This is a genomic window from Nonomuraea fuscirosea (genome assembly GCF_035917475.1).
Taxonomy (GTDB): domain Bacteria; phylum Actinomycetota; class Actinomycetes; order Streptosporangiales; family Streptosporangiaceae; genus Nonomuraea; species Nonomuraea fuscirosea.
Genome location: NZ_CP109074.1, coordinates 508,256 through 564,343, shown reverse-complemented (window position 1 = coordinate 564,343; position 56,088 = coordinate 508,256). Strand labels below are relative to the sequence as shown.

The following is a 56,088-nucleotide window of genomic DNA, read 5'->3' as shown; positions in this document are numbered from 1 at the left end:
TCGACGTCTCCGGGCAGCTCGTCCTGCCCGGCCTGGTCGAGGCGCACTGCCACCTCGACAAGACCCTCTACGGCGGCCCGTGGGTGCCCCACTCCGCCGACGACACGCTCGCCGGCCGCATCGGCAACGACCTGCGCCGCCGCGCCGAGCTGGGCGTGCCCAGCGTGGCCAGGATCGCCGCGCTGCTGGCCGCCATGAGCGCGGCGGGCACCACCCACGTCCGCACCCACACCGACATCGACCCCGAGGTGGGCTTACGCGGCGTGCAGGCCGTGCGCGAGGCCGCGGCGGGCTCCCCCGTGGACGTGCGCCAGGTGGCCTTCCCCCAGCACGGCGTGCTCATCAACCCGGGCACCGCCGAGCTGCTCGAAGAGGCGCTGAAGAGCGGGGTGGAGGCGGTGGGCGGGCTCGACCCGGCGGGCATCGACCGCGACCCGGTCCGTCACCTCGACCTGATCTTCGGCCTGGCCGGGCGCTACGGCACCCACCTCGACCTCCACCTGCACGACGGCGGCACGCTCGGCGCGTGGGAGCTGGAGCTGATCATCGAACGCACCACGGCGCTCGGGCTGGGCGGCCGGGTGGCGGTCAGCCACGCCTACGCGCTGGGCCAGCTCGACGAGGCCCACCAAGGTCGCCTGGCCGAGGGGCTGGCGGAGGCGGGGGTGGCGATCGTGACCGCCGCCGTCTACAGCTTCCCCGTGCCCCCGGTGAAGAGGCTGCGGGCCGCCGGGGTCACCGTGGCCTGCGGTCACGACGGCATCCGCGACCTGTGGGGGCCGTACGGCAGCGGCGACATGCTCGAACGGGCGATGCACGTCGCCTACCGCAGCACGTTCCGGGCGGATGAGGACATCGAGCTGGCGCTGGAGGCGGCCACCCACGGCGGGGCGCGGGCGCTCGGGCTGGAGGGCTACGGCCTGTCCCCGGGCGACCGGGCCGACCTGGTCGTGGTTCCCTGCGGGGGCCCGGCGGAGGCGGTGGTCGTTCACCCTGCGCGCACTCTGGTCATGAAGGATGGCGTTGTCCTGCACAATTGACCGGCGGGACCATCGAAAGGCAGGCAAGTGCTCTCTATTTCCCAGCGGATCGCGGCCGAGCTCGGCGTGCGCGACGGGCAGGTTCAGGCCACGGTCGACCTGCTCGACGGCGGCGCGACCGTGCCCTTCATCGCGCGATACCGCAAAGAGGCCACCGGCGCCCTCGACGACGCGCAGCTGCGCACGCTGGAAGAGCGGCTGCGCTACCTGCGCGAGCTGGAGGAGCGCAGGACGGCGATCCTGGAGTCCGTCGAGTCCCAGGGCAAGCTCGACGACGAGCTGCGCGAGCAGATCATGGCGGCCGAGACCAAGGCCAGGCTTGAGGACATCTACCTGCCCTACAAGCCCAAGCGCCGCACCAAGGCGCAGATCGCCCGCGAGCTGGGCCTCGAACCGCTGGCCGACCAGCTCCTCGCCGATCCCACGCTCGACCCGGTGACGACGGCCAAGGGCTTCCTCGCCGAAGGCGTCGCCGACGAGAGCGCGGCGCTCGAAGGGGCCAGGGCGATCCTGATCGAGCGCTTCGCCGAGGACGCCGACCTCATCGGCGGCCTGCGCGAGCAGCTGTGGACCCGAGGCCGGCTGGTGTCGAAGGTGCGCGAGGGCAAGGAGGAGGCGGGGGCCAAGTTCTCCGACTACTTCGAGTTCGGCGAGCCGTTCACGAAGCTGCCCTCGCACCGGATCCTGGCCATGTTCAGGGGGGAGAAGGAGGAGATCCTCTCCGTCACCCTGGAGCCCGACGACAGCCCCGACTACGAGCTGCGCATCGCCTCCCGGTTCGGCGTCTCCGACCAGGGCCGGCCCGCCGACAAGTGGCTCAACGAGACCGTGCGCTGGGCCTGGCGCACCCGCATCCTCGTGCACCTCGGCATCGACCTGCGGATGCGGCTCTGGCAGGCGGCCGAGGACGAGGCGGTGCGGGTGTTCGCGGCCAACCTGCGCGACCTGCTGCTCGCCGCGCCGGCCGGCACCCGGCCCACGATGGGGCTCGACCCGGGCCTGCGCACAGGCGTGAAGGTCGCCGTCGTCGACGCCACCGGCAAGGTCGTGGAGACCGCGACCATCTACCCCCACGAGCCCAAGCGGCAGTGGGACCAGTCGCTGGCGGTGCTGGGCGCGCTCGCGCAGCGCCATGGCGTCGAGTTGATCGCCATCGGCAACGGCACCGCCTCCCGCGAGACCGACAAGCTGGCCGGCGAGCTGGTCAAGCACATGCCGGGGCTCACCAAGATCGTGGTCTCCGAGGCGGGCGCCTCGGTCTACTCCGCCTCACCGTACGCCTCGCAGGAGCTGCCCGAGCTCGACGTGTCGCTGCGCGGCGCGGTCTCCATCGCGCGCCGGCTCCAGGACCCGCTGGCCGAGCTGGTCAAGATCGACCCCAAGTCGATCGGCGTCGGCCAATACCAGCACGACCTGGCCGAGTCCAAGCTCTCCCGCTCGCTCGACGCGGTCGTGGAAGACTGCGTCAACGCGGTGGGCGTCGACGTCAACACGGCCTCGCCGCCGCTGCTCACCCGCGTGTCGGGCATCGGCGCCACGCTCGCCGAGAGCATCGTGCGCCACCGCGACTCCAACGGCCCCTTCCGCACCCGTTCGGCGCTGAAGAACGTGCCCCGGCTCGGCCCCAAGGCGTTCGAGCAGTGCGCGGGCTTCCTGCGCATCCCCGGCGGCGACGACCCGCTCGACGTCTCCAGCGTGCACCCCGAGTCCTACCCGGTGGTGCGGCGCATCCTGACCTCGGCCAAGGCCGACCTCAAGTCGCTGATCGGCAACACGGCGGCGCTGCGCTCGCTCAGGCCGGAGGAGTTCACCGACGACAAGTTCGGCCTGCCGACGGTCACCGACATCCTGCGCGAGCTGGAGAAGCCCGGCCGCGACCCGCGTCCCGCCTTCAAGACGGCCACCTTCAAGGAGGGTGTCGAGAAGCTCTCCGACCTGACCTCCGGCATGATCCTGGAGGGCGTCGTCACCAACGTCGCCGCCTTCGGCGCCTTCGTCGACATCGGCGTGCACCAGGACGGCCTCGTCCACGTGTCGGCCATGTCGCGCACCTACGTCAAGGACCCGCGCGACGTGGTCAAGCCCGGCGACATCGTCCGCGTCAAGGTCCTCGACGTGGACATCCCCCGCAAGCGCATCTCCCTGACCCTCCGCCTGGAAGACGAAACCACCGCCCAGGCCGGCGGCGACGGCCCCCGCAAGAACGCGGGAGGCCGCCGAGACGGCCGGCCTGGCGACGCCCCTCAGGGCCGCGCCGACGGGGGCCGCGGCCAGGGCAACCGCGGGCGAGGCGACGGCGGCCGAGGCGACGGCGGCGCCCGCGACGGTGGCGGGCGAGGCGACGGCGGTCGTGACGGCGGCGGTCGTGACGGCGGCCGCAGCCGTGGCGACCAGCGAGGCGACGGCGGCGGACGCAACCGCGGCGATCAGCGAGGCGACGGCGGACGCGGCCGCGGCGACGGCCCCCGCCGCCCGGCCCCGACCGGCGCCATGGCCGAAGCCCTGAGAAAGGCCGGCCTGGGCGGCGACAACCGCTAAAGGCCACAGAACAACGCGGCACGCGCGTGCCCGACAGCCAAGCTGAGCCGCCGGGCACGCGCCACCCACCCCTGCCGGCCGAGACAGCGCACGACCAGCCACCGCCCCACCGCCTAGGCCCGGCGGAGGAGTGGAGGTCGACGGATCGACTGCGACCCGACCCCCGCCGGGTGAAGGGCTGTGGGTCCGCTGGGGCGGTGGGGGTGGGCGGTACGGTGCAAGGGTGAGCATGACTGCGTTCGACACGGCGATCACTCAGGCACGCGACCTGCTCAGGTGGCGTTCTCCTCTGCGGACCGAGTTGTGGGCGGCCCGGCTCATGGCCGAACTGGAGGAGGCCGGGGAGGCGGAGGCGTTCTCGCGACAGGCGGCGGAGGACGGTCGGCTGGAGGCGCGCCTTGCGGTCGCGGCCATGGCGGCGCTTGATCGTCCGGCCGAGGATCCCGTCGAGGGCGGGGGTGAGTTGCCCGGGTGGGTACGGCGGATGGGGCGCGTGACGTGCGACGGCGCCTGGTACGGCAAGGCCGATCCCTACGGTGAGCAGGTTCTCGCGGTCCTGGCCTTCCGGTACGAGAACGGCAAGGAGCCGCACATCGTGGTCACCGGGATCGACCAGCCTCATGGTGGTCTGGCTGTGGACGCTCTGGTGGAGGAATTGAAGTTTCTCGACGATCTGGGGCTGCGGGAAGCTGAGCCGGGAGTGGTGGCGGGGCGGACCCTGGACGCGTTCGAGCTGGGTGATCGGCTCATGGGCGCGGCAGTGGCGGAGACGTTGCCGGCGATCCGGCCGCTGGCGATGTCCCGCGCCCGGTCCGTGCCCGGTCTCGTACGCGGCGGTGCTCCCGACGGTGCCATGGCCGCGTTCCAGGATCTGCCGGACCTGCCGGGGGCGGAGGAGGCGTTCGGGAAGCTGACCGAGTTCGTCGGGGATCGGCCGCTCTGGTGGAGCCCGGGAAGGGTGCGGCAGTTCCTGACGTCCTGGCTGCCCAGGGAGGCGATCCTGTCGCAGGAGGCGATCGAGGCCATGCCGGAGGTCGTCCGAGCATGGACCCGGCACTGCGGCGACCAGCCGGCCGTGCTGCGCCAGATCGACGAGGACGCACCCCGCCTGCCCGCCCTCATGGCCGACGACTCCTTGGCCGGCCTCGGCAAACGCCTCGCCCAGCAGAATCTCCCCGATTGAGCCGATCGAGCCGATTGGGCGGGGCCGGCAGGCTTTCCGGCATCTGAACGCCAGGTCAGGATGTCGGCGTGAGACCCACCCCGGCCCATCGCGACGTCGTTGGCGACAGGTGAACGTCACCGACGCGACGTCGCCGGCCGGGCAATGTCGGCGGCCGGGCAATGTCGGCCAGGGCATCTGAGCGGCGCAATTCGAGCCGCCCGACCTGAGCAACCAGACCCCGACAGCGCAGCCTCGGCCGTGCGACGCCATAGCGCGACGTCATCGCCGTCGTCAGAAGGCGTACCGGATGCGGCAGTAAGGGAGGCGGGCTGTCAGGAGGTCGGTGAGGGCATCGACGTAGCGGCCCTTGTGGCCGGTGCGGTAGCGGACGTTCCAGCCGCCCGTCTGGGACCGCTTGGCCTGCTGCAGCTCCGGCCGCCACAGCACCTCCTCCGCCTTCGGGTGCCAGCCCAGGTTGACCTCGTGCAGCCGGTCGTTGTGGGTCAGAAAGATGATCTCGGCGGCCAGCTGCTGCCGGGCCTGCGGGCTCAGCGCGTCGTCCAGTTGGGTGAACAGTTCGGCCCACGACTCCAGCCAGCCGTCCCTCACCACCACCGGGCTGAAGTTGACGTGCACCTCGTAGCCGGCGGCGACGAAGTCGGAGATCGCGGCGATCCGGTCGGCGATCGGGGAGGTGCGGATGTCGAGCAGTTTGGCGTCGGCGGCGGGCATGAGGCTGAACCGGATCCGGGTGCGGCCGCGCGGGTCCCAGTCCAGGAGCTCACGGTTGACGTATTTGGTGGCGAAGCTGGCCTTGGCCTCGGGCAGGTCGCGGAAGAGTTCGACGAGGTCGCGGACGTTCCGTGAGACGGTGGCGTCGAGGGAGCAGTCGGAGTTCTCGCCGATGTCGTAGACCCAGGCGTGCGGGTCGACCTGGTCGGGCCCCGTCTTGGCCCCCTGGCGGCCGGCGTGGCGGCGCAGGTAGCCGAGGATCTGGTCGATGTTGGCGAACACCGTGATCGGGTTGCTGTAGCCCTTGCGCCGGGGCACGTAGCAGTAGGCGCAGGCCATGGCGCAGCCGTTGGCCGTCGAGGGGGCGATGAAGTCGGCCGAGCGGCCGTTGGGCCGGGCCGTCAGCGACTTCTTGACCCCGAGCACGAGCGCCTCGGTCTTGATCCGCACCCAGCGGGCCACGTTGGTCTCGTCGCCGTACAGCTCGGGGATGCGGTGGTGGCTCTCGACCTCCACCCGTTCGGCGTCGGGAAACCGGGCCAGGATCTCCTGCCCGCGCGGCAGCTCGGCGGCGGCGGGCTCGACGTAGATGCGGCGGATGTCCAGCAGATTGTTACGAGAAGTGAGGTTCATGTTACTCCTCGTTCCAGGCTACCCGCCCTGTTCGACCGGACACGCATAGGCGGTCCTGGAGGCCAGCGGCCAGGTCTCGACGGGGGCGCCGCAGCGGCGGCAGTGTTCGCGCTTGTAGACCCAGCGCTCGTCGGGCGCGTCCGGGTCGCTGATCACCTGGCCGGCGTCGCGGCCCATGGCGAGGTGGGTCACCGCCGTCTCCCACAGGCGCAGGGCCGCCGGCTCGTCCACGTCGCGCCGGCTCGGATGCAGGCCCGTCAGGTAGAGCAGTTCGGCCCGCCAGGCGTTGCCGATGCCCGCCCACACGCCCTGGTCGAGCACGGCCGCCCCGACCGGCCCCTTGAACGCGGTCAGCCGCCGCACCGCCTCGCGCGAGGAGGCGTCCGCGCGCAGCGGGTCGGGGCCGAGCGAGGCCCGCAGTGCCGTCACGGCGTCCGCGTCGAGGGGTTCGCAGCGGGAGGGCGCGATGAGGTCGTACGCCACCTCGTCCGTGGCCAGCCGCAGCCGGGTGCCGGCCCGGGGTTCGGCGGCCGGGTCGTCGTACCGGAGGAAGATGCCGCGCATCCCCAGGTGGACGTGGATCGCCTCGTCGCCGAAGTGGTAGAGGAGGTGTTTGCCCACGGCCTCCACCTCCGTCATCGTGCGCCCGTCGTAGGGCCGCGCGTCGAAGCGGCCCTGGGGACCTGACGCGCGCACGACGCGCCCGGCGAGGTCGGTGTGCTGGGCGTCGGCGTGGCGGTGGATCAGGTGTCCTTCGGGCATACCCGCGACCTACCCCGTGAGCTGGGCGGACGCGCTGGACAGCAGCATGTCGAGCGCCGTCGGGTACGCGCTGTCGTTCATCCGCGCGACCAGCAGCGGCGCGGTGGCGGCGATGTTGGGGTGGGTGCTGGCGGGCAGCCGCGCGTACGTGTCGCGCCACACCTCCTCGTCGGCCTCCCGCGCCGCCTTCGGCAGGGCCAGGGTGGCGGCGTCGAGGATGGCGAAGGCCAGGCTCTGGTCGATGAAAGCGTGATAAATCCTGACCGCGTCCGCGTCGGCGAAGCCGGCCCCGCGCACGATGCCGAGGATCGTCTCGTCGCCGGCCACCTCGTTCGGCCGGCCGGTGACCCGGCTGGCGGTCAGCACGGCGGCCTGCGGATGGGCCAGGTAGGCGTGGTGGATGCGCAGGCCGAGGTCACGCAGGTCGGCCCGCCAGTCACCGGTGGCCCGCCAGTCCTCCATGGCGTGGCGGAACAGCTCGTCCGCGATGGCCAGGATCAGATCGTCCATGCCGCGGAAGTAGCGGTAGACGGTGCTGGCGTCGGCGCCGAGCGCGAGGCCGAGCCTGCGGGCACTCAGCCCGTCGGCGCCGTGCTCGCGCAACATCCGCAGCGCGGTCTCCACGATCAGCGCGTGCGTCAGCACCTGTCCCCGCTTGGTGGGACGCCGCCGCCGGCGCGCCGCCTCCGGCACCACTCGCTTGGCCACGCGCTCCTCCTTATGCCAACACCATTGACGTTGACCAGCCTACGGACGTTGGATGGTCAGCACACCCCCAAATCAGCCAAAAGGGGATTTATCGTCATGCGTATCCTTATCGTGGGAGCCGGCGGCGTGGGAACCGCCATCACCCGGATCGCCGCCCGCCGCCCGTTCTTCGACCACATGGTGGTCGCCGACTACGACCTGCCCCGCGCCAAGGCCGCCGTCGCCGCGCTCGGCGACCGGGCCGCCAGGTTCACCCCGGCCAGGGTCGACGCCGCCGACGCGCGGGCCGTCACCGCGCTGCTGACCGAGCACCGCTGCGACGTGCTGCTCAACGCCACCGACCCGCGTTTCGTGCTGCCGCTGTTCGAGGCGGCACTGGCCGCCGGGGCCGACTACCTCGACATGGCCATGTCGATGTCCAGGCCGCACCCCGACCGGCCGTACGAGGAGGTGGGTGTCAAGCTCGGCGACGAGCAGTTCGCCCGCGCGGGCGAGTGGGCCGAGCGGGGCAGGCTGGCGCTGGTCGGCATGGGCGTGGAGCCCGGCCTGGCCGACGTCTTCGCCCGCTACGCCGCCGACGAGCTGTTCGACGAGATCGAGGAGATCGGCATCAGGGACGGCGGCAACCTCACCGTCGACGGCTACGACTTCGCCCCCTCCTTCTCCATCTGGACCACGATCGAGGAGTGCCTCAACCCACCGCTCGTCTACGAGAAGGAGCGCGGCTGGTACACCACGGAGCCGTTCAGCGAGCCCGAGATCTTCGACTTCCCCGACGGGATCGGCCCGGTGGAGTGTGTGAACGTCGAGCACGAGGAGGTCGTGCTGGTGCCGCGGTGGATCCCGGCGCAGCGGGTGACGTTCAAGTACGGCCTCGGCGAGGAGTTCATCGGCACGCTCAAGACCCTGCACGCGCTCGGCGTGGACCGCACCGAGCCGGTCGCCGTCATGACCGACCGCGGCGAGGCCAGGGTGTCACCGCGTGACGTGGTCGCCGCCGTGCTGCCCGACCCGGCCGCGCTCGGCGACCGCATGCACGGCAAGACCTGCGCCGGCACCTGGGTGAAGGGCGTCCAGGACGGGCGGGCGCGCGAGGTGTACCTCTATCACGTGGTCGACAACGAGTGGTCGATGCGCGAGTACGGCTCCCAGGCGGTGGTCTGGCAGACCGCGGTCAACCCGGTGATCGCGCTGGAGCTGATGGCGACGGGCGTCTGGAAGGGCGCGGGCGTGCTGGGTCCCGAGGCTTTCGAGCCCCGGCCGTTCCTCGATCTGCTGGTCGAGTACGGCTCACCGTGGGGCCTGCGCGAGCAGTGAGGGGGGCCGGGGTCCACCGGCATCGGCGGGCGCAGCATCATGGGGAGGCAGCGAACCGAACATCGGAGGTTTTCCCTTGAGCATCGCCGACGATCCCGACCGCGCACCGGCCCGATCCCACCTGTACGCCATGGGCCTGTCGGAGGAGGAGATGCGCCGGCCCGTGGTCGGCATCGCCTCCACCTGGACCGGCACGATGCCGTGCAACCTCAACCACCGCGACCTGGCCGCCCAGGTGGCCGAGGGCGTGCGCGCGGCAGGCGGGCTGCCCATGGAGTTCAACACGATCGCCGTCTCCGACAACCTCACCATGCACACCCCCGGTATGCGCACCTCGCTGATCAGCCGCGAGGTCATCGCCGACTCCATCGAGCTGATGGGCCGCGCGCACGGCTTCGACGCGCTGGTGGCCATCGTCGGCTGCGACAAGACCGTACCGGCCGCGATCATGGCGCTGGCCAGGCTGGACGTGCCCTCGGTCGTCCTCTACAGCGGCAGCATGCTGCCGGGCCGCTGGCGCGGAAAGGACGTGACCATCCAGGACATGTGGGAGGCGCTCGGCGAGCGCGAGGTCGGCCGGATGGACCAGGCCGACCTCGACGACCTGGCCAAGCACGCCTGCCCGGGGGCGGGCACCTGTGCCGCCCAGTACACCGCCAACACCATGGGCACCGTCGCCGACTTCCTCGGCCTGGCCCCGTTCGGCGTCGGCGACATCCCGGCCACCGTCCCCGACAAGGAGGCCGCCGCCCGCCGCGTGGGCGAGATCGCCATGCGCGCGCTGGCCGCCGATGCCCGCCCCTCCAAGGTGCTGACCGCCGACGCGCTGCACAACGCGATCGTGTCGGTGGCCGCCATGGGCGGCTCCACGAACGCCGTGCTGCACCTGCTGGCCATCGCCCGCGAGGCCGGGCTGCCGCTGGAGATCGACCGGATCGGCGAGATCTGCCGCCAGGTCCCGATCATCACCGGGCTCAAGCCCAGCGGCGGCGACGGCACCGCCCTGGACCTGTGGCGGGCCGGCGGCACCGCCCTGGTGGTCCGCCGCCTGCTGGAGGCCGGGCTGCTGCGCGAGAACGTCACCCTCGTCGACGGCCGCAGCCTGGCCGACGTGGCCGCCGACGCCCGGGAGACCCCCGGCCAGACCGTGGTGGCCGGTGCCGACCGGCCGTTCAAGCCGCGCGGCGCGCTGGCCATCCTGCGCGGCTCGCTGGCCCCGGGCGGCTGCGTGCTCAAGCTCGGCGGCAAGGACGACTTCCGCCACGAGGGCCCGGCCCGCGTGTTCGACTCCGAGGCCGACTGCTACACCGCGATCCAGCAGGGACAGATCGTGGCCGGCGACGTCATCGTGGTCCGCTACGAGGGCCCGGCGGGCGGGCCCGGCATGCGCGAGATGCTCTCGATCACCGGCCCGCTCGTGGGACGGGGTCTCGGCAGTTCGGTCGCCCTGGTCACCGACGGCCGCTTCAGCGGGGTCTCGCACGGGCTGGTCATCGGGCACGTGGCGCCCGAGGCGTACCACGGCGGGCCGATCGCCCTGGTCCGTGACGGCGACGCCATCGTGATCGACAGCGCCGCCGGCACCCTGGACCTGCTCGTCCCCGAGGAGGAACTGGCCGCACGCCGGGCCGCCTGGCAGCGTCCCGACCGGCCGGTCGAGCGCGGCGTGCTGACCAAGTACGTGGCCACCGTCGCCTCCGCCTCCGACGGCGCCGTCACGGCCTGAGGTCGCGGACCGAACACGGGGTGAGGGCGGCTATGCTGCGCAATGACGTTTGCCGCCCTCGCCCTTGAAGGAGACTTCCGCGATGTACAAGGAGTTCGCTGTCGAGGCCGTGATGTGGGTCGTCCCGGTCGTGGTGCTGATCGGGGTAGCGCTCCTCGTCACCGCGTGAGCCCTGGGGGGCCGGGCCGCTGCCGGCCGGCCCCCTCGCTCGCTCAGCGGTAGTAGCGGTAGGCCACGCTGGTCTTGGCGTAGCGGTTGAAGCCGGCCCAGCCGTCGAGGTAGTTGTTCCACCTCTGCGACAGCGCCCTCGTCCGCACGGTGCAGGCGGCGTAGCGGACCTTGCGCGGCTTGATGGTGCCGACGTAGTCGTAGCAGCTGCCGACCGACCTGCCGTTGACGCTCAGCCGCGCGTTCAGCTTGACGCGGTAGAGGTACTTGCGGGAGATGTTCGTGATCCGGACGTTGATCCGGCAGGTGTCCTTGCACCGGCCCAGGGAGACCTTGGTGCGGATCAGCTGACGAGCGGCCGTCGTCGTGACGGTCTCCGCCGCGAACGAGGTCCGCGCGGATGTGGACGCGCCGGCGGGTGTGGCCATGAGCGAAGTCGCGGCAGCAGCCACTAAGGCCGCGCCGGCGAGGCGCTTGTACATTCTGCCCCCAGAATCGAAACGGTCGCGTCCCCCTCTGGCCGCAACCCGTGTCTCTTCGACTACTATCAGGCACCCGGATAAAATCATGCACGACGCGCAAGATTCGATATAGAACGGTTATCCGCTTATATCGGCTTTATCCGCCCAAGTGGTCACCCGTCTCAGGAGGCCCATGCCAGCAGCGGCCCGCCCTCCCTGAGCCGCCGCAACGCCTGTTTCTCCAGCTGGCGGATGCGCTCCCTGGTCAGGCCGAGCTGCTCGGCGATCTCGGTGTAGCTCTGGGCCTCCTGCCCGGCCAGACCGTACCGGCGCCTGATCACGAACGCCTCGCGCGGCGGCAGCGTCGTGACCACCGCGCGCAGCTCCGCGCCGAGCGCGCGGCGCTCGGTGAGCTCCTGCACCTGCGGGCCCTCCTCGTCGGCGATCATGTCGCCGATCCGGCTCTCGCCGTGTGCCCCCACCGGCAGGTCCAGGCTGACCATCTCCTGGCTGAGCCGGCGCAACGCCGCCACCTGGGCCGGCGACCGCTCGGCCACCTCGCCCAGCTCCGCCTCGGTCGGCTCGCGGCCCAGCTCGGCGGCCAGCCGGCGCTCGACCCTGATCAGCCGCGACAGCTCCTCCGCCACGTGGATGGGCAGCCGCACCGTACGGCTCTTGTCGTGGATGCCGCGCTCGATCGCCTGGCGGATCCACCACATCCCGTACGTGGAGAACTTGTAGCCGCGCGTGTAGTCGAACTTCTCCACGGCTCTGATGAGCCCGAGGTTCCCCTCCTGGATGACGTCCGGCATCGGCAGCCCCCGGTAGGAGTAGCGCCTGGCGGCGGCCACGACCAGCCGGAGGTTGGACCTGATCAGCAGGTCCTTGGCGCGCCGCCCGTCACGTGCGACGCGGTGGAGTTCTGGCGTGCCCTCACCACGCTCGATCAGATGGCCCGCGTACAGGCCTGCCTCGATCCGCCGGGCGATGTCCACTTCGTCCGCGGCGGAGAGCAAGGGGATTTTTCCGATCTGCTCCAGGTACGTGCCGAGCAGATCGGGCTCGTCGGCCGACATGCCCGGGCACTACCCGGTAAACGGCGGCGGATTCCCCTCTTCGTTGAGTTCCGCGATGGCCAGCTCGGCCGTGGAGCGGATGTCGAAGAACTTGTCCAGCGCGGTGATCGCGAACAGGTGCTTGCACCTGCCGTTGAGCCCCGACAGCAGCAGCCTGCCGCCCGAGGCGGTGACGGCCTTGTGCAGATAGACCAGGACGGAAAGACCCGAGGAGTCGCAGACGGCCACCGCCTGCATGTCGATGACGAGCATCGGGGGCTGGGTGAGATCGAGCGCCTTGGTGACGCGATCGCGAACCTCGGCCGCCGACCCGAAATCGAAGTCCCCCGTCAGCCGCGCGATGACGCAAGGTCCCTGGAGTCCGAGGCTTATCGACAAGGCCTGCTCCGAAGTCACCCAGCTCCACCTACCCGCGTTGCTTTCCCGATCCGACCACTTTACGAGAAGTAGCGCTTCGGGTTGAACACCAGCATCTGCTCAATCTGGTCATCGGTCACACCCGAGCCCAGCAGTGCGGCCAAAACGTCGTCGTGAATGTGATCGTAGCGCCAGTTCGGCGCGAGCGTGCTGCGGGTCTCCTCCCAGTCGCCGCCGAAGTAGTCCATGAAGCAGGCCGTGTCGTGGCTGAGGACCATGCGGTCGGCGTAGCCGCGCTCGCACAGCGCCGCGATCGTGGCCACGCGCTGCGCCGTCGGGTTGTAGACGTCCAGGCCGAACCGGTCCATCCCGAGGGTCGCGCCGGTGTCGGCCAGGCGCATGAGGTAGTCGAGGTCGTTGCTGTCGCCGGCGTGCCCGACGACCACTTTGCGCAGGTCGACGCCTTCCTTGGCGAACAGGTCGAGCGCGAGGAGACCGCTGTGCTCGGCGGAGTTCGTGTGCACGGTGATGGGCGCGCCCGTACGCACGTGGGCCTGCGCGACGGATCGGCAGATGCGCTCGACGCCGGGCGTCAGGCCCTTCGCGTCCACGGCGCACTTGAGGAAGGCCGCCTTGACCCCGGTGCCGGCGATGCCCTCGGTCAGGTCACGGACGAAGTCGTCGATCATCGGGTCGGGGCGGTCGATGATCAGGCCGGGGCCGCGGAAGGTGTAGGTGTGGGGCAGTTCCTCGAAGACGTAGATGCCGGTGGCCACGATGATGTTGAGGCCGGGCACCTGCTCGGAGACGCGCAGGATGCGCGGGATGTGCCGGCCGAGGCCCCACACCGTCGGGTCGACGATCGTGCGCACGCCCTTGGCGGCCACCGCGCGCAGCTTGGTGACGGCGTCGGCGATCCGTTCCTCCTCGTCCCACCAGGCGCCCCTGCCGTAGTTCTCCAGGTGCTCGGTGGCGACCACGAAGACGTGTTCGTGCATCAGCGTCTGCCCGAGCTCGCCGACGTCGACGGGGCCGCGAAGGGTCTCGACTGTGGGCATGCGCGCCTCCATACCGGCTGGTCGGTGTGCGCCAAACTAAGCTCCTGCCGACCCGCCGTCAACAGCCACGCCGCACGACGCCGCGATCGTTCAGTGAGCCGCCGTCAGATCTGCCGCGCGGCGGCGCGGTCAGGCCGTGCCGCGTGCCGCCGGGCGCGCGTGGCGGGGGAAGAGCGGCTCGGGCCGGGTCAGGCGGCGGGCGCCGACCGCCGCCGACGCGCGTGCCGCCGCGCCCGGCAGGAACGGCTCCAGCTGGACGGCCAGCTCCCGGCAGGTCCGCACCAGCGTGCCCAGCGACGCCTCCCGCTCGCGCGGCGGCTGCTGCCAGGGCCGGGCGAGCTCGACGTACCGGTTGGCCTCCTCGACGAGTGTCCACACCGCCAGCGCCGCCCGCCGGAAGTCGAACTCCGCCAGCGCCGTGTCCACCGCGCCGTCCACCTCCGCGAGCGGCTCCCCCTCCTCGGGTACGTGGCCGTCCAGGAAGCGGACGACCATCGTGGCGACCCGGCTGACCAGGTTTCCCAAACCGTTGGCCAGGTCCTCGTCGGCCCTGGCGACCAGCCGCGCCTCGGTGAAGTCGGCGTCGCCCACGCGCGGCACCTCGCGCAACAGCCACCACCGCACCGCGTCGGCCCCGTACGCCCGCACGAGCGCCGCCGGATCGGCGGCGTTCCCCGACGACTTGCTGATCTTGCGCCCGTCGGCCGTGAGGTAGTCGTGCACGAAGATCGCCGTGGGCAGCGGACGCCCGGCGGACAGCAGCATGGCCGGCCAGTACACCGCGTGGAAGCGGATCACCCCCTTGCCCACGAGATGGACCTTGCTCGGCTCACGCACCCACCACCGCTCGTAATCGCCACCGCCACCGTCATTCAGCGCGGTGATGTAGTTGGCCAGCGCGTCCCACCACACGTACACCACCTGGGCGGGATCGCCGGGCACCGGGATCCCCCACCCCCTGGCCCGGGCGGCGGAGCGGGAGACGCTGAGGTCGTCGAGTCCGGCCGCGACGAAGGCCAGCACCTCGTTGCGGCGCGCGGCGGGCTCGATCCGTAGCCGGCCGCTGCTGATCAGGGCGTACAGGTCGTCCTGGTAGCGGGAGAGGCGGAAGAACCAGTTCTGCTCGGAGACGCGCTGCAGCGGCGCCTCGTGCCCGTCGGGGCAGGGCCCTTCGGGGTAGAACTGCTCGCAGCCGACGCAGTAGAGCCCCTCGTAGTGGCGCTGGTAGAGGTCGTGCCCGGTCTCCCGCCAGATGCGCTCGACGCCGTCACGGTGCGCGGGGTGGGTGCTGGTCCTGATGAAGGAGTCGAACGACAGCGCGAGCGGCCCGCGCAGGCCCTCGAACGCGGCGGCGTTCCGGTCGACCAGCTCGCGCACCGGGACGCCCGCCGCCTCGGCGGCCAGCACGTTCTTCAGCGAGTTGTCGTCGGTGCCGGTCTGGAACCGCACGGGCTCGCCCCGCCGCCGGTGGTGCCTGGCCAGCACGTCGGCCTGGACGAGTTCCAGGGCGTGGCCGAGGTGAGGCCGGGCGTTGACGTAGGGGATGGTCGTCGTGATGTACATCGGATGCCTCCCGTGGGGCCCCGGACACGACGAGAGGCCCCGGCTAGCAGGGCCTCAACGTGAACGTGGCGGTGGACCCCCTAGGGGGTCATCATCACCGCGCGAGTCGTCATGAGGACATCGTACGCCCTCGACGCACCGCGTAGATCACCCAGCCGACGGCGAACACCGCGACCCCGGCCAGCACCGACGCCAGGGGCAGCGTCGCCGCCAGCACCAGGCAGAGCACCAGCCCCAGCACGGGGACGACGCGCGGCGGCGCCCCCTCCTCGCGGCCGAGCGTGAGCGCGCAGGCGTTGGCGACGGCGTAGTAGACCAGCACGCCGAACGAGGAGAAGCCGATCGCCCCGCGCAGGTCGGCCACCAGCAGCAGCACGATCACCGCCACGCCCACGGCCAGCTCGGCCCGCCTCGGCACCTGCCGCACCGGGTCCACGGCGGCCAGCGCCCCCGGCAGGTCGCGCTCGCGCGCCATGGCCAGCACCGTGCGGGAGACGCCGAGCAGCAGCGCCAGCAGCGCACCGAGCGCCGCCACCGCGGCCCCGACCGTCACGACGGGCGCCATCCAGCCGAACCCGGCCTCCTTGACCAGGTCGGTGAGCGGCGCGGTGGATCTGGCCAGCAGCTCCGGCTTCAGCGTGCGCAGCGCGGCCAGGGCGACCAGCAGGTAGACGACGAGGGTGACGGCCAGCGCGATGCCGACGGCGCGGGGGATGGTGCGGGCCGGGTCGCGCACCTCCTCGCCGAGGGTGGCGATCCTGGCGTATCCGGCGAAGGCGAAGAACAGCAGCCCCGCCGCCTGCAGCACGCCCCAGGGGCGAGTGCTGATCAGCGCCGGGTCCGGCGTGTACGAGAACCACCGCACCACGTCGTCACCCACCAGCCCGGCCACGACGACCCCGGCGAGCACGGCCAGCACGAAGACCACGATCACCCGCGCCGCGCCGGCCGAGCGGCGCACCCCGAAGAGGTTGAGCGCCGTCAGCACGGCCACCGCCGCGACGGCCGCCGGCCGTTCGCGCCCCGGCAGCACGTACGCGCCGAACGTGAGCGCCATGGCCGCGCACGAGGCGGTCTTGCCGACCGTGAAACCCCAGCCGGCCAGGTAACCCCACAGCGGCCCGAGGCGGCGCCTGCCGTAGACGTAGGTGCCGCCCGACTCGGGGTAGAGGGCGGCCAGGCGGGCCGAGGAGGTGGCGTTGCAGTAGGCCACGACGGCGGCCAGCGCGAGCGAGACCAGCAGCCATTCGCCGGCGGCCGCGGCGGCGGGGGCGAAGGCGGCGAACACGCCCGCGCCGATCATCGCGCTCAGCCCCACGACCACCGCGTCGGTGGTGCCGAGCCGGCGCGCCAGCTCCTCCTGCATCGTCCTCGCCTCCCCTGCCCGCCAGGAGGAACCCACTCTGCCCTATCCCACCGACAGATCCCCACCAACGCCGGGTGAACGTCCCGCGCCGGTCCCGGTCCCGGCTGGATGTCCCGCTCCCCATCGGACGTCCCGCTCCGGTCCCGGTCCCGACCGGACGCGGCCCCGACCGGACGCGGTCCCGAGGCGGGTCGGGATCACCGGCCGGACGTCCCGCTCAGTCGTCCTTTTCCGCGCCCGGCACCACCAGCACCGGTCGCCGCGCGTGGTGCAGCACCCGGTCCGAGGTGCTGCCCAGCAGCAGCGAACGCACCCCGCCCAGCCCTCTGGTCCCCGTCACGATGAGGTCGGCGTCCAGTTCGTCGGCCACGTCCACGATCGTCGACCAGACGGCCACGGAGTCCGGCTCGCACCGGGGCGTCGCCTCCAGCCCCGCCTGCCGGGCCAGCTCCGCCCCCTGCCGGGCGAGGGCGGTCATCGCCTCGGCCACCGCCTCGTCCTCCACGCCCGTCTGGTCGAACGTCATCATGAGCCCGGCCGAGGCGCGGGCCGTGGTCATCGCCAGGCGCTCCCACACCGTCAGCACGACCGCCTGCTGCCCGGGGAACTGCCGTCCGGCGAAGGCGATGGCGGCCTTGGCGTCGTCGGAACCGTCGTACGCGATCAGAATCGTCATTTTCAGCCACTCCACAAGAGGTTCGGACCTGACCTCTATCCAGGACGGCGGCTTTCACGCCTCAATGATCGTCAGGCCAGGGCGGGCGCGACCTCGCGCCGGGCCGACGGCCTGAGCAGCGACAGCCCGGCCAGCGCCAGCACACCGAGCTCGGTGACGACCACGACCCGCTGGGTGAGCCCGGCGGGGATGTCGTCGTTGCTCAGCGGGATGCCGAACATGCGCACCACGTACGGGACCACGACCAGCAGCAGAGCGCCCAGCGCCAGCGCGCTGAGGATCCGCATCGCCTTCGCGTACGGGCTCCTCGCCCTGGCCAGCAGCATCCCCGCGGCGGGCATCATCATGAAGGCGGCGAAGGCGGCGTAGCGGTGGATGCCGCCCGACATCGACAGCGGCACGCCGGGCCTGTCGGTGGGGAAGGCCCCGACCAGGAACATGCTCACCCCCCAGAGCACCAGCAGGGCCACGATCCAGCCGCTCGCCCCGGACCGGCGCAGCGCCTCGGCGATCAGCGCGGAGCCCACGGCGAACAGGGTGAGCGAGGCGGGCAGCAGCCAGCCGGCCGACTGCCAGACGTACTCGCTGATCACGCTGTGCAGCGGGTCGAGGTTCGATGCCGCGTGCAAGGTGAGCATGGCGCCGCTTCCCGCGCCGATGGCGGTGAATCCCGTGACGAGCAATGCCTTCATACGTTTTACGCTCGCGTAACGCGGCTTTTGCGAACATCGGAGATCGGCCCGGTCCGGCCCTGAAGGATCCCTTAATACCTTGGTCGGAGTAAGCCCTGAGGCGGGCCGCTGACCTGCGTGGAGACGACCCCGGGTAGGGCTCGCCCCCTCAGGGTGGGGGCGGCGGGCCCGACCCGATTTGGCCTAGAGCGCCCTCGAAGTGTGACCCTGGAAGAGGAAGCTCCGGCACGGGCAGCGCCGGAGCAGTGGATCGACAGCAACAGGGGATGGACATGGAAAGGCGCGTACTGGGCAGGGACGGTCTTGAGGTCTCCGCTCTCGGCCTCGGCTGCATGGGCATGTCGGAGTTCTACGGTCAGGGCGACGAGAAGGAGTCCGTCGCCGTCATCCACCGGGCTCTCGACCTCGGCATGAACTTCCTCGACACCGCCGACATATACGGCAGGGGCGCCAACGAGGAACTCGTCGGCCGGGCCGTCAAGGGCCGCAGGGACGAAGCGGTGGTGGCCACCAAGTTCGGCGTCAAGCGCGACGGCGACTCCCGGACGATCGAGAACAGCCCCGAGTACATCAGGGCGGCGTGCGACGCCTCGCTGCGGCGGCTCGGCATCGACCGCATCGACCTCTACTACATGCACCGCCGCAATCCCGACGTGCCGATCGAGGAGTCGGTCGGGGCGATGGCGGAGCTGGTCGAGCAGGGCAAGGTGGCCCATCTCGGACTGTCCGAGGTGTCGGCCGCCACGCTGCGCCAGGCCGTCGCCGTGCATCCGATCGCGGCCCTCCAGAGCGAGTACTCGCTGTTCACCCGGGGCCTGGAGGCGGAGATCCTGCCCGCGGCCAGGGAGCTGGGGGTGGGGCTGGTGGCGTACTCGCCGATCAGCCGCGGCCTGCTGTCGGGCGCGATGCCGGGTGCCGGCGAGCTGGCCGACGACGACTTCCGGCGGCGCATGCCGCGCTACTCCGGCGAGAACGCCGAGCACAACCTGGCGCTGGCGGCCGCGGTGAAGCGCGTCGCCGACGAGGCCGGCATGACGGCGGCGCAGATCTCCCTGGCCTGGCTGCTGGCCCAGGGCGAGGACGTCGTGCCGATCCCGGGCACGAAGCGGCTGAAGTATCTGGAGGAGAACGCCGCCGCCGCGGACCTCACGCTGACCCCCGAGCAGCTCGACGCGCTGGTGCGGGCCGTTCCCGCGGACGCGGTGCGCGGGACGCGTTATCCCAGCATGAACGAGGTCGAGCGCTGACCGCTCACGGGCAGGGCCGGTCGGGGTCGAAGTAGACCCTGACCGTGGTCGCGCCGGCCCTGGTGTGCACGCGGACGAGGTCGCTGAGCAGGTTGACGATGAGCAGGCCGCGGGAGCCCGCGGTGCGCGGGTCGACCGGCTCGCGGCCCGCCAGCGGGTCGGTGATGTGGCCGGCGTCGCTGACCTCGCACACCAGCCGGCCCTCCTCGGCCCACACCCGCAGCGTGCCCGCGCCGCCGCCGTGGTCGAGGCTGTTGGCGCCCAGCTCGGCCACCGTCAGCCGGATGTCGTCGAGGCGGTCGGCGCCGAAGCCCATCGTGGCGGCCTCACGGGCGGCCAGGACGCGCGCCGCCGACAGGTTGCCGTTGTCGAAACGCAGCGAGACGAACGCCTCGGGCTCGTCGAGCGGCCGGTTGTGCCCCTCGATCACCAGCTCGGGCGCATAGTCGGCGCTGTCCCACTCGCGGGAGGCGTCGCGCAGCACGGGATGGGTGCGGGCCGCCTCTTCGAGCACCTCGGGGGTGAGGCCGTCGAGGTCGTACGGGCACAGGATCGTGGCCCGCCGGCCGCTGAAGGCCAGGTTGATCAGCGCCTCGTGCTGGGCGCAGGCCGGATATTCGGTCACGCTGCGGCCCGGCCAGATCGGCTCGCCGATGATGCGCACGTGCCGGCCCGGATGCCGGTCGGCGAACTCGCGCAGGACGCCGGGGATGATCCGCCCCGGGTTGCGCCCGGCCTCCGTCATGTCGAGCAGCAGCACCTTGCCCGCTTCCGCCCCGAGCGCCGTCTCGATCAGGGCGAGATTCGCGGCGGGGACGGCGACCGCCACGGGGTCGCCCGCGGCCAGCCCTTCGCGGACGAAAGCCGTGGTGGCGGCCACGTATTCGGGTGCGCCCCGGTAGAGGAGTGCCGGGTGCGCGAACGGTTTCGCCGACATCACCTTCCACGCTACCCAAGGTTGATGAATTCACGGCAATCCATTGGGGTACCTAAAGGGATGTGAAGAGAGTCCAGCTCGTTCGCCGCCCCCGTCCGACCCGTAACCCCTACGGCTCCCTCGATCTCCGCACTCCTTCAGGCCGACGGCTCCCGTTCTGAGCCGCACGACCTTATGCTCGGGACATGTCGGAATTGCAGATGAGAGTGTCCGACGAGGACCGGGAGCGCACCGCACAGCAGCTGCAGCGCGCGTTCACCGAAGGCCGCCTCAACCAGATCGAGCTCGAGGACCGGCTGGAGATCGCGCTGTCGGCGAAGACGTACGCGGACTTGCTGGGCCTGATCGACGATCTGCCCAGCGAGCAGCCCGCGGCCGGCGACGTGGTCGAGCTGGAGTCGAAGACCGGCAATCTCAAGCGTTCCGGCGACTGGAACGTCCCACGCCGGCTACGGGTGTCGTCCAAGTACGGCGGCATCGACCTCGACCTGTCCGAGGCGGTCATCGCCCATTCCGTCGTGGAGATCGAGATCGACCTCACCTACGGCTCCGGCAAGATCATCGTGCCGGAGGGCGGCGTGGTGGACGTCGACGGCTTCAGGAGCGAGTGGGGCAGCGTCAACACCTCCGACCTGCCGAGCAGGCCACGGCCCGGCGCCCTGCGGGTGGTGATCACCGGGCGGGCGAAATACGGCAGTCTCACGGTGCGCTATCCGCGCAGACGCTGGTTCACCCATTGATGGAAGAGCGAGATGTGGTGCTCGCTGGGCACGAGCACCCCGCCCTCCCGGTACGCCCGTGACGACATGCCCGGCTGGGTGCGTTCACAGGCGTCGAAGTCCTGCGCGTTGACCCGGTGGAACAGCTCGACCGAGAGCGACAGGTCCGCCCCCGAGGCGATCACGTCCGGGTGGTAGAGCCAGTCGCACTCCACCACGGTCCTGTCCACGGCCATGGGGATCATGCGATGCAGGATCACGTGGTCGGGCACCAGGTTGACGAACACCTGGGGCTTGACGGTGATCGCGTAGTAGCGCCGGTCCTGCTCGGCGGCGACGTCGGGCAGCTTGCCGAACCCGGGGCTGCCGTCCACGGTGAACCCCTCGGCCCGCGCGGCGAACTCCGCGCCGTGGCCGACGTAGTACTGCGCCGCGAAGCCGCCGGCGAACTCGGGGAGCACGGCGGTCAGCTCGGGGTGGATGGTGGCGCAGTGGTAGCACTCCATGAAGTTCTCGACGATGAGCTTCCAGTTGGCCTTGACGTCGTAGACGATGCGGCGGCCGAGCGCGAGCTGCTCCACGTGGTAGCGCTCGATGGCGGCGGGGTCGCCGAGGCGTTCGGTGGCGGCGTACATGACGTCGTCCTCGAACGAGGGCGGCTCGGCGGCCAGGCAGACCCACGCGTACCCGAGCCATTCGCGCAGGTGGACGGGTGACAGGCCGTACTGGACGCGGTCGATGTCGGGCATCTTGGCCAGGTTGGGCGCGGCGGCCAGGCGGCCGTCGAGGTCGTAGGACCAGGCGTGGTAGGCGCACCTGATCGTCCTTCTGACCTCGCCCGCCTCCTCGGCGCACAAGCGCGCGCCGCGGTGCCGGCAGATGTTGAGGAAGGCACGTAAGCGCTGGTCGCGCCCACGCACCACGATCACGTTCTCCCTGCCGACCTGTACGGTCCTGAACGCCCCCGGCTTCGGCAGGTCGTCGGCCCTGACCGCGCAGAACCAGAGATCTTCGAAGATCCTGGCCTGCTCGTCCGCGAAGATCGCGGGGTCGGTGTAGGAGCGCCCTGGCAGCGTGGAGATCAAGCTCGACGTGGTGGTCAACCGACACCCCTAGTTGCGTATTACGCACCGAGTTGCTCTATATGCGTCATAGTCGGGCGGCCTCAGGGGGCTGTCAAGAGGTAGTTGCTGTAGCGGCGCAGCAGCCTCGCGTACACCTTGCTCATGGGCCCGTCCGGCAGCAGTCCGGCGAACGGCCGCTGCATGTCGGTGAGCTCGGTCCCGGCCAGCCTGGCGGGCCTGCGCACCACCTTCGACCTGGCCTTCTCGTACGCCCGCAGGTCCCCGATCGACCCGCTGAGCGACCACGCGTCCTCCAGGGCCTGGTTGGCTCCCTGGGCCATGGTCGGGGGCATGGTGTGGGCGGAATCACCCGCCAGGGTCGTCGGGCCTCTGCCCCAGACGTCGCGGATCGGCTGCCGGTGGTGGGGGAAGAAGTCGACGTCCGTCAGCGTGGCGAGGATGACGGGCACCGGCTCGGCCCAGTCGCGGAAACGTTCGCGCAGCCGTTCCACGATGTCGGGGTCGTCGGCCCAGAACGGCTTTCCCGGCGCCGACCGCACGTCGAACCACCACAGCAGCCGCCCCCTTCCGGCCGGGATCAGCCCGCACAACCCCGCGCCGCCGGCGATCATCACGGCCCTGCGCTGCCCGGTGAGCGCGGTGGGCATGGTGGTGAACCCCTGCCAGGTGACGAACGGGCTCAGCGTGGCGGAGTCCTCCCCCCACAGCGCGGCGCGCACCACGGAACGGCGGCCGTCGGCGCCCACGAGCACGTCGCCGCGCACCGTGCGGCCGTCGGACAGGCGCGCCTCGGCCCGCTCGGGCGTCACGTGCTCGGCCCGCGCCCCGTAGGTCACCGGGACGCCGTCGGCGAGCAGCTCGACCAGCTCGTTGCGGGCCACGTGCACGACGGGGTGGCCGTAGCGGCGCTCGGCCACGGTGAGGTCGAGGGTGAGCAGCCGCCTGCCGTCCGTGGCCCACGACTCCAGGGTCTCCAGGCGGCGGCCCACGCCCGAGCAGTCGACCTTGAGCTGCTCCAGGATGGCCGTGCTGCCGGGCCAGAGGGTGACGGAGCCGCCGGCCGTACGCGGCTCGGGGGCCTCCTCGTACACCTCGGCCTCGTGTCCCGCGTTCAGCAGGCCACGCGCCAGGGCGAGCCCCGCGACGCCCGCGCCGATGATGATTACCCTCATAACGACCCCTGATTAACGAGACTCTCAATATCAGATACTAGGAGTATCACAATGTCTGCGCGCGGCCGCAAGCCCGACCCCACGGTCGACACCCGGATCAGGCAGGCCGCGTCCGGGCTCGTGCTGACCCACGGCCTCGACTTCACCATGGACGACGTCGCGGCGGCGGCAGGCGTGGGCCGGGCGAGCGTGTTCCGCCGCTACGCCACCAAACGCGACATGCTGCTCGAAGCCATCGCGGGCCTGATGAACACGCACGTCGCCATCCCCGACACCGGCTCACTGGAGGGCGACCTGCGGGTGGTCATCTCCGACACGCTCGCCCTGTGGCGGATGCCCGGTCTGTCACGCACGGCCAGGCAGGTGTACGGCGAGGCCGGCCGGGACCCCGCGGTCGCCGAGCTCATCCGCACGAGCATGCGCACCCGGATGGAGCGCTCATGGGTCGTGTACGAGCGCGCCATCGAACGCGGCGAGCTCCCGCCGAACGCGGACCTGTGGATGCTCACGGACCTGTTCTCGGGCTTCGTGTCCTACCGGGGGCTCCTGGATCTTCCGCTGCCTGAACCGGAGGAGATCGTGCAGGTCCTGCTGCACGGCTTTACGCTGAGTTGATGCCCGTGGTGTTAGTGGGGTGCAAGCGACCGTCAAGGGAGGAACCATAATGTTCCCTTCGTTCGCTAAACCTACGAAGGGCACCAAAATGACACCCCCTCGTCGTCGCCTCGCCGTCGCGGGCGCGACGCTGACTCTTGCCGTGCTCACCACCGCCTGTGGCGCGCTCGGCCAGGCCGTTGACTGCAACACCGCCGCCAACGACGCCGCCAAGATCGCTACCGAGTGGAGCTCCACGGTCACCAAGGACGCCGCCAACGGGGACGCCGTCGAGGCCGCCTCGAAGACCGCGGAGACGAAGACCAAGGAGCTCGCCGGCAAGTACGACGGCGAAGTCGCCGCCGCGCTCAACGACCTCGCGGACGGCTTCGGCTCCATCAAGGGCGGTGACCTGAACAGCATCACCGAGTTCAGCGGCAAGGTCAACGGCTTCACCAGCAAGATCACCGCGGCCTGCTCCTAGTGGGCTCGCGGTCGCCGTCACGGCCTGTGGGGGGCAGGACCGCGGCGGCGGCCGCGTCGGATCCGGCGCCGTCGCCACGATGGCGCCGGCCGTGGCGGGGGTGAGGTTCTGTGGCGCGCACGGGGGGTGAGCGCCGGGAGTCTCCCGCCCACGGACCCAGGGCCACCGCGTGCGAGTGAGCGCCATCGCGCTCCTCGCACCGGTGGCCTTCTCCATGCCCGGGGGTCTACGCCTGGTCGTGGTGCGGGGGCTCGCCGCGCGCCTTCTCGTACGCCGCGTCGAACCCCGCCAGCACGGCCGGCCACGAGCCCGCGGCCGGGGGTGTGCTCCTGTTGTGCGCGGCGATCGACGCGCGCAGGCCCCCGTCCGCGCAGAGCCGCGCCACCGCCCGCGCCAGGTCCCCGAGCGTGCGGCCGAGCAGCCCCTCGGTGCCGTCCTTGACGAAGTCGGCCACCCCGCTCTGCGCCCTGGCCACCACGGGGACGCCCGCGGCCCGCGCTTCGAGCGCCGCGATGCCGAACGACTCGCGCGGCGCGGGCGCGACGAACACGTCGGCCGAGCCCAGCAGCTTGGCGATCTGCTCGCGGGTGTAGCGGCCCGGCAGCGAGACCCAGCCGGACATGCCGTGGCGGGCCAGGAAGCGCTCCATCTGGCCGCGGGCCGGCCCGTCGCCGACGATCGTGGCCCGCATCGGGATCCCGCCCGGCACGCGGGCACGGGCCGCCTGGAGGAGCTTCAGCAGGCGTACGGGCTGCTTGCGCGGAGCCAGCCGCCCCACCGCGACGATGTGCACCTCGCGCGCGCCGGGAAGCGGCGCCTCGCCCTCCTGCCCGCCCTGAGCCCCGCCGTCCCACGCGCCGGAGGCCGGAGCCCAGCCCGACAGGTCGAGGCCGTTGGAGACCACCCGCACCGGCACCTCGGGGCCCGCGACGGCGCGGATCGGGGCCGCGGCCGCGTTGCTCACCGTGGTGGCCACCAGCCGCCACCGCTGCCAGCCGAAGGCCAGCCGCAGCAGCCGGTAGAGCAGCCGCGTCACCGGGTCCCACATGCTGTGCACGGTCACCACGCACGGCACGCCCGCGCGGAAGGCCGCGCGCACGCCCATCCACGCGAACGGCGAGACCGCGCCGGTGTGCACGTGCACCACCTCGGGACGCCCCGAGGTGATCCAGCGGGTGAGATGCCCCACTCCGAAGGGGTGCACGGGCAGGTCGAACGGCATCCGCGCGACGATCCTGCGCACGCCGGGCAGCGGCTCTCCCCTGGTCGCCGTGGCCACCGAGACGTCGTGCCCGGCCTCCCGCTGCATTCGTACGAGATCGGCCACCTGGACCTCGATCCCCCCGAGTCGCGGCAGGTAACAGTCGCTCACGTGAAAGATCCGCACGCCTCCCACACTAATCTGGGCGTGTGCCTCCACGTACCGCTGTGTTCTTCCATGCTCATCCCGACGACGAGGCCCTGCTGACGGCGGGCACCATGGCGATGCTCGCGGCCGAGGGGCATCGGGTCGTGCTCGTGGTGGCCACGGCCGGCGAGCGCGGCCTGGCCGAGATGGATCCGGGCGACGAATTGGGCGAGACCAGGCTCAAGGAGCTGTACGAGTCGGCCGCGCTGCTCGGCTGCGCCCGCGTCGAGTGTCTCGGCTACGGCGACTCGGGGCTCAGCCCCAAGGGCGGGGTCGCCGACGAGCGGCCCGACAACGCCTTCATCGACGCCGACACCGAGGCGGCCGCCAAGGCGCTGGCGGCGATCCTGCACGAGGAGCGGGCCGACCTGCTCGCGATCTACGATCCGGCGGGCGGTTACGGCCATCCCGACCACGTGCAGGTGCACCGGGTGGGAAAGCGGGCGGCCGAGATCGCCGGCACGGAGATCGTCCTGGAGGCGACGGTCAACCGCGATCCGCTGGTCCGGCTGCTGAAACTGGCGGGACGGTTCTACCGGTTCCCGCCGGAGTTCGACGTACGGACGTTCGAGGTCGCGTACTCGCCGGGTGAGACGATCACCCATCGGGTCAATGTCCGGAGATATGCGAAACAGAAGCGGGCGTCCATGGCCGCGCACGCCTCCCAGGCCAGCGGCGGCGACAGCGACCGCACGCTCGCCGTGATGCTCAAGGTCCCCCGCCCGATCTACCGCTTCGTCTTCGGCACCGAGTGGTACGTCCGCCGCGACCTGCCCCCGGGCGCCCGGCTCACTCATCCGTTCGACCGGTGGCCGAAGTAGTTCCCAGGGTTGACGTGCGGGCGCTCGCGACCCGGCAGACTGGACCCCGATGAAGAACAGATGGCTCCAGATCCTCCTGTCGGCGGCCTCGCTCGGCCTGGCCGTGCTGCTCATGGTCTACCTGCCCCAGATCGTGCGCGCCCTGACCGGCAAGGACGTGTCCTGGGCGCAGGTCGGAGCCGTCTTCGCCGCGCTCGGCGGGGGCGAGGTCGCGCTGATGGCCGCGGTCTGGCTGCTGAGCCTGCTGGCCTACACGTTCGTGCTGACCAACTCCCTGCCCGGCCTCAACAACCTGCAGGGGCTCACGCTCAACGCGGCGGGCAGCGCGGTGAGCAACCTGCTGCCGTTCGGCGGCGCGGTGGGGGTCGCGGTGTCGTTCGCGATGACGAGGGGCTGGGGCTTCGGCAACCGGGCGATCGTGGTCATGACGCTGGTCAGCGGCATCTGGAACACGTTGTTCAGGTTCATCCTGCCGGCCGTCGGCATCATCGCGCTGCTGATGGCGGGCAAGGCGGCCAACCCGACCGTGGCCAACGCGGGCTGGACCGGCGCGGTGTCCATCCTCGTGCTCTGCGCGATCGTGGCCGCCGCCCTCTACTGGCAGCGCGCCGCCGACCTGCTCGGCCGGGCCCTCGACGGCCTCACCCGGCTGCTCCGGCTCAAGGCCGACGCCTCAGGGGCCTTCCACCGGCTGCGCGCCGACACCGCGGGCGTCGTGCGGACCAGATGGCGGGGCCTGTCGCTCGGCATGGTGTTCTTCCTCGGCTTCCAGTGGGCGATCATGGCCGTCTGCATGCAGGCCACCGGCGCCTGGCCCGGCCCGGCCGAATCGATCGCCGTCTTCGCCCTGTCGAGGGTCCTGACCAGCGCTTTGATCACTCCCAGCGGCGCCGGGATCATGGAGAGCGGGGTGGCCGCGCTGCTGATCGCCTTCGGCGTCGAGTCGACTCCCGCCATCGCCACCGCACTGCTTTTCGGCTTCTGGACTTACACTATCGAGATCCCGTTCGGCGGCCTGGCACTGGGCGCATGGGCGCTCCTGCGCAGGCGCAACGGCCGGAACGCCGGCGCGGAGCCCCCGTCCGCGATCTCGAAGGCCACCTAGTGACAATCCCAAACCCCTCAAAGACCTTGTGCGTGATTCGTAGGCCCGCATAGCGTGGCGGCTGACATGGTGGCGTTCCGAGTTCTGGGGCCAGTCGAGGCGTACGAACACGACGACGAACTCGACCTCGGCGGGTTGCGGCAGCGGGCCGTCCTCGCCCGGCTTCTCGTGGCCCGAGGTCAGGTCGTGCCCGTTGACACGCTTCTCTACGATCTGTGGGACGACGACGCGGCCAAGGGCGCGCAGTCGGGTCTGCAGGTCTACATCTCCCGCCTGCGCCGGGTGCTCGAGCCCGGCCGCCCGCGCGGAGGGCCCAACCGCCTGCTGGTGACGGTCGCGTCCGGCTACGCCCTGCGCGTGGCCTCCGAACAGGTCGACGCGCTCAGGTTCGAGCAGCTCGTCCGGGCCGCCGGCGAGCACCTCGAGGAGAGCGATCCGCAGTCCGCCAGAGGCCGCCTGGAGAAGGCGCTGGGCCTGTGGCGCGGCACCCCCTACTCCGACTTCGCCGACCAGGCGTGGGCGGAGGCCGAGGTCAACCGGCTGACCGAGCTGCGGCTGGTCGCGCGCGAGCGGCACGCCGACACCGGCCTGCGGCTCGGCCTGCACGCCGAGACCGTGCCCGACCTGGAGGCGCTGACCACCGAGCATCCGCTGCGCGAGGAGGGCTGGCGGCTGCTGGCCCTCGGCCTCTACCGCTGCGGCCGTCAGGGCGACGCGCTGGCCGCGCTGCGCCGGGCCAGGAACATCCTGGCCGACGAGCTCGGCATCGATCCCGGCCCCGCGCTGCGCAAGCTGGAGTCCGACATCCTGGCCCAGGCGCCGGAGCTGGAGCTGGCTCCGTCCGCGCGGCCGGCCAGGCCGGCCGCGCCGGTCACCGACACCTGGCCGCCCCGCCCGGCCGCGCCGGTCGAGCCGCCGCCGCTGGAGCCCGAGCCGTTCGTCGGCCGGGACGCCGAGCTGGCCAGGCTGACCACCGCCGCCTCCCGTACGGGCAGATTCCAGGTCGCGATCGTGACCGGGGTCGCCGGCGCGGGCAAGACCACGCTGCTGCGCCAGCTGGAGAGCAGGCTCGGCGGCGACGGCTGGATCACCGCGTCCGGCGCCTGCCCCGACTCCAGCGCCACGCCGCCCGGCTGGGCCTGGGTGGAGATCCTGCGCACGCTCATCGGCATGACGGGCGCGGGCGAATACACCCAGTTGCTCGCCCCGCTGCTCGACGACGCCGCGCCCGACCCCGACGAGGACGAGGTGTCCGGCGGGTTCCGGCTGCACCGCGCGGTCGGCGGCTACCTGGCCGGGGTGGCGCGGCGCGGGCCCGTGCTGCTGACGCTCGAAGACCTCCACTGGGCCGACGACCAGACACTGGCCCTGCTGCGCGCGCTGCCGAGCCTGCTGGCCACCAGCCGGGTGCTGCTCGTGGTGACGTGCAGGGAGAGCGAGCTCGACGACCGCCAGTCCGACGTGCTGGCCGCCCTGGCCCGGCTCAGCCCCCTCCGGGTGGGCCTGTCGGGGCTCGATCCGAAGGCCGTGGCCGAACTGGTCAAGGCCACCTGCGTCCGCGAGATCGACGAGGACGCGGTCGAGTCGATCGTCGAGCGCACCGGCGGCAACCCGTTCTTCGTCCGCGAGACCGTGCGCCTGCTCGACTCCGAGGGCGCGGCCGACCGGGCCAGCGCCACCGAGGTGCTGTCGCAGGTGCCCTCGGGCGTGCGCGACGTGCTGCGGCGGCGCATCTCACGGCTCCCCGCCGGCGCCCAGCAGATCCTGCTGCAGGCGGCGGTGATCGGCCGTGACGTCGACCTCGACGTGCTGGTGGCCGTGGCGGTCGACGAGGACTCGGTGATCGAGGCGGTCGAGGCGGCGCTGCTGGCCGGGCTGGTGACCGAGCCGGGCCCGGGGCTGCTGCGCTTCGACCACGACCTCGTCCGCGACACGATCTACTCCGACGCCTCCCGGCTGCGCCGCACCAGGCTGCACGCCGAGGTGGGGGCGGTCATCGAGCAGCGCACGCCGTCCGACGTGGCGGCGCTGGCCCATCACTACTTCCTGGCCGACACGGCCGGCAAGGCCGTGCACTACGCGGGGCTGGCCGCCGAGCAGGCCGAGCGGCGCTTCGCCCACCGCGAGGCGGCCACGCTGTGGGAGCAGGCCATCGCCGCGTTCGACCGCTCGCGCGGCGACGAGTCCAGGACGGACGAGCAGAGCGGCGAGCAGCGTCCCGAGCGGGCCAAGGAGCGGCTGCGGCTCATGCTGCGCCAGATCAGGGCGCTGGCCCTGTGCGGCGACATGACCGGGGCCCGGCTGCTGCGCCGTCAGGCCATGGATGCCGCGCTGCCGCTGGGCGACCTGGAGATCACCGCGAAGGTGGCGGCGTCGCTGGCCGTGCCGCACAAGGGCATGGCGCGCGACTTCACCCGTACCGCGTGGGAGATCGTGGACGTCACCGAGAAGGCGCTCATGGAGCTGCCCGAGGGTGAGCAGCGGCTGCGGGCGAGCCTGCTGACCACGCTGGCGCTGGAGCTCGAAGGCTCCTCCTCGCCCGAGCGGGGCCGCCAGGCGTCGCTGGAGGCGCTGGAGCTGGCCCGGCAGAGCGGCGACCCCACGCTCATCGCGGCGGCGCTGAGCGGGCGGCTGCGGCAGTCGTACGACATCCCGGCCGTCGACACGCGGGAGAGCATCGGCAGGGAGCTGCTGGAGGTGGCCCAGCGCTCCGGGCAGATGGCCACGCAGGCGCTGGCCCACCTGGTGCTGCTGGAGTGCGCGGCGGCCCGCGGCGAGTTCGCCGTGGCCGACGAGCACGCGGCCGCGGCCGACCGCCTGGCCAGGCAGTACGACCTGTCCGCGCCCGCCGCGGTGGTCGTCTGGTACACCGGGCAGCGGCTCATGATCAGCGGCGACTACGAGGGCGCCGAGCGGGCCTACCGCGAGGCGGCCAGGATGACCGCGCGGGCGGGCATGCTGGAGGGCCGCCAGGACCTGCCGCTGATCACCACGTTCTGCCTGCACCTGGTGGCCGGGCGAGCGGCCGAGACGGTCGACCGGCTGGCCGAGAAGCACCAGCAGGGCGCCAAGTGGACCCTCGACGCCTACGCCCTGGCGCTGGCCTCGGCCGGTCACGTCAACGACGCCAAGGCGGTGGCCGCGACCAGGCCGCCGGTGCGGCCCGACTTCCTCTACGAGCTGGCCATGACCTGGCGGGCGCTGGCCGGCATGCTGCTCGACGACCGCGAGCGCATGGTCGACTGCTACGACAAGCTCAAGCCGTTCGCCGACCGGGTGGCGGGCGCGGGCACCGGCGTGGTGGCGCTGTGGCCGGTGGCGCTGACCCTCGGCGACCTGGCCATCCGGCTGGGCCAGCCGGACGCGGCGCGCGAGCACTACGAGAAGGCGCTGGAGGTGGCGGAGCGGATCGGCGTGCCGCGCTGGGTGGAGGCGGCCAGGCAGTCGGTCAGCAGCTCCCTCGGCAACGGCCGCTCCTGACCGGCCGGGCGGCGGGTCAGGAGATCACGCGGGAACGAAGCCGGGCGGACGGCTCGGAGCTCCTCCGGGGCCCGGGCCGGGCGGTCGGTCAGCAGGTGACCTGGAAGCGGTCGCTGTTGATCGGGTCGGCGCCCTGGACCTTCAGCTCGACGCGGTACCAGCCCGGGTTGCCGGTGACCCGGGGCCGCCACTGGACGGTCTGCTCGGCCGCGGCGGTGCCGTCGTGGTCGGACAGGTAGGTGCGCCAGGTCTTGGTGGCCGGGCTCCAGCGGGTCAGCCGCCAGCGGTAGGTGACGCCCTGGTCGGGGTCGGGGTTGATGAGCAGGCTGCGGGCCACGTACGACTTGACGCAGCCGGCCTGACCGTCGGCCAGGACGTTCACGGTGACCTTGCCCGCCACGGCGGCGGTGGTGATGTCCTCGGTGACGGGCACCTCGCGGGCCGCCAGTGTGACCGTGGTGACCGGGCCGGCCGGCACGGCCGCGGAGCCGGCGCTGCTGTAGGCGGAGAAGCCGACGTACGCGCTGGTGAAGGCGAGGGCCGCGATGAACAGCTTGGCGGCGTTCGTGGTTCCACTGGCCAGGACGGCTGCGCTTCTGGTCGGCATCGTCAACACCCCTTTTGCTCACCCTTAGAGTGGGGCCGGGTGGTTGAGTGCTGGTTGTCGGCCGGTTGCACCCTTTGCGGGAGGCTTGCAACCCGGTGTGGCACCGCGATCGCCGCTGAAATAAGGTAAGCCTGACCTAAGGATCGTGGAGGGGTGGTGGGCCGGCCATGTGGCGCGCGAGGATCGCCGTCCCCGCTCCGACGGAGCCGTTCTTCCTGGGGATGCCCTACTGGCTCGTGGGCGCGATCCTGATCCTGGCCCTCTTCGGCGCCTTCCAGGTCTACTACTGGGTCGGCCGCCGGCTGGGCGAGAAGCTCTACGACTCGCGCGTCGGCGTCAGGCTCGGCCGCGACCGCATCGCCAAGATCGAGCGCGTCGTCGAGCGCTGGGGCGCGCTGGCCGTCTACGGCTGCTTCTGGGTGCCCATGCTGCGCCACACGCTGCCCTGGGTGGCGGGGGCGCTGCGCGTCTCCTATCCCTGGTACGTGGTCGCCAGCGCGCTGGGCTGCCTGACCTGGGCGCCCATCTGGTGGTTCGGCCTCACGGCGCTCGTGTGGGGCTGGCTGGAACTGGCCGCCCGCTCCCCGCTGACGGCCGCGATCGCGGCCGTGGCGGTCGTCGCGCTCGTGGCCTGGCTCACGGTCCGGCGCAGACGCCGCCGCCGCGCCGCCGAGGACCAGGCCCTCGCCTCCTGAGCCGATCGGAGCAGGGGTGCCCGGAGTCAGTCCGCGGCCGCTTCGAGGAAGATCCGCGCCAGTTCGCGCGGCTGGGAGAACATGGGCCAGTGGCCGGTGTCCATCTCGACCAGCCGCCAGTGCCCGCCGGCCAGCAGCTCGGCCACCTCGCCGCTGGGCTCGGCTCCGGCGAGCCGGCACAGGATGTACGTCGCGGGGAGTTCGTCAAGGGGCCGGGGCAGCACGGCGGGTTCGGTCAGCGTGGCGCCCGGGTGCGGCGTCGAGGCGGCCACTATCCGGGCGATCTGCTCATCGGTGAGGCCGTGGCCGTCGAAGTGGGCCGCGGGCGCGACCGGCCAGAATCCTCCGTTCTCGGCGATCAAGGTCCTCATCCGCGCCCCGCCGTCCGGCCAGGCGGAGACGAACGCCTCGCCGTCGGCCGGGACGCTGGCATCGACGAAGACCACGTGGGCGAGCCGGTCACCGATCCGCTGCGCGGCCTGGCCGACGGGGATGCCCGAGTAGCTGTGACCCACCAGGACGACGTCGCGCAGGTCGTGGCGTTCGACCTCGTCCACGATGTCCTGGACGTGGGTCCGCTGCCCGGCCGGCAAACCCCGCTTGTCGGCGAGGCCGGACAGTGTCAGCGGATGAACGCCATGACCGGCCGCGCGCAGCCGCGGCACCACGTCGTCCCATGCCCACGCCCCGAGCCGCGCGCCCGCGACCAGTACGAAATCCCCCATGACCGCACCGTAACGGAGCCGCCCGCCGGACTCCGCTACGCGCCCTGGATCTCCTGGCCGTTCGGGTCCTCGATGGGGGCGCCGGGAGCGTTCCTGCGGACGGTTTCTATGCCGTTCACGCATGCCACCTTGCTCGGGAACCCCTCCCCCACCGCCAGTGTCTGCCCGTTGTTCGCGATCAGCGCGAAACGGTATCCGCCCTGCTCATCCCTACTGATGATGAATCTTCCCGCCATGGTGGCCTCCCCCCGCCATATCGGATCTATCAGAGATTTACCCCCATCTGATGGTGCCGCATGGCCGTGTTGAGCAAACGAAGCCTCGATCTCCTGTCACCATGTTGGGCATGCGTATAGCGGGTTTGATCAGTTCTGCGGTAGTCGCCGTGGTTGTGGGGGTATCCGCTCCCGCCATGGCCGCGGAGGCTCCGAAGGTGGGCGCCAAGGAGGCGTACGTCGTCGATTCCGCCGGAACGGTCCACTTCGGCAAGCGGGAGACGCGGCGGGTCCCGGTGGCCAGCCTGGTCAAGGTCATGACGGCGTACGTCGTGCTGCGCGAGGCCCGGCTGAGCGACACGATCACGATCAGCGCGACCGACGTCAAGTACGCCGCCCGTGGCGGCGCGGCCACGGCGGGGCTGAAGAAGGGCGAGCGGTTCACGGTCAACGACCTGCTGTACGCGCTCATGCTCCCCTCCGGGGCGGACGCGGCCAACGCCCTGGCCCGGCACTACGGCCCCGGCAAGGAGGCGTTCGTCGCCAAGATGAACCGCACCGCCCGCTCGCTCGGCCTGACGAACACCCGCTACACGAACGCGGACGGCATGCCGACTCCCGCCAACGGCGGTTACTCGACGGCCTTCGACCAGGCCAAACTGGCGCAGCACGCACTGGAGAACGGCACGTTCGCCTCCGTCGTGAGCAGCAGGACGCACAAGGTGAGCAAGACGAAGGTGCACCGCAAGCACACCTGGACCAACACCAACAAGCTGCTGTCGCGGGCGGACGGGGTGCTGGGCGTGAAGACCGGCTACACGAACGCGGCGGGGCACTGCCTGCTGTTCGCCGGGGAGCGCAACGGGCGCAAGGTCGTGGGCGTCCTGCTCGACGACCAGAACGAACGCCGCTTCAGCACCGCCGAACGCCTCCTCGACTACGCCGCCGAACAGATCGCCTTCGGCTGACCGACGACGAGCCTCCGGCCTGGTGAACCGACGGCGAGGCCGGGCCATGGTGCGAGGCCCGGGACCGAGGTGAGGCCCGGGACCGAGGCCAGGTCGGGATCCGGGACCGGGGCCAGGTCGAGGCCGGGGTGAGGCCGGGGTGTCGGGGATCAGCTGAAGGTGATGCGGCCGTCGCCCGGGAGGGCGGCCATGCCTCCGGTGGCGCAGTCGAGCAGGGCGGTGGCGGGCGAGATGCCGCCCTGGACGCGTTCTCCCACGAGCAGGCCCGCGGCGACGTCGCCGGTCAGCAGCGTGTCGGCCGGGCGCTGGGCCACGAGGCGGTCGGCGCGGACGCGCAGCCGGGAGGTGCCGACGGGACGGCCGTCGGCGCCGAACCAGGTGATCACCGCCCGGCCGCGCACCTGACGGGCGCTGGTGCAGGACGCCCGCGCCTCGGCCTTCACGACGGCCCAGCCCGAACGCAGGTACGCGGCCGAACCGTCGGGCGACGAGCAGCCGGTGAGCTCAAGATCGGCGCGCGCCGTCACCCGCCGTGGCGTCAGCCCGACCTTGGGCGCGAAGGTCACCGGCCGCCCGGCCGGCGTGGAGACGGCACACGTCAACGCGGCAGCCGGCGCCGGGGCCGACATCGGGGTCCTGGCCACTGCCTGCGCGAGGGCCGGTGGTGGAGCGGGTGCGGGTGCCGGGGCCAGGAGCGGGGTGCCCGCCGTCGTGGCGAGTGCGAGGATGCAGGCCGCGTTCATGGGTCCCCTCTCGACGATGCCGACCGATCACATAGAGTAATCGATCGTTCACAGTGTGCATCATCGGTGGACACCGTTCGACCTCCTTCACCGTGCGCAGGAAGGGGAGTGCACGGACGTCGACCAGGCGGCGCGGGTCCGCCGCGCTCACCATGTGGACTTTCCCGGCGAATGACCGCTCACCGCACATTCGGCGGGTAAGGTGAGGCCGTCACCTCCCCATTAAGGACGACCTCATGGCGGAATTCTTCGAGGTCCATACCACGATCGGAGGCCGCGAGCAGGCGGCCGAGTTGGCTCACGGCATCCTCTTCTCCGGCCTGGCGACGTCGATCGACATCGCTGAGGCGCCCGGTCGCGAGGCGACCGCCTGGCAGCTCACGTGCATCGCGGCCGGCCCGCAGGTCGCCGCCCTGGAGCGGCACATCAGGCGCGCGTCCCCCGACGCGCCCGTCGCGGCCGAGCCGGTCACCCACGACATCGACAGCTACCCCGACTGGCTCACCGACGACCAGGCCTGACCCCCGTCATTCCCACCCCCAGAGCGGCACCTCCCGCAGAGGATGGAGCTGATCGTCGGTCTCGGCGTGGGAGTTCTGCTTGGCCACCTCGGTGCCGAACTCCACGTGCGAGCGCAGGGCGGCCCGGAACGGCTCGTCGTCGGGCAGGCCCGCGCGGTCGGCGGCCGCCATGTACAGCTCGACGAAGCGCAGCCGCTGCTCCTCGGTGATCCGCAGCCCCCGGTGGGCGCGGATGAGCAGCGGGAACCCGCCCATCTCGGCGGAGAAGGTGTCGGGGCCGCCGAAGGTCTCCACCGTGAAGGCGGTCAGATGATCGACGTGGGTGGCCCTGCCCGTGCCGAAGAGCGGCTGGAGCAGCGGGTCGGCCAGCAGGCTGCGGTAGAAGATCTCGATGAACTCGTGCAGCTTGTCCTGGCCGCCCGCGTGCTCGAATAGGGTCTCCATGACTCCAGGGTCACACGCGCGCCTGGGCCGGGCCAGGCTTTCTAGCGGCCGCGACGCTGGAAGGTCCTGGCGCCCGTACGTTGCACCGCGGCCCTGACCAGGCCGAAGATCGCACCCTGCACGGCCGCCGCGACGAGGACCTCCGTCCAGCCGCGATCGAGGTCCTCGGCGTCGGGGGCCTCGTCCTGCCCGGTGGCCAGCGTCCACACCTTCTTGGCGAGCGCGACCGCCAGCGCTCCGCTCGCCAGGCTCATTCCCAGCGCTGTGACCTTCTCTAGGGGCTGCATCCCATCTCCTTACGACGATGTGGTGTGTGCCCGTGCCCCGTGTCACGCTTCTAAACGCGCTTTCCGCCCCTGCTGAGGGCCTCCCGTACGTGGTGGTCAGGAGGGGATCGTCCGCTCCGTGGCGGGCCGCCGGGCGGGGGCGGCGTCGAGGTTGCGGGCCAGCCAGCCGGCCACGAGGGCGAGCACGCCGGGGTCGACCGGCTCGCGCAGGAGGCGGCGGTAGGAGGCGAGCGTGGGCCGCCCGGGGTCGCGGCGCAGGATGTGGGTGAGGTCGGGGACGCGGTGGACCTCCGTCCGGCCCGGCACCAGCCGGCGCACCACGTGCAGATCGTCCGGGTCGACCTGGAGGTCCTTGTCGCCGGTGACGGCCAGGACGGGTACGCGGATGGCGGCGAGGTCGTCGCGGCTGTCGTGGACGAACAGCTCGCGCATCCACCGGGCGTTGACCGGGGCCCCGGCGACGCGGGCCACGTCCGTGCGGGTCTTCTTGATCCGGGCGATCAGGCGACCGGCCAGGGAGGGCAGCAGCGCTCGTAAGGGCGCGGGCAGGCTCTGGGCGACCGAGCGCGCCTGCCTGCGCAGGGCGTCCTCACCCGAGCCCGCGTACCCCGCCAGCAGCACCGCGGCGCGGGCCCCGTGGTGCGCGGCGAGCGCCATGGCGTGGGTCGCGCCCTCGCTGTGGCCGACGACGCCGACGGCCTCGGCCAGGACGGCGGGGTGGGCCCGCAGCGCGCGCAGGGCCGCGGCGGCGTCCTGGCGGTTGCCGACGAAGCCGGCGGCGCGCCAGGCGCCGGGGGTGGCGCCGGTGCCGCGCCGGTCGTAGCGCAGCGTGGCGATGCCCGCCGCCGCCAGCGCCTCCGCCAGCGGCCGGCCGAGGTTCATGGCGGCCTTGCGGGTGTTGCCGTCGCGGTCGAGCGGGCCCGAGCCGTGCAGCAGCAGCACGGCGGGGTACGGGCCCGGCCCGGCGGGGAGGGTCAGGGTGCCGGCCAGGGAGGTTCCGTCGTCCGCCGTCACTGTCATGTCGATCTCGGGCATGGCTGCGCCTTTCCGATTGTTCTCGATTTCGATAATGCTATCAAACATGAGAACATAGGCACATGGCAACCGCACATCATCTGCTCCATCCCGTACGACTGCGCATCATGCAGACCATGCTCGGCGCCGACGAGCTGACCACGGCCCAGTTGCGCGAGCGGCTGCCCGACATCGCCCCGGCCACCATGTACCGGCACGTGGCCGCCCTCACCGAGGCCGGTTTCCTGGAGGTGGTGAGCGAGAGACGGGTCCGCGGCGTGGTCGAACGCGGTTACCGGGTCCGCGGGGACAGGTCGCTCCTGGACGCGGAGGAGCGTTCGAGCATGACCAAGGACGACTATCAGCGCGCCTTCGCCCTGTTCAGCGGGGCTCTGATGGCCGACGTGGACCGCTATCTCGCCCGCGACGACGCCGACCCCGCCCGTGAGGGGCTGCTCTGCCGCCAGGCCGCGGTCTGGCTGAGCGAGGAGGAGTGCGCCGAGCTGGCCGCGGAGATCGAGGCCGTGGTGACCCGCCGCACGGGCAACGGACCCGGCGACGGCCGCACCCGCCACCTCGTCAGCCTCACCGTGGTCCCCGACAAGTCCGCCGCCGGGTCCGGCGACTGACAGGGCGGGACCGCCCGGCCACACGCGACGGTCTCAGACAGTGGTCTCAGCTGGACCGCATCAGCCCATGGCAGGCGATGGCCGCCGCCGCCACGACGTTCAGCGAGTCGACTCCCGCCGCCATCGCCTCCCCGCTCATCGGGATGCACACCGCCTCGTCGGCCTCCTGCAGCCAGTGGGAGGACAGGCCGTCACCCTCGGAGCCGAGCAGCAGCGCCACCCGCTCGGACAGAGCGACCGTGTCGAGCGGGGTGGCCGTCTGGTCGGGGGTCAGGGCGAGGGTCTGGAAGCCGGCCTTGCGCAGGGTGGACAGCCCTTCGAACCAGTCGTCCATGCGCGCGTACGGGATCGAGAAGACCGCGCCCATCGCGACCTTCACCGCCCGGCGGTAGAGCGGGTCCGCGCAGCGCGGCGACAGGACGATGCCGCCGACCCCGAGCGCGGCGGCGCACCTGAAGATCGCCCCCACGTTGGCGTGGTCGACCAGGTCCTCCAGCACCAGCAGGCGACGCACGCCGCCCTCCAGCAGGGTCTCCACGGCGGGCAGCGGGAGGCGTTCCATCGACGCCAGGGCGCCGCGGTGGACCGGGAAGCCCGCGATGCCGGTCATGGTGGCGTCGTCCACCACGTAGACCGTCGCGTCGCCGAGCACGTCCTCCAGGGACGCCAGCCAGCGGCGGGTGGTCAGCACGGAGCGGATCGGGTAGCCGGCGCCGATGGCCCGCCTGATCACCTTCTCGCCCTCGGCGAGGAACAGGCCGCGCTCGGCCTCCAGGCTCTTGCGCAGCTCCACGTCCCTCAGCCGGGTGTAGTCGGTGAGGCGCGGGTCGTCGGCGGCGGTGACGTACTCAAGCACCTTCCGATACTGCCATGCGCCGCCTGACCTGCCAGACGGCCGCGTAGCAGACGAGGACCAGGCACAGGCCGATCACGGTGCCCGCGCCCGTCTTGGTGATGACGCCGGCGATGCCGAACTTCGGGTTGGGCTCGTCCACGAGGGGCCAGAGGAGGGCGCCGGCCACGATGCCGATCGCCGAGCCCGCGAGGACGGTCAGGCGGGTGCGGACGGAGACGCGCAGCCGGTCGGGTACGGGCGCCGCGGGCATCCTGGACAGCCCGCGCCAGGCCCACCACACCACCAGGGCCAGGCCGGTCGCCGACGAGGTGTACTGCAGCAGGCGGAAGAGCCTGATCACGCCGAACACGGAGACGGAGAGCCATGCGCCCCACTCCACGGAGCCGGTGGAGTGGGTGAAGCTGTCCCACAGCACGTGGGTGGCGGCTCCGACCACGGCTCCGGCGAGCATGGGGAGCAGCCGCGGGCGCTCGGGGGTCAGGTGCGCGGCCCGGCCCGCCAGCGCGGGCGGGAGGAGCGAGATCAGCGGGTCGCGCAGGACGAGGTGGAAGAAGGGCAGCAGGATCAGCACCGCGAGCGGGTCGATGGTGACCACGCCGAGCCAGGAGTGCCAGTCCGTGTAGTCGGGCAGGAACGGCAGGAAGATCGGCAGGTCGGGGACCATCGCGCCCATCGCCAGCGCCCACGGATCGACGATCCGGCGCAGCCGGGACGAGGCGATCAGCGGCACGACGGCGGCGATGTGGCTGGGCGTGAACGGCACGAAATCCCCCCGGATCTCCCACTCACCGAAAGCATCGCATCCGGTGATCATTCGGCGATCAAAGGCTCATTATGCGGCCGAAGCTTGACCGTCCTTTGCCGTCATCGGATGAAGTCACGGAGAGCGACGGGTACGGTACAGATCGCTGTCGACGGCCGGATAGCCGGGAGTTCGGGGGTTCATGGTGCCTGATCAGCGAATTCATGAGCATCCGGCCGCGTCAGCCGAGTGGCTGCGCGCCGCGCGGGCCGCTCGTTCGCTCTCGGTGTGCACGCTGGTCTGGCTCGGCGTGGAGAGCACGCTCGGCCTGGCGGCGGGCCTGGCCGCGCATTCGGTCGCGCTCATCGGCTGGGGCCTGACCGCGCTGGTCGAGGCGGTGGCCAGCCTGATCGTGGTGTGGCGGTTCACCGGCGCCCGTACGCTGTCGTCCAGCGCCGAGAGCACCGCGCGGCGGCTGGTGGCGCTGAGCTTCTGGCTGCTGGCCCCCTATCTGATCGTCCACGTCGCGCACGACCTGGACGCGGGCCACCGGGCGACGCCGAGCGCGCTCGGGATCGTGGTGACCTCGCTCAGCCTGGCCGGCATGCCGGCGCTGGGCCTGGCCAAGCGGCGGCTCGGCAGGCGGCTGGCCTCGGCCGCCACCTCGGGCGAGGGCACGCAGAACCTCATCTGCGCGGCCATGGCCGCGGGCGTGCTGGCGGGCCTGTGGCTCAACACGATGGGTCTGTGGTGGGTGGATCCGGTGGTGGCGGTGGTGCTGGCGGTGGTCGCCGTACGGGAGGGTAAGCGCGCCTGGGGCGGTCACACTTGTTGCCATTGACCGCAACACTCGGTAATCGCCGCACCAAAAGGGCTGTTTTGCCACACATACTGCACCGAGTATCGTTCCCGGAGTATTGCGGAGCATCTCCCGCTAGGGTCTCCGGAAGGTCTCAAGCAACCTAAGAGGACATCGTGGGGCGACACCGCACAGACGAGCTCGACGACGGCTACCGAGCCAGCGAACCCCCTCCCCGCAGGCGGTCCAAGAACAGCCGCGGCAGAGTGCTCGTTCCGCTGGCCGGAGCGGTCGCCATGGCCGTGCTCCTCGGTGTCGCAGCCTTCGTGATCTTCAACAGAGACCACGACTGCACGGCCGGCAAGCTGGCGCTGCGCGTGGTGGCCACGCCGGACATCCAGCCCGCGCTGAACAAGATCGCCGGCAACTACAACAAGGCCATGCACTCGATCGACAGCAAGTGCGTCGAGGTGTCGGTGACCAAGGAGGCGGCGGCCAGGACCGCGAACGCGCTGGCGGCGGGCAAGTCCAAGGCCGACTTCTGGGTGGCCGATTCCAGCCTGCTCATGGAGAGCATGCGCGCGACCTCCGGCAAGGACACGCTGCCGCAGGTGGAGGGCTCGATCGCGAGCTCCCCCGTGGTGCTGGCGGCGGCGAAGGCGTCGGCCGAGAAGCTGTCGGGGGCGCTGCAGCCGAGCTGGACCGCCATGATCTCCGCGGCGAACGTGGCCAACGTGGACGGCCCCGGCAGGAAGGTCCGGGTGCTCGCGCTCGACCCGCAGAAGAACTCCGCCGGTCTGGCGGCGCTGCTGGCCGCGGCCGGCACGGCCAAGGAGGCCGGACAGGACAAGGCGCTGGTGGGCGCGCTGAAGGAGCTGTCGGGCCAGCTCGCGCCCGACTCGAACGCGCTGCTGGCCAGCCTCACGGTCAAGTCCGGCAGCAGGGTGCCGGTGGGCGTCACCACCGAGCAGGCCATCCACGCGCACAACACCAAGAAGCCCGAGGCCCCGGTGGTCGCCCTCTATCCCAAGGAGGGCACGCTCAGCCTCGACTACCCCGTCACGATCCTGACCAAGGACACGGGCGTGCTGAAGGCCGCGACGGACTTCAAGCAGGAACTCTCCTCGGAGTCGGCCAAGAAGGTCCTGCGCGCGGCCGGGTTCCGCAGCGCGGACGGCAAGGCCGGCGACGCGCTGTCGGAGGACAAGGGCTTCACCCCGGAGGCCCCGGTGGCGCTGGACCCGCCGGACGGCGCGACCGTGACGCGGATGGTGCAGACCTGGACCAGACTGAACCTGGGCAGCCGCCTGCTGACCCTGCTCGACGTCTCGGGGACGATGGCGCTGCCCGTGCCCGGCACCGGCATGACGCGCATGCAGGCGATCAACAAGATCGCCGCCGAGGGCCTCGGGCTCTTCCCCGCCGGATCCGAGATCGGCCTGTGGACGTTCTCCACGCACCTGGACGGCAAGGGCAAGGACTGGAAGGAGAACGTCCCCGTCGGGCCGCTCAGCGAGTCGATCAACGGGGCGCTGCGCAAGGACGTGATGGCCAGCACGCTCGCCCAGATGCGGGCCAAGGCCACGGGCGACACCGGGCTGAACGACACGGTCAAGGCGGCCTACGGGCAGCTGACGAAGACGTACCAGCAGGACAAGGTCAACACCCTGCTGATCCTCACCGACGGCGCGGGCAACGACGACCCCGACGGCGGCGTGAAGAACTCCGAGATCATCCAGTACCTGACCAAGACCTACAACCCGAAGCGGCCGATCTCCATCCTGCTCATCGCGTTCGGACCGGACGCCAAGAAGGGCAAGAAGCAGATGGAGACCCTGGCCAAGGCCACGGGCGGCGAGGCGTACATCGCCGAGAACATCCTCCAGGTCCGCGACTTCTTCCTCCAGGGCATGGAGCGCCGCCTCTGCACGCCCAACTGCGACGGGTGATTTCCCCCCTTCATGCCCATTGGGCATGAAGGGCGAACCGGCCTGTTGACGGCCGCGTCCTCTCCGCGTGGGGCCGAAGCGCCTGTGCTACCCGCGGGGAGGGAAATCCGTGCCTGGATGGCCGACCGTCGATCGTGCCGCCGATCAGCAGCTCGTCGAAGCGCTGAGCCGGACGGAGACCGATGCTCCCGCCAAGCTGTACGACTCCTACGCCGAGCGGCTGCACGACTACGCCTTCTCCCTGGCCGGGGCGGACGACCTGGCCGCCGACGCGGTGCACGACGCGCTGGTCACCGCGCAGGAATGCGTCAGCCGGCTCAAGGACCCGGGCCGGCTGCGGCCCTGGCTGTACGCGCTGACCAGGTTCCAGGTACGCGCCAGGCTGGCCCGCCGCCCCGGCACCCCCGCCGGCGGCCTGCCGCTGCCCGAGCTGGACGAGCACGAGGACCCCGAGCTGGCCGACCTGGTCCACGAGACGCTGGGCGAGCTGAGCGGCGGCGAGCGCGAGGTGCTCGAACTCTCGCTGCGTCACGACCTGACCCCCGCGGAGGTCGCCGCGGTGCTCGGCCTGACCTCCCGGCAGGCGGCTGCCAGGCTCGGCCGGGCCCGCGACCACCTGGAGATCGCCGCCGCGGCCGTGGTGCTGGCCAGGGTCGGCCGGGCGCACTGCCCCGACCTGTCGGCGATGGTGGACTCGTGGGAGGGCCCGCTCACCCCGCTGCTGCGCCGGCGGCTGTCGGGGCACATCGGCGGGTGCGAGGTGTGCACCGAGCGGCGGCACCGGCAGGTCTCGGCCGCGCGGCTGCTGGACATGGTGCCGGTGGCCTACCCGAGGATCTCGCTGCGCCGCCGGGTGATCGACACGTGCGTCAAGCCCGAGCTGGACCAGACGCGCGTGCTGATCACCGACCTGGGCGACAACTTCGACCGGACCGGGTTCCCGGTGCCGGCCGACCGCCGCTCGCGCCGCCGCCGGCCGCGCCGTGTGGGGCCGCTCGTGCTGGCCGGCGTCTGCCTGCTGGCCGCCACGGGAGCCATGGTGGTGATCAACGGCGGTGAGTCCTCCGACACCACCGCGCTGCGTCCGGCCCCCTCCCCCACGCTTCCCGTCGAGGAGAGCCCGGCGCCGGAGCCGTACGAGGAAGACGAGGACGAGCCCGAGCCGACGCCGACTCCGAGCCGGACCCGCACGCCGGACGCGCCGCCCGCCGTGACGCGGCCGGGCAACCGACTGGGCACCAGGCCGGCCACCGGGCGCTCCACCCGCCCCGCGCCCACCCGGCGCAGGGCGGCCCCCGGCGCCAGGCTCGGCGCCTCGTGCCCGGACGGGATCGACGGCGCGGCCAAGATCGGGCTGAACGCCCGCAACGCCGCCGTCTCCTGGGTGGCCACGGCCTCGCAGGGTCTGGACGTGTTCCCGGCCAGCGGGTCCATCAAGCGAGGCGCCTCGGTGACGCTCATGGTCACGGTCGTCGACCCGACCGGATCGGGCCGCGGCCGCGTCGCCTTCACCTCGAACGGCGGCACCGCCACCTGCTCGCTCTCCTGGCGCGGCCAGGAACTCCCGAACGCCTCCGACCCGCCCACCGACGAGCCGACGGTCACCGGGGAGCCGACCTCGAGCCCCGATTCACCCGACCAGGAGCTGCGGACGTCCTCGACGAGCGAGCCGCTGCACGACTGATGGGCAAAGTGGATGAAAATTCACAGTAGATCCACAGGATTGATCGACAAACAGGCATAATTCGGGCCCTGAGTCGAAGATCCTAGGCCACATAGGGCATCCTGGTGTGCTTGGGGACGGCGTCGGGGCAGACGATCTCTTGACCGTGTGTTTAACGTCACACGAAGAAGTCTCCGCCTGCGGTAAACCGGAGTGCGTCGCCAAGCGTCGGCATTGACGTGTCCACGCGCGGATTGGTCCCATGAACTGCGATCAAACGCGCTCGACCAGTAGGAGCGGGAGATAAACAGGAATGCTCAAGCAGCACCGCAGAGCGCTGGCCTGGCTGGTGGCGCTCGCCTGCATCGCGGGAGCGGTCATCGCGCTGTTCGACATCGAGACGCCGCTGCGCCCGTTCCTGATCTCCCTGTTTCTTCTGGTGGTTCCAGGGGCGGCAGTGGTGGGACTGTTGCGTGATCGTGATCCCCTTGCCGCACTATCAGTAGGAGCCGCCGCAAGTCTCGTACTGAACGTGCTCCTAGCCGAGGCCATGCTGCTGTTCAACGCGTGGTCACCCCGAGCCGGCGTCGCGACGGTAGCCGTGCTCGGAGGGTTCATGTACGTGCTTCGCGTGTTGTACCGGGGGAAGAACATGCAGACCGAACAGGGGGCCAGGGCAAGGTGAACATCCAGGTAGTTCGGCCGGGAGAGCTCGGAGACGCCGAGCGCGCCCGCTGGCGGGAGTTGCAGAAGGCCGACCCGAGTCTGGACAACCCGTTCCTGTCGGTCGAGTTCGCCGTGGCGATGGACCGCTTGCGCGACTACGTGAGGGTGGCGGTCGTCTCCGATGGCGGCGGCATCAAGGGATTCTTCCCGTACGAGCGGCACAGCTTCGGCATCGGCAAGCCGCTCGGCGGCTTCCTCACCACCTGCCACGGCCTGATCGCCGAGCAGGACCTGCGGCTCGACGCCAAGGCCCTGCTGCGCGCCTGCAAGCTCAGCGTCTTCGACTTCGACCACCTGGTCGCGGGGCAGCCGACGTTCGCGCCCTATGAGACCGACGTCAGGCCCGCGCCGGTGATGGACTTCACCGCCGGCTTCGACGCCTGGCTCGAACAGGTCAAGTCCAACTCGCCGAAGAACCTCAAGACCGTCCGCTACAAGGAGCGGAAGTTCGGCAGGGAGCAGGGCGGGCTGCGCTTCGAGTGGTCCTCGGCCGATCCCGAGGTGCTGCGGACGTTGCTCAACTGGAAGTCCGACCAGTACCGCAGGACCGGCCGGGTCGACCGGTTCGCCCAGCCGTGGATCGTCGAGCTGACCGACATGATGCATGCCGAGAACTCATCGGACTTCGCGGGCGTCCTGACCATGCTGTATGCCGGGGACGTCCCGGTGGCCGGGCATTTCGGCCTCCGTACGGCGACCACGCTTGTAGGGTGGTTCCCCGCCTACGACACCGAGTTCGGCCGCTATTCGCCGGGCATCGTCCACCATCTCCAGATGGCCGAGGCCGCCGCGAACGCCGGTCTGCACATGGTCGACATGGGCAAGGGCGGCAAGGAGTACAAGGACTGGCTCAAGAGCGGCGTCCTCTACGTCGCCGAAGGCCGCATCTCGAGACCGTCCCCGGCGGCGACGGTTCACTGGATGGGCCGAACTCCTTTCAACAAAGCTCGAACAATTGTCATGGATCGGCCGTCTCTCTATAGGGCAGCCGACCGTGTACTCAAGGGTTTCGGTCGGGTGCGCAGTTCCATGCAGCAACAGGAGTCACCCAACACGTAACCCAGAACCGACGGAGCGCCCGCGTTCCGCCCCCGAATACCCCCGGCACAGCACACCCTCACACGCACAGGACCCTTCGATGCACCGTTCGCCGGCTTCGCCATTCCCGCAGCACCCGGGGATGACACCGTCCGGTCCGCACCGAAGGGCCCCGGAAGGATTTCCCTCGCCATGAGTCCCGAGATCACCAAGCACAACGGCAAGGTTCACTCCTCGCCCCTCCGCTCGATGCCGCCGCCTTCGAGCTTCACGCCCGTGACGCCGCACCTGGCCATCTCCCCGACGGTCAGCGTCGTCGTCCCGGCGATGAACGAGGCCGAGAACCTGCCGCACGTGTTCGCCACCATCCCGCAGTGGGTGGACGAGATCGTGCTCGTCGACGGCAACTCCGTCGACGACACGGTGGCCGTGGCCAGACGGCTGCGGCCCAACGTGAAAGTCGTGACGCAGACCGGAAAGGGCAAGGGCGACGCCCTGTCCGCCGGCTTCGCCGCGTGCACCAGCGACATCATCGTGATGATCGACGCCGACGGCTCCACCGACGGCCGCGAGATCATCAACTTCGTCGGGGCACTCGTGACCGGCGCCGACTTCGTCAAGGGCTCGCGCTACGCCGCCGGGGGTGGCAGCGACGACCTGACGATCAACCGGCGGCTCGGCAACAAGGTGCTCACCGGCATCGTCAACGTGATGTACCGCACCCAGTACACCGACCTGTGCTACGGCTACAACGCCTTCTGGGCCCGCCACCTTGACACGCTCGACCTCGACTGCGACGGCTTCGAGGTGGAGACGCTGATGAACGTGCGGGCGGCCAAGGCCGGGTTGAAGGTGCACGAGGTGCCGAGTCACGAGCGCAACCGCATCCACGGCGAGAGCAACCTTCACGTCGTACGAGATGGCTTCCGCGTGCTCAAGACCATCCTGAAGGAGTGGCGTCGCCAGCCCGCTCCCCCTCAGCCTGAGCCCGCCGCCACTCCCGCCGCTGACCGAGGCGTCGCATAAAAAAGAGGACCGTTGTGAACACGTCTGTTGTCATCTGCGTCTACACCGACGAGCGGTGGGAGGACATCAGGCAGGCAGTCGAGTCGGTCGAGAACCAGACACGCCCGGCACACGAGCTGATCCTGGTGGTCGACCACAACCCGGACCTGCACCTCAAGCTGAAGCGCGAGTACCCGCAGGCCATCGTGGTGGAGAACACGCACGAGCAGGGGTTGTCAGGAGGCAAGAACACCGGTGTGGCCACGGCCGACGGTGAGATCGTGGCCTTCCTCGACGACGACGCGGTCGCCGACGCCGGGTGGCTGGAGGCTTTGGAGGAGGGCTTCCAGGAACCCGGCGTGGTGGGCGTCGGCGGCCGGACCGACCCCTTGTGGGCGTCGGGCCGGCGGCCGCGCTGGTTCCCGTACGAGTTCGACTGGACGGTCGGCTGCACCTACCGCGGCATGCCCGCGGTCAGGGCGCCGATCCGCAACGTCATGGGCGGCAACGCCGCCTTCCTGCGCGACGCCGTGTCCGAGGTGGGCGGGTTCCACAGCGGCATCGGGCGCAGCGTGCAGGGCCGCAAGTCGCGCCCGCTGGGCTGCGAGGAGACCGAGTTCTGCATCAGGCTGAGCCAGCGCAGGCCGGGCTCGGTGATGCTGTTCGAGCCGCGCGCGGTGATCGGGCACAAGGTGTCCAAGGTGCGCGAGCGGTTCGCCTACTTCAGGTCCAGGTGTTACGCGGAGGGGCTGTCGAAGGCCCTGGTGACGCGCGAGGTGGGCACCCAGGACGGGCTGTCCAGCGAGCGGGCGCACGCGATGAAGACGCTGCCGCTCGGCGCGCTGCGCGGGCTCGGCGAGGCGCTGCGTGGCGACGTCGGCGGTCTCGGCCGGGCCGCCGCGATCGTCATCGGGCTGGCCTGGACGACCTGGGGTTACGTCGTCGGTTCCGTACGGCTGAAGGCGGCACGATCATGATCCGCGTACCGATCCTGATGTACCACTCGGTCACCGACGCGCCCAACGACGAGACCAGGCCGCACGCGGTCCGGCCGTCCGACCTGGCCGAGCAGCTCGCCTACCTGTCCGAGAGCGGCTTCACCCCGCTCACGCTGGGCGACCTGGTGGCCTCACTCAACAAGAACAACGGCCGCTCGGTGCCGGACAAGCCGATCGTGGTGACGTTCGACGACGGCTACGCCGACTTCCACAGCCACGCGCTGCCCCTGCTCGAACGCTACAACTTCCCCGCCACGGTCTTCCTGACCAGCGGCTGGGTGTCCGACGCGGGCCAGGACGCCGCGGGCAGGGCGCTGGACGACATGCTGTCCTGGGGCCAGGCGCGCGAGGCCGCCCAGACCGGCATCGAGATCGGCGGCCACAGCCACAGCCATCCGCAGCTCGACCAGCTCCGCATGGAGGACCTGCGGCAGGAGCTGCGCAAGAACAAGGGCCTGCTGGAGGAGAAGATCGGCGCGCCGGTCGCCACCATGGCCTACCCCTACGGGTATTCGAGCGCCCGCGTCCGCCGCGAGGTGCGCAAGGCCGGCTACTTCGCCGCCTGCGCCGTGAGCAACACGATCGCCGCGGACCGGCACGACATGCTCGCCATCCCCCGGTTGACGGTCGGCAAGGGCACGACCATCAACATGTTCAAGCGCGCCGTAGAAGGCAACGCCGTACCCCTCATCTACCTGCGCGAGCGCATCCTCACCAAGGGGTACGCGGTCGTGCGCAGGACGAGGTACGGGCTGCAGCGGGTGCGCGGAAATGTCTAGCGTCTGGGCGAAGGTCCGCACCGACCTGCGTAACCCGCTGTTCCGCCAGGGCTACGCGCTCATGGCCAACACCGTCGTCACCGGCGTGCTGGGCATGGGCTACTGGCTGCTGGCCGCCCACTTCTACACGCCCGAGGAGTTCGGCCGCGGCCAGGCGGTGATCACGGCGATGCGGCTGTTCGCGTCGCTGACCGCGCTGGGGTTCGTCGGCGCGCTGGCCCGCTTCCTGCCGGTGGCGGGCCGCCGCACGCCCGAGCTCATCCTGCGCGGGTACGGCCTGGCCGCCGCCACGGGCGGGGTCGCGGCGCTCGGCTTCCTGCTCACGCTGCCGCTGTGGGGGCAGACCTACCAGGTGCTCGGCGGGTTCGGGCCCGGCCTGTTCTTCCTGGCCTCCGTCGTGGTGTGGGCCGTGTTCACGCTGCAGGACGTGGTGCTGACCGGGTTGCGCCGGGCCACGTTCGTGCCCATGAACAACCTGATCTTCGGCCTGGTCAAGATGGGGCTGCTGGTCGCCCTGGCGGGCGCGCTGCCCTCGGGCGGCGTCTTCGTCTCGTGGGTGATTCCGACCGCGCTCGCGCTGATCCCGGTCAACTGGCTGATCTTCGGCGTCGTGGTGCCCCGGCACCTCAAGCAGGCCGCCCCCGTCCACGAGCCGCCCCGGCTGCGGGAGGTCGGCCGGTTCCTGGCGGGCGACTTCCCCGGCACGCTGTCGATCCTGGCGATCGTCTACCTGGTGCCCGTGGTGGTCGCCACGCAGGTCGGCGAGGCCACGTTCGGGCGCTTCTCGATGGCGCACACGCTGGCCAGCATGATCGAGCTGCTGGCCATGAACATGGCGGTGTCGCTGACCGTCGAGGGTTCTTTGGATCGCGCCAAACTGGCCGACAACTGCCGGCGGGCGTTGCGGCGGGCGTTCATGATCGTCACTCCGATCATCGCGGTGGCGATCCTCGGGGCGCCGCTGATCCTGCGCATCTTCGGCTCGGAGTTCGCCGAGGAGGGCACGACGCTGCTGCGGCTGATGGCGCTGGCCGTGCTGCCGCGGGTGTTGATCGAGGTCTATCTGAGCGCGCTGCGGGCGCAGAGCAAGGCGCGGACGCTCGCGGCCGTCCAGATCGGGCTGGCGGTGGCCGTGCTGGTGTCCACCCTGGCGCTCTTCCCGTACTTCGGGGTGAACGCGGTGGGGTACGGATTGCTTCTCAGCGAGGTGCTCGTCGCACTTTTGATCTTCGGAAATCTTCGCAGAGTTCTCAAATATGGCGAAAGCGGCAGGCCGACTGTCACCCAGGGGTCGTCCGGGGCCGCATGATGGTCAACGTGAGGCAACGGGACGGCGATGGCATGACAACGGGGGGCACCGGCTCCTCGGACGTGCGCGGGGACGACGTACGTGAGGACGTGCGCGCGGACAAGGAGGAGTCAGACGTGCCCTTCGATCCGGAAGCTACGGGAGTCATCCCGAAGCTGACGTTCGACTCTCCGCCGGCAGGCGAGGGTTCCGGCGCGGCTGACGACTCCACCAAGAGCACCGCCGACTCTTCACGAGACGCTGACTCCCCCACGAACCCCGCCGTCTCTTCCGGCAGTTCCGGCGGCTCCGGCAGCTCCGGCGACGACGGTTCCGCGCCGAGCGCCGACCAGACCACGGCGATCCGGCTGCCGTCGCTGCACATCGGTCATCCGCCTACGGGGCGGGCCGGCGACGACGCGGCGGTCCCCACCCGGCCCGGGCCGCGCTCCCAGCCGCCCAGCGGGCCGCAGACGGCCGGAGGGAAGCCGGGGGCCAGTGGGGCGCAGGCGACCACTGCGACGAAGCCAGGCGCGCCTTCACAGCCGCCCAGCACCCCTCGGCCGATCGGCCCCAAGCCGTCCGCCCCTCAGTCGACCGGCCCCAAGCCGTCCAGCCCTCAGTCGACCGGCCCTCAGCCGTCCGGTGACGCCGAGCCGGCCGGCGGTTCCCGTCCCGCCACCGGCCCGAGATCGGAAGCCCCGCGCCCGCCTGGTGGCACCGGCGCCAAGCCCGGAACGCCCGCGAAGCCCGGGACCCCCGCCAAGCCCGGGACGCCCGCCAAGGGCTCGACCGGCACGCCTTCGACGACCGCCGCATCCGCGGCGACGGGCTCCCCCGCCGGCGCGCCCCCGAAGAGCGCGACTCCGGCGCAGGCACGACCGGGCACGGCCAGCCCGGTAGCCGGAACCCAGCCGATGAAGGTCCAGCCCACCGACACCCCGACCACCGGCGGCCCGGCCGGGGACGCGCCGGCCACCGGCGGTCCGGCCAAGGCGGGGTCTGCCGGAGCGCCGCCCGTTCAGGCTGGGCCTGGTGCGGGACGAGCCGTCGCGGGAGCGCGTCCATCCGGAGGACCCGCGACCGGGGCGGCCCCCGGAGGCGCGCCGACCGGAGCAGCACCGGGAGGCGCGACCGGAGCAGCGCCCGGCGGTGCGGGGGGCGGGACGGCGCACAGTCTCAAGGATCTGGTGCGGCCGGCCACCGCGCCGCCGCCCGGCGGGGGCGCGCCGGCGCAGAGTCCGCAGGGGCCGCCGGCGCAGTCCGGACCGGCGCAGGGGCACCCGCTGGGGCAGCCTCAGGGCAAGCCGCAGCAGGCCGCGAAGCCGAGGACGCTGCGGGCGAGGGCCGGGGCGCTCGTCGCGAGCGCGCCCAAGTGGCTGCCCGTGCTGCTGACCCTTGAGGGCCTGGTCATGTACGTGCTCGCGCTCAAGGTGCCCCCGGGCCCCCTGCGCGGCGTCGACCCGGCCGACATCGACGGCCTGGGGCTGATCTCGGCGCTGCCGACCTCGGCGTTCATCGCCATCTTGATCATGCTCGTGTCGTTCTTCGTCACGGTCTCCCAGAGCACGGACCGCAAGTTCCTGCTGCTGTTCCAGATCGCCGCCATCACGTTCGCGCTGCACGGCGCGGGCGCCCTGGTGGCGGAGGAGCCGCGCTTCCCGACGGCCTACATCCACGCCGGTTTCGTGGAGTTCATCGGCAGGACCGGCGAGACGGCGATCAACATCGACGCCCGCATGGGCTGGCCGGGCTTCTTCGCGTTGTTCGCGTTCGTGACGAAGGCCGCCGGCATCAGCGACATGACGACGATCCTGCAGTGGACGCCGCTCCTGTCGAACCTGCTCTACCTGCTCCCGTTCGTGCTGATCCTGCGCCAGGTGGTGGCCACCACTCGGGCCAGGTGGTTCGCGGCGCTGCTGTTCGTGCTGGTGCAGTGGATCGGCCAGGACTACTTCTCGCCACAGGGCTTCACCTTCGCCCTCTATCTGGCGTTCGTGGCGATCCTGTTGCGCTGGTTCGGGCGGGTGGAGCCGCGGACCAAGCCGATCCCGCCGAAGGGCCTGCGCAAGTGGCTCGGCAAGCTGGACGCGATGACGCCGGGCGAGCTGGCCAACACCGGCACGTTCAGGGCCGACAAGCTGCTCATGCTGATGATGCTGGTGGCGCTGTTCGTGGCGTCGGTGGCCTCGCACCAAATCACGCCGTTCATGATGCTCGGCGTGCTGACGGCGTTCCTGATCTTCAGGCGGACCACGCTGACCTGGGCGCTGCCGTTCTTCCTCGGGCTGATGGTGCTGGCCTGGATCAGCTACATGACGGTGGGCTTCTGGGCCAGCCAGATCGACACGATCTTCGGCGGCCTCGGCAACATCCTGGCCAACCTGCGCAGCAACACCGGCGACCGGATCGAGGGCACCGACCCCGCGCACGCGATGGTGCTGCAGGCCCGGCTGGGCATCCTCGCGGTGATCCTCGGCTGCGCAGCGGCCGGGCTGTTCCGGCGGCTGCGGCGCGGGGTGTTCGACCGCTCGGCGCTGATCCTGCTGTGCGTGCCGGTGCTGGCGCTCGGCCTGCAGAGCTACGGCGGCGAGATCGGGCTGCGGATCTACATGTTCGCGCTGCCCGGCGCGTGCCTGCTGGCCGCGTACGCGTTCTTCCCGAACCTGCCGGCCGACAGCGCGGACGTGCGCGAGGAGACGGTGCCGCTGCGCAAGCGGAACGTGCGCTTCAACCCCGAGCTGACCAAGAAGATCTCGCTGGTGCTGGCCGCGTGCTTCGCGATCATGTTCGCGATGGCGTTCTTCCTGGCCCGGTACGGCAACGAGAAGTTCGAGCGGGTCACCACCGGCGAGGTGGCCGCCCTGCACTACGTCTACGACCACGACAGCCCCAGCGCCAAGGTGCTCTACCTGGTGCCCAAGGAGGGCCCCGAGGTCACGCCGACGCTGCCGTGGGGTGAGCGGGACGTGGAGCGGGTCAACTTCGCCGAGCAGGCGCTGGTGTTCAAGGACCCCTCGCAGGTCGACAAGGCCATCGAGAAGCTCAAGACGCAGCCGCGCAACTCGTACCTGATGGTGAGCCGCGGCCAGGTGAGCTATCTGCAGCTCAACGAGGGCTTCCCCGCCGACTGGGGCGAGCGGTTCCGGGCGGCGCTGGACAAGTCGCCCGACCTGAAGAAGGTGCTCTCGAACGACGACGCGGCGCTCTACACCTGGAAGAAGTTCGTCAGGGGCACCGAGATCCCCGAGCCGAACCCCTACAAGGGACGCGGCGACCCGACGACGCCGTGGACGCCGGTGGGCATCGGCGCGCTCGCCGTGACCTGGGTCACCCTGTTCGGCTACGAGATCATCCGGCTGAACGGCCCGACCCGGGCGCCGAGGGCGCGCAAACGCCTGCTGTTCCTGGCGGTGCCGGCGTTCGCGATCGCCCTCGCGGTGATCGTCGAGCGGTTCATCTACATCGCGCAAAATAACTGAATTCACAGGAAACACTCAGGTTCTGCGGGATGATGTCCTCCGATGAGGACACAGGGGACATCTCCCGCCAGGCCGGACGCACCCCTCGCGGCAGCGAGGATCGCCTCCGTCGATGCCCTACGGGGTTTCGCGCTGCTCGGCATCCTCGTCGTGAACATCGCCTTCCTGGCCTCCGGCTACCGGATGGCCGGGATGGCGGAGCCCGCGTTCGGCTCGCCCCTCGACTGGGGCGTGCGGTGGGTCGTGACGCTGTTCTTCGAGAACAAGTTCTACCTGCTGTTCTCCTTCCTGTTCGGCTACAGCTTCACGTTGCAGGTCGGCTCGGCCGCGCGCCGGGGCCTGCCGTTCGCGCCGATGTTCCTGCGCCGGCTGGCGGGGCTCGGGCTGCTCGGGCTGGCCCACGCCGTGCTGCTGTTCCCCGGGGACATCCTGACCACGTACGCCGCCGTGGGCCTGGCCCTGCTCCTCTTCCGCGCGGTCAGGCCGAGGACGGCGGTGCTGCTCGCGGTCGCGCTGACGGTGCTGCTGGCGCTCGGCTTCGCGCTGCTGGCGATGCTGGCCACGAGCGGGATGGACCTGTCGGGCCGGCTCGCGGACGGGTCCGCGCAGGCCGCCGCGTCCGACTCGGCCCTCGGCGGGGCCTTCTGGGACATCGTCTCCGAGCACCTCAGGAAGCTGTCGCTGATCATCGTGGCCCGCGTGCTCTTCCAGGGACCGGCGGTGCTGGCCGCGTGCCTGATCGGGCTGGCGGTGGGCAAGCTGGGCGCGCTGCGCGACGTGCGGGCCTACACGGAGACGCTGCGCCGGCTGCAGTGGGCGGGGTTCACGGTCGGACTGGCCGGCGCGCTGTACTACACGTTGTCGGCCTGGAACGGCGCTGGGCACCGGTTCTGGGGCGAGGCGGTGGACCTGGTCACGGCTCCGCTGCTGGCGGCGGCGTACGCGGCGACGTTCCTGCGGCTGCTGCCGTACCTGCCGCGGGCCGGGCGGGCGCTGGCGGCGCCGGGCCGGATGGCGCTGTCCAACTATCTGGCGCAGTCACTGATCTGCTCGCTCATCTTCACCGGGTACGGGCTGGCGCTGATCGAACGGGTCAGCCCGCCGGCGGAGGTGCTGATCGCGCTCGGGATCTTCGCCCTTCAGGTCGGCTACAGCCGGTGGTGGCTGAGGAGGCACCGGTACGGACCGGTGGAGTGGTGGTTGCGCTACCTGACGTACTGGCGCAGCCCCGCCGATGGGACGGGCGGCCATACGGACGGCGCAGGCCCCGGAAGAAGCCGCACGAGAGGTGGTCGGCACGCGGCCCCGGTGAAAATGGTATGACCGCGGTGGCGTGAGCAGGAACAATGGGGCGGCATGCGCCATCTACCCCTTTTCGGCCTGCGCCTGACCACGCCCCGCCTGGAGCTGCGGCTGCCCACTCTCGACGACCTCGACGACCTCGCCGATCGCGCCCTGGAGGGCATCCACGACCCTGAGCGGATGCCGTTCTTCGTCCCGTGGACGCAGGCGCCCCGCGACGAGCTGCCGGGAAGCCTGATCCGCTACCACCTCGGCGTCATGTCCCGGTGGCAGCCGGACGACTGGTACTGCAACTTCGTCGTCGTGCACGACGGGCGGGTGATCGGGGTCCAGGACCTCCAGGCGCGCACGTTCGCGGTCACCCGTCACGTGAGCACGGGCTCCTGGCTGGGCCAGGCCCACCAGGGCAAAGGGCTCGGCACGGAGATGCGCGCCGCCGTCCTGCACCTGGCCTTCGCGGGCCTGGGCGCGCTGACGGCGGGCAGCGGCGCGTTCGTCGACAACCCGGCCTCGCTGGGCGTCTCCCGCAAGCTGGGCTACCGGCCGGACGGGGTGTCGGTGCACGAGGTCCGCGGGCGGCGGGCCGTCGAGCAGCGGCTCCGGCTCGAACGGGACGAGTTCACCAGCCCGGTGCCGGTGGACGTGCACGGCCTGGAGCCCTGCCTGCCACACTTCGGCCTGAGCTGATCGAGCGGGCCCTTCCGGGTTCGCACCGATGCCGGGTCAGGCGCCGCCGCGTCCCGACCACTTGATCTCGTACGGCGCCAGCGTGACCTGACGCCCGTCCACGGTCGCCGTGACGTCCTCGCCCGAGGTGTTCACCATCACGGTCTGCCGCTCCTGCGCGATGGCCTTCACCTTCGGGCTGGACGACTCCACCTCCTGCACCCGCACCCCGGCGGGGAACCACTTGGTGAAGCCGCTGAGCAGCCCGGCCATCGGCAGCTCACCGCCCACCTTGGGCCCCCAGAGGCAGCCGGCGCACTCGCCCTGCCCCTTGAGCTGGGGGTTCCAGTACAGGGCCGTGGTGACCCCGCTCTTGGCGAACTCCATCAGCGCGCTCGCCTGCACGGCCGTGCGCTTCTCCTCGCTCCACTGGGAGTTCTCCGGCTCGACGTACCATTCGGCCCACCACACCGGCAGGTCGTCGCTCTTCTCGCGCAGCCAGGTGGTGATGGCGCCGAACTTGGCCTGGGCGGCGAAGTCGTCGGGCACGTTGCCCTTGTCGTTCGTCATCGACGCCCCGTCGACGACGATGAAGTCCGCGCCCTTCTTGTGCTCGATCCAGTACTTGACGGCCTCGAGCGCCCGCTGGTCGACCGTGCCCCAGGGCCCGCGCAGCTCCGACTGCCCGCCGCGGGCGTTGCTCTCGATCGGGATGTAGGGGCCGCCGACCTTGATGTCCTTGTCGACCTTCTTCAGCGCGGTGTAGACCTTGTTGTACATCTCGGTGTAGCCCTGAGCGTCCCACCGGTTGGTGGTCGTGTCCCAGAAGCCCTTGAACTCGTTCCACACCAGGTAGT

Annotated in this window: 53 protein-coding genes (2 of these 53 only partly in view); 28 read left to right on the top strand and 25 right to left on the bottom strand. The window is 71.3% G+C overall.

All coding sequences use genetic code 11. The features are described from left to right. The 3 genes from OIE67_RS02630 to OIE67_RS02620 form a co-directional block, all read left to right on the top strand. On the top strand, positions 1-1,040 hold the 3' portion of the coding sequence (locus OIE67_RS02630; RefSeq protein ID WP_326636273.1) for an amidohydrolase. The gene continues 145 nt to the left of window position 1, outside the view; 1,040 of the gene's 1,185 nt are visible here — the last part of the coding sequence; its start codon lies off the left edge, out of view; its stop codon occupies positions 1,038-1,040. 27 nt (positions 1,041-1,067) lie between these two features. After that, complete coding sequence (locus tag OIE67_RS02625; RefSeq protein ID WP_326636271.1) at positions 1,068-3,578, top strand: Tex family protein; 2,511 nt, start codon at positions 1,068-1,070, stop codon at positions 3,576-3,578. A 223-nt stretch (positions 3,579-3,801) separates the two neighbouring features. Next, the gene (locus tag OIE67_RS02620) at positions 3,802-4,761 is read left to right on the top strand and encodes a hypothetical protein (RefSeq protein WP_326636269.1); all 960 of its coding nucleotides are present in this window, start codon (positions 3,802-3,804) and stop codon (positions 4,759-4,761) included. A 273-nt stretch (positions 4,762-5,034) separates the two neighbouring features. Here OIE67_RS02620 and OIE67_RS02615 read toward each other — a convergent pair whose 3' ends face one another. The 3 genes from OIE67_RS02615 to OIE67_RS02605 are packed head-to-tail and all read right to left on the bottom strand — an operon-like array spanning position 5,035 to position 7,578. After that, positions 5,035-6,108 (bottom strand): spore photoproduct lyase family protein, encoded by a 1,074-nt coding sequence (locus OIE67_RS02615; RefSeq protein ID WP_326636267.1) that lies wholly within the window; start codon positions 6,106-6,108, stop codon positions 5,035-5,037. Positions 6,109-6,126: 18 nt separating this feature from the next. Beyond that, a complete protein-coding gene (locus OIE67_RS02610; RefSeq protein ID WP_326636265.1) occupies positions 6,127-6,870 on the bottom strand; it encodes a DNA-formamidopyrimidine glycosylase family protein in 744 nt (247 codons plus the stop codon). 9 nt (positions 6,871-6,879) lie between these two features. After that, complete coding sequence (locus tag OIE67_RS02605; protein WP_326636261.1) at positions 6,880-7,578, bottom strand: TetR/AcrR family transcriptional regulator; 699 nt, start codon at positions 7,576-7,578, stop codon at positions 6,880-6,882. Between the two features lie 96 nt (positions 7,579-7,674). Here OIE67_RS02605 and OIE67_RS02600 point away from each other — a divergent pair, with 96 nt between their 5' ends. Together OIE67_RS02600 and ilvD are read left to right on the top strand one after the other, a co-directional pair. Then, the gene (locus OIE67_RS02600) at positions 7,675-8,895 is read left to right on the top strand and encodes a saccharopine dehydrogenase family protein (protein WP_326636259.1); all 1,221 of its coding nucleotides are present in this window, start codon (positions 7,675-7,677) and stop codon (positions 8,893-8,895) included. Between the two features lie 76 nt (positions 8,896-8,971). Further along, a complete protein-coding gene (ilvD, locus tag OIE67_RS02595) occupies positions 8,972-10,621 on the top strand; it encodes a dihydroxy-acid dehydratase (RefSeq protein WP_106249133.1) in 1,650 nt (549 codons plus the stop codon). Between the two features lie 212 nt (positions 10,622-10,833). Here ilvD and OIE67_RS02590 read toward each other — a convergent pair whose 3' ends face one another. From OIE67_RS02590 to OIE67_RS02555, 8 genes are all read right to left on the bottom strand, one after another. After that, positions 10,834-11,217, bottom strand: a complete 384-nt coding sequence (locus OIE67_RS02590; protein WP_326636257.1) for a hypothetical protein — start codon at positions 11,215-11,217, stop codon at positions 10,834-10,836. A 215-nt stretch (positions 11,218-11,432) separates the two neighbouring features. Then, positions 11,433-12,326, bottom strand: a complete 894-nt coding sequence (locus OIE67_RS02585; protein WP_326636255.1) for a sigma-70 family RNA polymerase sigma factor — start codon at positions 12,324-12,326, stop codon at positions 11,433-11,435. 9 nt (positions 12,327-12,335) lie between these two features. After that, positions 12,336-12,722 carry an STAS domain-containing protein gene (locus OIE67_RS02580; RefSeq protein WP_106249128.1) on the bottom strand — a complete coding sequence of 129 codons (387 nt, stop codon included), beginning with the start codon at positions 12,720-12,722 and terminating at the stop codon, positions 12,336-12,338. 41 nt (positions 12,723-12,763) lie between these two features. Next, complete coding sequence (locus tag OIE67_RS02575; protein ID WP_326636253.1) at positions 12,764-13,741, bottom strand: phosphotriesterase family protein; 978 nt, start codon at positions 13,739-13,741, stop codon at positions 12,764-12,766. 129 nt (positions 13,742-13,870) lie between these two features. Continuing rightward, positions 13,871-15,304 carry a methionine--tRNA ligase gene (locus OIE67_RS02570; RefSeq protein WP_326636251.1) on the bottom strand — a complete coding sequence of 478 codons (1,434 nt, stop codon included), beginning with the start codon at positions 15,302-15,304 and terminating at the stop codon, positions 13,871-13,873. 109 nt (positions 15,305-15,413) lie between these two features. Beyond that, on the bottom strand, positions 15,414-16,670 hold the full coding sequence (locus tag OIE67_RS02565) for an APC family permease (protein WP_326636249.1): 1,257 nt from the start codon (positions 16,668-16,670) through the stop codon (positions 15,414-15,416). Positions 16,671-16,887: 217 nt separating this feature from the next. Then, on the bottom strand, positions 16,888-17,346 hold the full coding sequence (locus OIE67_RS02560) for a universal stress protein (protein ID WP_326636247.1): 459 nt from the start codon (positions 17,344-17,346) through the stop codon (positions 16,888-16,890). Between the two features lie 71 nt (positions 17,347-17,417). Further along, complete coding sequence (locus OIE67_RS02555; protein WP_326636243.1) at positions 17,418-18,038, bottom strand: DUF998 domain-containing protein; 621 nt, start codon at positions 18,036-18,038, stop codon at positions 17,418-17,420. Between the two features lie 272 nt (positions 18,039-18,310). Between OIE67_RS02555 and OIE67_RS02550 the strand changes: the two genes are divergently transcribed. Continuing rightward, a complete protein-coding gene (locus OIE67_RS02550) occupies positions 18,311-19,285 on the top strand; it encodes an aldo/keto reductase (RefSeq protein ID WP_326636241.1) in 975 nt (324 codons plus the stop codon). 4 nt (positions 19,286-19,289) lie between these two features. On the opposite strand, the gene OIE67_RS02545 is transcribed toward OIE67_RS02550, so the two are convergent. Then, a complete protein-coding gene (locus OIE67_RS02545; RefSeq protein WP_326636239.1) occupies positions 19,290-20,222 on the bottom strand; it encodes a sensor histidine kinase in 933 nt (310 codons plus the stop codon). 185 nt (positions 20,223-20,407) lie between these two features. Here OIE67_RS02545 and OIE67_RS02540 point away from each other — a divergent pair, with 185 nt between their 5' ends. Then, complete coding sequence (locus tag OIE67_RS02540) at positions 20,408-20,962, top strand: DUF1707 SHOCT-like domain-containing protein (protein WP_326636237.1); 555 nt, start codon at positions 20,408-20,410, stop codon at positions 20,960-20,962. Here the strand turns inward: OIE67_RS02540 and OIE67_RS02535 are convergent. Beyond that, a complete protein-coding gene (locus OIE67_RS02535) occupies positions 20,932-22,044 on the bottom strand; it encodes an aromatic ring-hydroxylating oxygenase subunit alpha (RefSeq protein ID WP_326636235.1) in 1,113 nt (370 codons plus the stop codon). The genes OIE67_RS02540 and OIE67_RS02535 overlap by 31 nt on opposite strands. A 62-nt stretch (positions 22,045-22,106) precedes the next feature. Further along, positions 22,107-23,198: an FAD-dependent oxidoreductase gene (locus OIE67_RS02530; RefSeq protein WP_326636234.1), complete on the bottom strand. Its 1,092-nt coding sequence runs from the start codon at positions 23,196-23,198 to the stop codon at positions 22,107-22,109. A gap of 51 nt (positions 23,199-23,249) precedes the next feature. Here OIE67_RS02530 and OIE67_RS02525 point away from each other — a divergent pair, with 51 nt between their 5' ends. Both OIE67_RS02525 and OIE67_RS02520 read left to right on the top strand, forming a co-directional pair. Continuing rightward, the gene (locus OIE67_RS02525) at positions 23,250-23,813 is read left to right on the top strand and encodes a TetR-like C-terminal domain-containing protein (RefSeq protein WP_326636232.1); all 564 of its coding nucleotides are present in this window, start codon (positions 23,250-23,252) and stop codon (positions 23,811-23,813) included. 88 nt (positions 23,814-23,901) lie between these two features. After that, entirely contained in the window at positions 23,902-24,276 is a 375-nt protein-coding gene (locus OIE67_RS02520; RefSeq protein ID WP_326636231.1) for a hypothetical protein, read from the top strand. Between the two features lie 226 nt (positions 24,277-24,502). Here the strand turns inward: OIE67_RS02520 and OIE67_RS02515 are convergent, their stop codons facing one another. After that, positions 24,503-25,663, bottom strand: a complete 1,161-nt coding sequence (locus OIE67_RS02515) for a glycosyltransferase family 4 protein (RefSeq protein ID WP_326636229.1) — start codon at positions 25,661-25,663, stop codon at positions 24,503-24,505. Between the two features lie 23 nt (positions 25,664-25,686). Between OIE67_RS02515 and OIE67_RS02510 the strand changes: the two genes are divergently transcribed. The 3 genes from OIE67_RS02510 to OIE67_RS02500 all read left to right on the top strand — a co-directional run bounded on the left by OIE67_RS02510 (position 25,687) and on the right by OIE67_RS02500 (position 31,090). Further along, positions 25,687-26,505: a PIG-L family deacetylase gene (locus OIE67_RS02510; protein WP_326636227.1), complete on the top strand. Its 819-nt coding sequence runs from the start codon at positions 25,687-25,689 to the stop codon at positions 26,503-26,505. A 49-nt stretch (positions 26,506-26,554) separates the two neighbouring features. After that, entirely contained in the window at positions 26,555-27,610 is a 1,056-nt protein-coding gene (locus OIE67_RS02505; RefSeq protein ID WP_326636226.1) for a lysylphosphatidylglycerol synthase domain-containing protein, read from the top strand. Positions 27,611-27,676: 66 nt separating this feature from the next. Further along, entirely contained in the window at positions 27,677-31,090 is a 3,414-nt protein-coding gene (locus OIE67_RS02500; RefSeq protein WP_326636225.1) for a BTAD domain-containing putative transcriptional regulator, read from the top strand. Between the two features lie 88 nt (positions 31,091-31,178). Here the strand turns inward: OIE67_RS02500 and OIE67_RS02495 are convergent, their stop codons facing one another. Beyond that, positions 31,179-31,697, bottom strand: coding sequence for a hypothetical protein (locus OIE67_RS02495; protein ID WP_146178505.1), 519 nt, complete (start codon positions 31,695-31,697; stop codon positions 31,179-31,181). Between the two features lie 167 nt (positions 31,698-31,864). Between OIE67_RS02495 and OIE67_RS02490 the strand changes: the two genes are divergently transcribed. Next, entirely contained in the window at positions 31,865-32,392 is a 528-nt protein-coding gene (locus OIE67_RS02490; RefSeq protein WP_326636224.1) for a DedA family protein, read from the top strand. Positions 32,393-32,418: 26 nt separating this feature from the next. Here the strand turns inward: OIE67_RS02490 and OIE67_RS02485 are convergent, their stop codons facing one another. Both OIE67_RS02485 and OIE67_RS02480 read right to left on the bottom strand, forming a co-directional pair. Beyond that, the gene (locus OIE67_RS02485; protein ID WP_326636223.1) at positions 32,419-33,117 is read right to left on the bottom strand and encodes an alpha/beta fold hydrolase; all 699 of its coding nucleotides are present in this window, start codon (positions 33,115-33,117) and stop codon (positions 32,419-32,421) included. 35 nt (positions 33,118-33,152) lie between these two features. After that, positions 33,153-33,353 carry a YegP family protein gene (locus OIE67_RS02480; protein ID WP_326636221.1) on the bottom strand — a complete coding sequence of 67 codons (201 nt, stop codon included), beginning with the start codon at positions 33,351-33,353 and terminating at the stop codon, positions 33,153-33,155. A 176-nt stretch (positions 33,354-33,529) separates the two neighbouring features. Between OIE67_RS02480 and OIE67_RS02475 the strand changes: the two genes are divergently transcribed. Beyond that, positions 33,530-34,300, top strand: coding sequence for a D-alanyl-D-alanine carboxypeptidase family protein (locus OIE67_RS02475; protein ID WP_326636219.1), 771 nt, complete (start codon positions 33,530-33,532; stop codon positions 34,298-34,300). A gap of 149 nt (positions 34,301-34,449) precedes the next feature. On the opposite strand, the gene OIE67_RS02470 is transcribed toward OIE67_RS02475, so the two are convergent. Next, the gene (locus tag OIE67_RS02470; protein ID WP_326636217.1) at positions 34,450-35,043 is read right to left on the bottom strand and encodes a hypothetical protein; all 594 of its coding nucleotides are present in this window, start codon (positions 35,041-35,043) and stop codon (positions 34,450-34,452) included. Between the two features lie 236 nt (positions 35,044-35,279). Between OIE67_RS02470 and OIE67_RS02465 the strand changes: the two genes are divergently transcribed. Beyond that, positions 35,280-35,564 carry a hypothetical protein gene (locus OIE67_RS02465; RefSeq protein WP_326636215.1) on the top strand — a complete coding sequence of 95 codons (285 nt, stop codon included), beginning with the start codon at positions 35,280-35,282 and terminating at the stop codon, positions 35,562-35,564. Positions 35,565-35,570: 6 nt separating this feature from the next. On the opposite strand, the gene OIE67_RS02460 is transcribed toward OIE67_RS02465, so the two are convergent. The 3 genes from OIE67_RS02460 to OIE67_RS02450 all read right to left on the bottom strand — a co-directional run bounded on the left by OIE67_RS02460 (position 35,571) and on the right by OIE67_RS02450 (position 37,330). Beyond that, positions 35,571-36,008: a group II truncated hemoglobin gene (locus OIE67_RS02460; protein ID WP_326636213.1), complete on the bottom strand. Its 438-nt coding sequence runs from the start codon at positions 36,006-36,008 to the stop codon at positions 35,571-35,573. Between the two features lie 41 nt (positions 36,009-36,049). Then, entirely contained in the window at positions 36,050-36,295 is a 246-nt protein-coding gene (locus OIE67_RS02455) for a DUF4235 domain-containing protein (protein WP_106249091.1), read from the bottom strand. Positions 36,296-36,391: 96 nt separating this feature from the next. Further along, a complete protein-coding gene (locus OIE67_RS02450; RefSeq protein WP_326636210.1) occupies positions 36,392-37,330 on the bottom strand; it encodes an alpha/beta hydrolase in 939 nt (312 codons plus the stop codon). Positions 37,331-37,392: 62 nt separating this feature from the next. Here OIE67_RS02450 and OIE67_RS02445 point away from each other — a divergent pair, with 62 nt between their 5' ends. Next, the gene (locus OIE67_RS02445) at positions 37,393-37,938 is read left to right on the top strand and encodes a helix-turn-helix domain-containing protein (RefSeq protein WP_326636208.1); all 546 of its coding nucleotides are present in this window, start codon (positions 37,393-37,395) and stop codon (positions 37,936-37,938) included. A gap of 46 nt (positions 37,939-37,984) precedes the next feature. Here the strand turns inward: OIE67_RS02445 and OIE67_RS02440 are convergent, their stop codons facing one another. Next, on the bottom strand, positions 37,985-38,794 hold the full coding sequence (locus OIE67_RS02440) for a TrmH family RNA methyltransferase (protein ID WP_326636206.1): 810 nt from the start codon (positions 38,792-38,794) through the stop codon (positions 37,985-37,987). After that, positions 38,787-39,557 carry a DUF4184 family protein gene (locus tag OIE67_RS02435; RefSeq protein ID WP_326636204.1) on the bottom strand — a complete coding sequence of 257 codons (771 nt, stop codon included), beginning with the start codon at positions 39,555-39,557 and terminating at the stop codon, positions 38,787-38,789. Before OIE67_RS02435 ends, OIE67_RS02440 begins: the two co-directional genes overlap by 8 nt. 181 nt (positions 39,558-39,738) lie before the next feature. Here OIE67_RS02435 and OIE67_RS02430 point away from each other — a divergent pair, with 181 nt between their 5' ends. The 12 genes from OIE67_RS02430 (at position 39,739) to OIE67_RS02375 (ending at position 55,252) form a co-directional block, all read left to right on the top strand. Next, positions 39,739-40,377, top strand: coding sequence for a cation diffusion facilitator family transporter (locus OIE67_RS02430; RefSeq protein ID WP_326636202.1), 639 nt, complete (start codon positions 39,739-39,741; stop codon positions 40,375-40,377). A gap of 134 nt (positions 40,378-40,511) precedes the next feature. Continuing rightward, positions 40,512-42,284 carry a substrate-binding domain-containing protein gene (locus OIE67_RS02425; RefSeq protein ID WP_326636200.1) on the top strand — a complete coding sequence of 591 codons (1,773 nt, stop codon included), beginning with the start codon at positions 40,512-40,514 and terminating at the stop codon, positions 42,282-42,284. Between the two features lie 109 nt (positions 42,285-42,393). Next, positions 42,394-43,968 carry an RNA polymerase sigma factor gene (locus OIE67_RS02420; RefSeq protein ID WP_326636198.1) on the top strand — a complete coding sequence of 525 codons (1,575 nt, stop codon included), beginning with the start codon at positions 42,394-42,396 and terminating at the stop codon, positions 43,966-43,968. 292 nt (positions 43,969-44,260) lie between these two features. Then, a complete protein-coding gene (locus OIE67_RS02415) occupies positions 44,261-44,632 on the top strand; it encodes a hypothetical protein (RefSeq protein ID WP_106249078.1) in 372 nt (123 codons plus the stop codon). Then, positions 44,629-45,732 (top strand): GNAT family N-acetyltransferase, encoded by a 1,104-nt coding sequence (locus OIE67_RS02410; protein WP_326636195.1) that lies wholly within the window; start codon positions 44,629-44,631, stop codon positions 45,730-45,732. Before OIE67_RS02415 ends, OIE67_RS02410 begins: the two co-directional genes overlap by 4 nt. Positions 45,733-45,903: 171 nt before the next feature. Further along, entirely contained in the window at positions 45,904-46,737 is an 834-nt protein-coding gene (locus OIE67_RS02405; protein WP_106249075.1) for a glycosyltransferase family 2 protein, read from the top strand. 14 nt (positions 46,738-46,751) lie between these two features. Continuing rightward, on the top strand, positions 46,752-47,693 hold the full coding sequence (locus OIE67_RS02400; RefSeq protein WP_106249074.1) for a glycosyltransferase family 2 protein: 942 nt from the start codon (positions 46,752-46,754) through the stop codon (positions 47,691-47,693). Further along, positions 47,690-48,493, top strand: a complete 804-nt coding sequence (locus OIE67_RS02395; RefSeq protein ID WP_106249072.1) for a polysaccharide deacetylase family protein — start codon at positions 47,690-47,692, stop codon at positions 48,491-48,493. Before OIE67_RS02400 ends, OIE67_RS02395 begins: the two co-directional genes overlap by 4 nt. After that, entirely contained in the window at positions 48,486-49,802 is a 1,317-nt protein-coding gene (locus tag OIE67_RS02390; RefSeq protein ID WP_106249071.1) for a lipopolysaccharide biosynthesis protein, read from the top strand. Before OIE67_RS02395 ends, OIE67_RS02390 begins: the two co-directional genes overlap by 8 nt. 1,169 nt (positions 49,803-50,971) lie before the next feature. After that, positions 50,972-53,263, top strand: coding sequence for a proline-rich domain-containing protein (locus tag OIE67_RS02385; protein ID WP_326636189.1), 2,292 nt, complete (start codon positions 50,972-50,974; stop codon positions 53,261-53,263). A 42-nt stretch (positions 53,264-53,305) separates the two neighbouring features. Further along, the gene (locus tag OIE67_RS02380) at positions 53,306-54,586 is read left to right on the top strand and encodes a DUF418 domain-containing protein (protein ID WP_326636187.1); all 1,281 of its coding nucleotides are present in this window, start codon (positions 53,306-53,308) and stop codon (positions 54,584-54,586) included. Between the two features lie 33 nt (positions 54,587-54,619). Continuing rightward, on the top strand, positions 54,620-55,252 hold the full coding sequence (locus OIE67_RS02375) for a GNAT family N-acetyltransferase (RefSeq protein WP_326636185.1): 633 nt from the start codon (positions 54,620-54,622) through the stop codon (positions 55,250-55,252). A 36-nt stretch (positions 55,253-55,288) separates the two neighbouring features. Here OIE67_RS02375 and OIE67_RS02370 read toward each other — a convergent pair whose 3' ends face one another. After that, positions 55,289-56,088, bottom strand: partial view of a GH39 family glycosyl hydrolase gene (locus OIE67_RS02370; protein ID WP_326636183.1) — the 3' portion only. Its footprint extends 589 nt past the window's final position; the window shows 800 of its 1,389 coding nt (coding positions 590-1,389); its start codon lies off the right edge, out of view; it ends in the stop codon at positions 55,289-55,291.

Excerpts from the sequence above, each read along its gene's own strand:
- OIE67_RS02485 (WP_326636223.1), bottom strand. The coding sequence starts at position 33,117 with ATGGGGGATTTCGTACTGGTCGCGGGCGCGCGGCTCGGGGCGTGGGCA.
- OIE67_RS02465 (WP_326636215.1), top strand. The coding sequence starts at position 35,280 with ATGGCGGAATTCTTCGAGGTCCATACCACGATCGGAGGCCGCGAGCAG.
- OIE67_RS02470 (WP_326636217.1), bottom strand. The coding sequence starts at position 35,043 with ATGAACGCGGCCTGCATCCTCGCACTCGCCACGACGGCGGGCACCCCG.
- OIE67_RS02490 (WP_326636224.1), top strand. The coding sequence starts at position 31,865 with ATGTGGCGCGCGAGGATCGCCGTCCCCGCTCCGACGGAGCCGTTCTTC.
- OIE67_RS02545 (WP_326636239.1), bottom strand. The coding sequence starts at position 20,222 with ATGTCGGCGAAACCGTTCGCGCACCCGGCACTCCTCTACCGGGGCGCA.
- OIE67_RS02530 (WP_326636234.1), bottom strand. The coding sequence starts at position 23,198 with ATGAGGGTAATCATCATCGGCGCGGGCGTCGCGGGGCTCGCCCTGGCG.
- OIE67_RS02495 (WP_146178505.1), bottom strand. The coding sequence starts at position 31,697 with ATGCCGACCAGAAGCGCAGCCGTCCTGGCCAGTGGAACCACGAACGCC.
- OIE67_RS02395 (WP_106249072.1), top strand. The coding sequence starts at position 47,690 with ATGATCCGCGTACCGATCCTGATGTACCACTCGGTCACCGACGCGCCC.
- OIE67_RS02525 (WP_326636232.1), top strand. The coding sequence starts at position 23,250 with ATGTCTGCGCGCGGCCGCAAGCCCGACCCCACGGTCGACACCCGGATC.
- OIE67_RS02460 (WP_326636213.1), bottom strand. The coding sequence starts at position 36,008 with ATGGAGACCCTATTCGAGCACGCGGGCGGCCAGGACAAGCTGCACGAG.
- OIE67_RS02560 (WP_326636247.1), bottom strand. The coding sequence starts at position 17,346 with ATGACGATTCTGATCGCGTACGACGGTTCCGACGACGCCAAGGCCGCC.
- OIE67_RS02505 (WP_326636226.1), top strand. The coding sequence starts at position 26,555 with ATGAAGAACAGATGGCTCCAGATCCTCCTGTCGGCGGCCTCGCTCGGC.
- OIE67_RS02390 (WP_106249071.1), top strand. The coding sequence starts at position 48,486 with ATGTCTAGCGTCTGGGCGAAGGTCCGCACCGACCTGCGTAACCCGCTG.
- OIE67_RS02565 (WP_326636249.1), bottom strand. The coding sequence starts at position 16,670 with ATGCAGGAGGAGCTGGCGCGCCGGCTCGGCACCACCGACGCGGTGGTC.
- OIE67_RS02500 (WP_326636225.1), top strand. The coding sequence starts at position 27,677 with ATGGTGGCGTTCCGAGTTCTGGGGCCAGTCGAGGCGTACGAACACGAC.
- OIE67_RS02575 (WP_326636253.1), bottom strand. The coding sequence starts at position 13,741 with ATGCCCACAGTCGAGACCCTTCGCGGCCCCGTCGACGTCGGCGAGCTC.
- OIE67_RS02405 (WP_106249075.1), top strand. The coding sequence starts at position 45,904 with ATGAGTCCCGAGATCACCAAGCACAACGGCAAGGTTCACTCCTCGCCC.
- OIE67_RS02380 (WP_326636187.1), top strand. The coding sequence starts at position 53,306 with ATGAGGACACAGGGGACATCTCCCGCCAGGCCGGACGCACCCCTCGCG.
- OIE67_RS02450 (WP_326636210.1), bottom strand. The coding sequence starts at position 37,330 with ATGCCCGAGATCGACATGACAGTGACGGCGGACGACGGAACCTCCCTG.
- OIE67_RS02610 (WP_326636265.1), bottom strand. The coding sequence starts at position 6,870 with ATGCCCGAAGGACACCTGATCCACCGCCACGCCGACGCCCAGCACACC.
- OIE67_RS02475 (WP_326636219.1), top strand. The coding sequence starts at position 33,530 with ATGGCCGCGGAGGCTCCGAAGGTGGGCGCCAAGGAGGCGTACGTCGTC.
- OIE67_RS02375 (WP_326636185.1), top strand. The coding sequence starts at position 54,620 with ATGCGCCATCTACCCCTTTTCGGCCTGCGCCTGACCACGCCCCGCCTG.
- OIE67_RS02445 (WP_326636208.1), top strand. The coding sequence starts at position 37,393 with ATGGCAACCGCACATCATCTGCTCCATCCCGTACGACTGCGCATCATG.
- OIE67_RS02520 (WP_326636231.1), top strand. The coding sequence starts at position 23,902 with ATGACACCCCCTCGTCGTCGCCTCGCCGTCGCGGGCGCGACGCTGACT.
- OIE67_RS02570 (WP_326636251.1), bottom strand. The coding sequence starts at position 15,304 with ATGTACATCACGACGACCATCCCCTACGTCAACGCCCGGCCTCACCTC.
- OIE67_RS02600 (WP_326636259.1), top strand. The coding sequence starts at position 7,675 with ATGCGTATCCTTATCGTGGGAGCCGGCGGCGTGGGAACCGCCATCACC.
- OIE67_RS02615 (WP_326636267.1), bottom strand. The coding sequence starts at position 6,108 with ATGAACCTCACTTCTCGTAACAATCTGCTGGACATCCGCCGCATCTAC.
- OIE67_RS02540 (WP_326636237.1), top strand. The coding sequence starts at position 20,408 with ATGTCGGAATTGCAGATGAGAGTGTCCGACGAGGACCGGGAGCGCACC.
- OIE67_RS02555 (WP_326636243.1), bottom strand. The coding sequence starts at position 18,038 with ATGAAGGCATTGCTCGTCACGGGATTCACCGCCATCGGCGCGGGAAGC.
- OIE67_RS02430 (WP_326636202.1), top strand. The coding sequence starts at position 39,739 with ATGGTGCCTGATCAGCGAATTCATGAGCATCCGGCCGCGTCAGCCGAG.
- OIE67_RS02480 (WP_326636221.1), bottom strand. The coding sequence starts at position 33,353 with ATGGCGGGAAGATTCATCATCAGTAGGGATGAGCAGGGCGGATACCGT.
- OIE67_RS02590 (WP_326636257.1), bottom strand. The coding sequence starts at position 11,217 with ATGGCCACACCCGCCGGCGCGTCCACATCCGCGCGGACCTCGTTCGCG.
- OIE67_RS02585 (WP_326636255.1), bottom strand. The coding sequence starts at position 12,326 with ATGTCGGCCGACGAGCCCGATCTGCTCGGCACGTACCTGGAGCAGATC.
- OIE67_RS02415 (WP_106249078.1), top strand. The coding sequence starts at position 44,261 with ATGCTCAAGCAGCACCGCAGAGCGCTGGCCTGGCTGGTGGCGCTCGCC.
- OIE67_RS02550 (WP_326636241.1), top strand. The coding sequence starts at position 18,311 with ATGGAAAGGCGCGTACTGGGCAGGGACGGTCTTGAGGTCTCCGCTCTC.
- OIE67_RS02455 (WP_106249091.1), bottom strand. The coding sequence starts at position 36,295 with ATGCAGCCCCTAGAGAAGGTCACAGCGCTGGGAATGAGCCTGGCGAGC.